Raw genomic sequence first — 57,671 nt, forward strand, 5'->3', positions numbered from 1 at the left:
TTAACCGCGTAACAACATCGCAGGCGCAGCGGTCACGATCGGCCAGAATGAGCGGTCACGTTGACCAGAATACGCAATAGATATTCGCGCGTCGAAGGGCGTCACTATGCTTGTCAAAAAGAGCCAAAACGATTATTTAATTGAGGGCGATATGTGCCAATTCAGACGTGTCAAATATGTCGACATGAAAAATATCGTGGGCTCTAGTGTGATGAGCGTATAAGTCGCAAAAAATAAAAAAACGACTCGGACATTTAAGCGTCGGAGTCGTTATATTTGCCTTACCTTGTAGCGAATTGAGAAATTTCAATAACCTTCTGAGGTTATTGAAAGACAGTGCATGCTGCTATAAGTTATAGGCCAGCATGAATTGCTATGCGCGTTTCACCAGTCGTACGATGACGAGCAGTACAATCGCACCAATCGTTGCTGTGACTATCGAAGCGATCATGCCACCACTGACGCCGATGCCGATCAGACCGGCCAGCCAGCCGCCGATGAATGCCCCCACAATACCAACAAGAATGTCGACCAAAATACCAAAGCCGCCGCCCTTAACCAAGACACCAGCGAGCCAACCGGCGATAGCACCGATGATGAGCCAAGCGAGAATTCCATGTTCCATGGTATTTCCTTTCGTAGTTTAGCAGTGGGTGAAAAAGTCTAGCGTCATTGAACGTGAGCCGCAACTATATTATTTTTTTACGGCTAAATTTTAAAAAATGAGAGAGTAATTTGAAGTGGATGCGCTGGCTCTTCTCTCTCCATTCTTTTCTAATAAATTATCATTGCGCTGATCAGCAATGCGTAAAGTATATAGTCGCCTATAAATACTATAGTTATAGTTTCTTGTTTTTACAAATGTTCACAAATTTCATTGCAAACTGGGTTCTGCGCTGCGACTTGCATCAGATAGTTTGCAGTAATACTAAAAAAATTATAGGCGATTGTCTATAAGCTGTTGTCCCCGTCTGACGCCTTCCTGGCCCACTTCTTCAAGAGATCCTATGAAGGTATTCTCATCTTTCCATTCGATACCGTTTTCCAGATTTACCTTAATTAACCACCCGGCCGAATTGAGGTGGGTAAAAACGTAAATTTTTTGGCCTTTGTATTCTCGAATAATTGTCACGTCCATGATTTTGACTATCCACCATTGGTTATGGTGAGCATGATAGAGATAACCATGTTGCCTGAATGTCGGGCGTTGTCACTTCTTTATGTAGGAGTAGAGGAAGTCGCTGCATTAATCATCGCGATGACGCCTGGCGTCGCCCCGAACGCAATGACATTGATGGCCATAATGACAGGCGGCGTCCTGCGCCGTTAACATTACCCACTATATTTTTTTGTGTCGAGGTGTGTAAGACGGTCATAGCGTCTAGTTAAAAGTTTTCTTTTGTGCCGCTAAGCGTGCGAGTAAGGGAGCGGTTTTCCATGCTTCTCCGTGCAAACCTTGCGCGTATTTTTCGATTGCCGCGACAACACTTTTTAAGCCAACTGTATCAGCATAAAACAAAGGGCCACCGCGGAATAAAGGAAATCCATAACCGGTCAGATACACCATATCGATGTCAGAGGCACGTTGTGCGATTCCTTCTTCCAGTAAAAGCGCCGCCTCGTTTATCAGTGAATATATCAATCGTTCTACGATTTCCTGATCGCTTATTTGCCGACGTGCGACACCACTAGCTTTGGAGTTTTTTGTGATCAGGTTATCGACCAATGCGGATGGATAGGCTTTGCGGTCGCCCGCTTTATAGTCGTACCATCCAGCCCCGGTTTTTTGACCGAAACGTCCCAGTTTACACAGTAGGTCGGCAGTTTTTGAGTACGTCATTTCAGGTGTATCGATCGCGCGTCGTTTTCGGATAGCCCAGCCGATGTCGTTGCCAGCCAGATCGCTCATCCGGAACGGCCCCATTGCGCAGCCAAACCGTTCAATTGCTTTATCAACCTGCTCCGGAAAACAACCTTCATCTAGCAAAAATCCAGCCTGACGGACATATTGTTCCACCATGCGGTTGCCGATAAATCCATCGCAGACACCCGCAACAACGCCAGTTTTGCGAATTTTTTTAGTCAGTGCCAAGGTGGTTACCAAAACGTCGTCGGCGGTCTTTTCACCGCGAACAATTTCCAGCAGTTGCATGACGTTTGCAGGACTGAAAAAATGCATGCCGATGACATCCTGGGGACGTTTGGTGGACGCTGCAATTTCATTCAGATTCAGCGTCGACGTGTTGGAGGCTAAAATTGCACCGGGCTTCATGATGTTATCGAGGGTCTTAAAGACCGCTTTTTTGACTTCCATGTCTTCAAATACGGCCTCGATCACAATGTCTGCATCGCTGATCGCTGCATAGTCCAGCGTGCCCGTGATCAGAGCGATCCGTTGGTCAACTTTGTCTTGCGTTAGTTTGCCTTTTTTGAGCGTGTTCTCATAATTTTTTCGAATGATCGCCATACCCTTTTTCAAAGCATCAGGGTTAGTTTCCAGTATCATGACCGGGATGCCAACATTGGCAAAATTCATGGCGATACCGCCGCCCATCGTACCAGCGCCGATGACCGCCGCGCAGGTAATTGGTCGACGTGGTGTGTCCGCAGAAAGCCCCACAATTTTACTGGCTGCACGTTCGCCAAAAAATGCATGGCGCATCGCTTTGGAGGTGGTTGTTTGTAGCAGCGCAAGAAACAAGTCACGTTCATATTGCAGGCCATCGTCGAATGGTTTGGTGATTGCAGCCTCAATCGCGTCAATACATTTTAATGGAGCGGGAAATTGCTCTGACGTCCCACCGACGATCGCGCGTGCGGTCTGCAAAAAAGCCTGGTAGTCAGGATAATCAGAATGAGAAACTGTAAGATCCCGGACTTTAGGTAGTGGTCGCAGATTGGCTATCTTGTCGGCGAAAGCGAGTACGGCTGGCATCCATTCGCCATTTGCTTCCGGCATGATCAATGCATCGAAAAGGGCCGTCGTCGCCAATTTTTCCGCAGCTATCGGATTGCCGGAGACGATCATGTCCACGGCAAGTTTCAGTCCTACCGCACGCGGTAAACGTTGCGTGCCACCTGCGCCCGGCAACAGACCCAATTTGACTTCCGGTAAACCTATTTTTGCTGTTGGCGTTGAGATCCGATAGTGACATGCGAGCGATAATTCCAGGCCGCCACCCATGCAGACAGAATGGATCGCCGCTACTACAGGTTTGGTAGCGTTTTCGACAATGCTGATCAAGGTATGTAATGACGGTTCAGCTAATGCTTTTGGCGAGTTGAATTCTTTTATATCGGCGCCGCCAGAAAAGGCCTGACCTGCACCGGTAATAACAATCGCCCTGACCGCGTCATCGCTGAGCGCCTTTTGTATGCCATCAACCATCGCCGTGCGGGTTATCAAACCCATGCCGTTCACGGGTGGATTGTTAATAGTGATAAGGGCGATGTTTCCCTGGTGTTGGTATTCAGCAGTCATGTCTCTTCCTTTATTGGGCGTCTGTCAGTTTGTATCGATGTAAATAAGCTAAATAATTAAAACAGCAATCGGGTGGTCGAAAGCTTGACGACTGCAGTATGCTTTTTTGTTGTTTGCACTTTTATGGTTAAACAGCCTATGTTCCCCCGCTTTACTCTCCGTCGCTCCCTCTATTTCGCCTATCACGTATATGTTATTACATCGCTATCAACACGTCGCCATTGTTCGTAGAGAGGTAATTCTACATGCGCGTTAATGATAGCTTTATTACTTAAATGTTCGTAATCGAACATTTATAGCCGAGTAACTGCGGATAGAGTGTTATATTTCTATTGGGAAATTGTTCTCATGTGAACATTTTGCCATCATTGTGCAAATATCGATTTGAAACGTGTGGCGCGCTAGCGACCAACGGAATCCTTGCCGCATGAAATGGCATTGCGTCATGTAATTGAAGTCAACTATTTGCATAAATGCCAACCGTATCGGAGACAACAAAATAATGTTCAATATTTTTCGCCCAGCGTTACATCAAGCCTTATTATCCAAAGAAAAAATTGACCCCACTTATCGCCGCTTACGCTGGCAGATTTTTTTGGGTATTTTTTTTGGTTACGCTGGTTACTATCTGGTGCGTAAGAATTTTTCATTGGCAATGCCAGCCTTGATAGAGCAAGGATTTACCAGAGGGCAGCTAGGATTCGCCATGTCGGGTGTAGCCATTGCCTACGGTTTATCAAAATTTCTCATGGGAATGGTCTCTGATCGTTCGAATCCACGTTTCTTTTTACCTTTCGGTTTACTCGTCTCGGCCGCAGTCATGTTCGTGATGGGGTTCAGTCATTGGGCAACATCTAGCGTCACAATCATGTTCTCGCTGCTGTTCATCAACGGTTGGGTTCAGGGTATGGGATGGCCGCCGTCCGGGCGCACGATGGTGCATTGGTGGTCTCAGAAAGAGCGCGGTAGTGTCGTCTCGGTCTGGAACATTGCGCACAATGTTGGTGGAGGAATGATCGGGCCGCTCTTTATTCTCGGCATGGGTTGGTTCAATGATTGGCGTTCAGCCTTTTATGTACCCGCAGCGGTAGCGGTAGCGATTGCCATCTTCGCGTTTGTTATGATGCGTGACACACCACAATCTTGTGGACTGCCGCCGGTAGAAGAGTATAAAAACGATTATCCGGAAGGCTACGACAAATCCCACGAAGAAGAACTGACCACTAAGGAAATTCTGTTTCGCTACGTACTAAATAACAAATTATTGTGGTACATCGCTTTTGCCAACGTATTTGTTTATTTGCTGCGGTATGGCGTGTTGGATTGGGCGCCGACTTATCTACGCGAAGTCAAACACTTCAGCATCGATAAATCATCCTGGGCCTATTTTATGTACGAATGGGCGGGTATTCCTGGGACATTATTGTGCGGCTGGATGTCAGACAAAATCTTTAAAGGCAACCGTGCCTTGACTGGAATTGTCTTCATGATTCTGGTCACCATCGCGACATTGGTGTATTGGCTCAATCCGGCTGGCAATCCCGGCATAGATATCGCTGCGTTGTGCGCTATCGGCTTTTTGATTTATGGGCCCGTCATGTTAATCGGTTTGTACGCGCTGGAACTGGCACCGAAAAAAGCTGCAGGAACCGCCGCTGGTTTCACCGGTCTGTTTGGTTATCTTGGCGGTTCAGTCGCAGCCAGTGCGCTTTTAGGTTCCACCGTGGATCATTGGGGCTGGGATGGCGGATTCATCCTGTTAGTAGGATCTTGCATATTGTCGGTGCTATTTTTCGTCATGGCGTGGTATGGCTCGCGACCGCAACATCCTGACTTGAAAGATATTTCAACTTAAATGCTGGATAAATGGTCGGCTGTACAGATGGATGAGGTTACTCAGTGAAGTAACTCAGAAGTAACACCATGAAGTAATTCTGCGATGAAGGAGCGCACGCGCTGAAGCCATTAAAAGCTTTAGCGCGTGTTGCGTTCCGCAGTGCGTTTTAGCCATATTTGCAACACCAGATAAGCCACCACAAAAACGTTTCCGGCCAGCACCGCAGCATTCGTCAAGGATGGATGCAAAACAAGATGGCGAATTTCGATAGGAATATAGATTCCACCCGATATCGCACCCAACCAGGTCGCCCAGGCGCGATTATTCCAAAGGCCATAACATTCTGTGAAACGCAGCGATATATAGGCCAATCCGATCAACGCGACGTTGCGGCGATTTTCGTCATTCAAGACGTCGGCGTAATGCAGAAAAATAGACGGATAATGCGCAGTTGGGTCCATGCCAAAATGACCGATCAACTCGATCGCCAGATGGCGAATATCATGGTGCAGCAGGTCCAGCAAGCCTAGCGTAGCGGCTAAAGCGGCCAACCCCTTAATACCCTCAAACGTAGCAATCGCTTTTAACGCCGCCCGAGATTTTTCTGATGCTGGTGGCGACTGGTTTGTGATGATGTCTTTTGTGTCATTGGATGATTGCATAAGACGATTATGCACGAAGCTGGACTTTATTATTCGGCAATAAATTCTAATGTTATCTGCCATCCCGTTATTCGCTTGCTTGGTAGTTTTACCATCTCACGCTCTAATACCTTCGCCTCTTTATCGATATAAATACGTCAATATGATTGGCTTACAATTGATTTTCCGTCACTCTTTTTCTATTAGAAAATTACGTGATGCCGGTTTGAGAGTGGGATCGTTGATAGTGCCATCTTTCAGCGATATCCCGGTTAACTGCCGACTGAATGCTTCGGATAGCAAATAATGTAGTTTACCTGCTGCGTCTGGATAGCTTAATCCGGCAGGGCGGATATTTGATATGCAGTTTCTACTTTCATCGGTCAAGCCCACATGCGGTTGCCATGTCAGATAAATGCCCATGCTGTCTGGCGAGCTTAGACCGGGGCGTTCGCCGATCAACACTACGACCATCTTTGCGCCTAGCAATTCACCAATCTCATCGCCAATAGCCACACGTCCCTGACGTACGATTGTAAAGGGTGCAGTTGACCAGTTTTCGGCTTTTAGCAACGGCATGAGCGTAGCAAGAAAAGTTGCTGCATTTTGTTCAATCGCCAATGCAGAAAGGCCATCGGCAATTACGAATGCCAGATCAACGTGCCGCTGGCTAGTGTGAGTTTTTATGGTGGTTGAATCTTTAAGCGGCGCTGATAACGCCTCCAGAATCTGATGCGAAGAAGGGGACAGTTTTCGACCAAAATCTGGTCGCTGCAAATAGCTATCCCGGGTTTGAGCGACGCTTGATAAGGTAACGCATGCATTCTGTTGACTAACGCCGCAGTCAGTTAGCGCTTGCGCCACTTTTTCGGTATCCAGCATCTGATGCACGGCGTCACGCGCCCTTGCATGGGCTAGCTGAAAGTCCAATTGAACGGCAGTTGGCAGACTTATTCCGGCACGGCCGAGCGCGATCCTTGCGCTCGTAAATTGGCGCAGGAGTTGCCATGGATTGGTAATAACCGTTGGTTTAGTCATACTTAATTAACCCGTTTCTGTCCTTCGTTTCTGTCCTTATTATCTCGCCGCTTGCGGGAGTGCGGTTGTCCAAGTGCGCTATCACGGCAGACGCAACAAGGCGTGTTTAAACGCCGGTGGTAGTTCCTCTTTAAGCATTAACGTGCCATCGCCGGAAAATATTTGCATGTCTTGCAGCCACTTTTCAAATTCGGGCGCTGGCTTTAGCCCCAATACGCGTCGGGCGTAAAGTGCGTCGTGGAATGAAGTCGATTGATAGTGCAGCATAATATCGTCCGATCCGGGCACACCCATGATGAAATTGCAACCGGCTGTGCCCAGCAATGTCAGCAAAACGTCCATGTCATTTTGATCCGCTTCGGCGTGGTTGGTGTAGCAGACATCGCAACCCATCGGCAATCCTAACAACTTCGCGCAAAAGTGATCTTCCAGACCGGCGCGGATTATTTGCTTCCCATCATATAAATATTCAGGACCAATAAAGCCAACTACTGAGTTCACCAGAAGCGGTTTAAATTTTCTGGCAACCGCGTAGGCACGCGCTTCGCAGGTTTGCTGATCGATCCCATGATGGGCGTTAGCCGACAGGGCGCTACCTTGCCCGGTTTCAAAATACATGACGTTGTTGCCGATGGTGCCGCGTCCCAAAGAAAGCGCTGCTTGCTGCGCCTCATCCAACAAATTCAAATTGATCCCAAAACTTTGGTTGGCTGCCTCGGTGCCAGCAATCGACTGAAATACCAAATCCACGGGAGCGCCGCGGTTGATCGCTTCTATCGTGTTGGTGACATGCGTCAGCACGCAGGATTGAGTAGGAATGCGGTATTGTTGAATGATCTGATCCAGCATCGATACCAGTTTGATGACTTGCCCGACGTTATCGGTGGCCGGATTGATACCAATCACCGCATCGCCGCTGCCATACATCAAGCCGTCTAGAATGCTAGCGGCAATTCCTGTGGCGTCATCGGTCGGATGGTTCGGTTGCAGGCGGGTCGATAGACGGTTAGCTAGTCCAATGGTATTGCGGAAGCGGGTGACGACGCGACATTTTTTGGCAACCAGAATCAAATCCTGGACGCGCATGATTTTTGAGACCGCTGCCGCCATCTCCGGCGTGATGCCGGGCGCGATCGCAGTGAGTAATAACTCTGTGGCAGCGTCGCTCAGAAGCCAGTTGCGGAAGTCGCCAATCGTTAAGTGTCGGATGGCGGCGAAGGCATTGGCATCGTGGTCATCGATAATCAATCGGCTGACCTCGTCGCTTTCGTAGGGGACCAGTAAATCGTTAAGGAATGTGGTTAGTGGCAGCGCCGCCAGAGTCATCTGTGCAGCGACACGCTCTTCGGCACTGGCGGCAGCGATACCCGCCAGATGGTCGCCCGAGCGTGTGGGAGTGGCTTTTGCCATCAGGTCTTTCAGGTCGCGAAATTGGTAGGTTTTAGTCCCTACCACGTGACTGAACCGGACAATCGGACGGTGCATAGGCGGCCTGTTTTACGTTTGAAAAAACGTGCGGTCCAAAGCGGAGCCGAACGACGTATTTACAGAGATTAGCAGAGATAAGCCGATATTAGCTGATATAAACTAAAAGTTGGCCGAGGATGCCAACGGCAATAGAAGCGCGTTGAACGTCGCGCGTCGTTTCTTTGGCGTCGATGTGGCTTTTTTAGTATCATCGGGGCGGTGATTCACGCGTGATGAATGAACCACAATTAACAAACCATGAAATACGGCGACTAATACTGAATCGCAGGAATTTAACGACCCGGCTTGGTAGCTGCTGATCGGATTTTAGCTATCGTCAGTCCGGACCAGACTGCTTTAGTTTGGGTCAGGATACTGTCTGTTTTCCAAGCAGTTGGGGCAACTTTGCCAATGCATCGTATTCCTCATCGCTAAACAGCCTTGATCGCGTCAAAAAGCGACGTCCTGATCCGTTGTCTAGTGAGAACATGCCACCGTTGCCATTGACAACGTCAATGATTAATTGCGTATGTTTCCAGTATTCGAATTGCTCGGCGCCGATATAAAACGGTTCACCATCCAGTTCACCCAAATACACATCTCCGTCGCCAACCTGAAAATCGTCTCGGGCGTAACACATGGGGGCACTGCCATCGCAGCAGCCGCCGGATTGAAAAAACATTAGCGCACCATGTCTTTTTCTTAGCGTTTGTAGCAATTCTAGCGTCGCTTCAGTCGCAACGACTCGGGCGGGGGTAGTTGACATAAGAAAGGCCTTTCGTGAAAAATAGGACTTACGCAAATCCGCACCAGCGGCGCTATGCTTCACAATTTTATAATGCGGCATAAGCTTCGTAAAATAGGGGCGATAAACCTGCTACTGAGCTGTTGCTGGGACGATTTTGCGTAAATCCTAAGAAAATTGAACTCTGCCTTAACCGGCGGTAAAGCAGAGTCCACATTACAATCTAGCAGCGAACTTTAGAAAAAGCCTAAAGCGTTAGGGCTATAACTGACCAACAGATTTTTGGTTTGTTGATAGTGATCCAACATCATCTTGTGATTCTCACGACCGATACCAGACTGCTTGTAACCACCAAATGCTGCATGCGCAGGGTACAGGTGATAACAGTTAGTCCAGACCCGACCCGCTTGAATCTCGCGACCCATACGGAAAGCACGTGAGCCATCGCGTGTCCACAGCCCTGCGCCCAGACCATACAATGTGTCGTTGGCGATTTCCAGCGCTTCTTCTTCGTCTTTGAAAGTCGTGACAGACAACACAGGTCCAAAAATTTCTTCCTGGAAGATGCGCATTTTGTTATTACCTTCGAACACGGTTGGTTCCATGTAATAACCCGCATCCAGATCACCGCCATGTTGCGTGCGACCGCCGCCGGTGAGCAACTTGGCGCCTTCTTGTTTGCCAATGTCGATGTATGACAGAATTTTTTCGAGCTGTTCCTGCGATGCTTGTGCACCGATCATCGTGCTCATTTCGAGTGGATTGCCTTGCTTGATGGCTTTTACGCGTTTTAATGCACGTTCCATAAAGCGGTCATAGATCGATTCTTGAATCAACGCGCGTGATGGGCAAGTGCACACTTCACCTTGATTTAGCGCGAACATGGCAAAGCCTTCCAGGCATTTGTCAAAGAACGCATCGTCCTGATCCATGACATCAGCAAAGAAGATGTTAGGCGATTTGCCGCCTAGTTCCAGCGTTACAGGGATGATGTTTTGCGATGCGTATTGCATGATGAGGCGGCCGGTAGTAGTTTCACCGGTGAAAGCGATCTTGGCAATCCGCTTGCTCGAAGCCAACGGTTTGCCTGCTTCCAGACCGAAACCTTGAATAATATTAAGCACACCCGGTGGCAACAAATCTTGCACTAGTTCAATCCACACCATAATCGAGGCTGGTGTTTGTTCAGCTGGCTTAAGGACGATGCAATTGCCTGCCGCCAACGCCGGTGCCATTTTCCAGACTGCCATCAATATTGGAAAATTCCACGGAATGATCTGACCAACGACGCCCAAAGGCTCATGGAAATGATAAGCGTAAGTTTCTGCATCGATGGTCGCGACAGTGCCTTCTTGGGCACGGATGCAACCGGCAAAATAGCGGAAATGATCAATAGCCAATGGAATGTCGGCTAATGTTGTTTCGCGCAGAGGTTTACCGTTGTCGATCGTTTCGGCAATAGCCAGCAACTCCAGATTAGCTTCCATCCGGTCTGCGATTTTAAGCAGGATGTTGGCGCGGTCGGCAGGTGAAGTCCGGCCCCAGGCACGCTTAGCGGCATGTGCGGCGTCTAATGCCAGATCGACATCTTCTGCGCTGGATCGTGCTACTTCGCAAAAAGCGCGACCGAGAACAGGACTAATGTTTTCAAAATACTCACCCTTTACCGGTGGGACAAATTTTCCACCGATGAAATTGTCGTAACGTTGCTTGAAGGGATTTTTAATGCCTAGTTTGGTGATGTCTGCTAGATTCATGTCGTCCTCCGAAAGGGATTTTAGTTAATTGATTACCAAGTTGGCGTTAGGCCAAGGTGCAACAGGCACTCAACCTATTTGCAAAGGTCGTGCCAATCAATATTCCGCAGATTATTAGCCGGAATTTTTTTGCCGTAAATCGCTGAAAACCCGCATGGATATTAACTATCACCTATCCGTTATGGGATAAATTTATCAGTTTCAAATTGCCCATGTCACAAACATAAAACCACTGCTGTTTTATTTTGGAACACTCTTGCATTGGCAGTGTTCCGAATTTGAACTGCCTTTGAAGTGATGCAATTTTGATTAATGACAAGTGGAGAAGTTCAGTCGCTTTGTATTCGGCAACGATTGGTTTGACACAAAAAAAACAATAAAATGTGGCGGTTAAAACCACCAAATGCAACTTGGTTGCACTATAATCGGCACGCTGCAACTAGGTTGCAATTGGCTTTCATCTGATTACAAAGAGCAACTAGTGGGCGAATGTAAAGAGACCATAGAGCAAAAATAGAGCCGGTTCGGACTTGGTTTTGCCTTGGGTTTGCCGCGGTTTTGCCCTTTTGTGGCCCGATCGTGTCTAAACAATTTGTTGTAAATATAAAGCTAAGATGTCGATCAAATCGTCCTCCCTTATGAATAAAAAGCGCAGTAGTATGCTGGCGCGTTCGGCATGGTTTCGACTAATGCTGGTACTTCCCGTGTGCGTTTTATTTTGGGTTGGCGTCTGGTGGGCACTGGCGGGAGCGACAGGATGAAACCGGCAGTAACGTTGCACAACCTGACGGTCGCCTATCGTCAGCATCCGGCTTTGCACCATATCAGCGGAAGCTTTGAATCCGGTTCACTGACCGCGATTATTGGCCCGAATGGTGCAGGGAAAAGTACCTTATTGAAAAGCTTGCTAGGATTGGTTCGCATCGATAGCGGTCGCGTCGACATCAGCATTGCGCGCAAGCGTATCGCGTATTTGCCGCAGCAAGCTGAGATTGACCGCGGTTTTCCAATTTCAGTGATGGATTGCGTATTGCTGGGCTATTGGCAAAGTGCCGGGTTATTTGGTGGGATTACGAAGGCAATGTCAGAAAAAGGCGATGCCGCCTTACATGCGGTTGGCCTGGATGGATTTGCTGATCGCTCCATTGGCAGTTTGTCGGCGGGACAGTTTCAGCGTGTCTTGTTTGCGCGGATTTTGTTGCAGGATGCCGAGCTAATTTTGCTCGACGAACCGTTCAATGCCGTGGATGCAAAGACGACGGAAGATTTGCTGGTGATCGTACAGTCATGGCATGCGCAAAAGCGCACCGTGATTGCTGTGTTGCATGACAACGAACAGGTGCGCCGCTATTTTCCCCAATCGGTATTGCTGGCACGGCGCCTGGTGGCATGGGGTGACACGACACACGTATTAACCGACGATCATTTGCGGCTGGCTAAAAATATGCCTGAAGCGCAGGATCCGAACGCACCATTTTGCCAGCCGGAGACGACGGCATGAGTTTTTTCTCCCTGCATTGGTTGACCACGTTTTATCAATTTACCTTAGCGCCATTTCAGGAGTTTGCCTTCATGCGGCGCGCTCTGATCGGTATTCTGGCGCTTGCGCTCAGCAGTGCGCCCCTTGGCGTGTTGTTGACGTTGCGCCGGATGAGTCTGTTTGGTGATGCGCTTAGCCATGCCGTGCTGCCGGGTGTCGCAGTCGGATTCATGTTATTCGGCTTGTCGCTGCCAGCGTTAAGCATCGGTGGCTTTCTGGCTGGCGTGATTGTGGTGGCGATTGCCGCGTTGATCAGTCGCCATACCGATTTAAAGGAAGATGCCAGTCTTGCGTCGATCTATTTGATCGCGCTGGCACTGGGCGTGATGCTGATCTCGGTCAACGGCTCCAAACTAGATTTATTACATATTCTTTTTGGCAACGTACTTGGGGTCGATCGCGAAGGCTTGTTTCTGGTCGCCGGTGTCACAACGATCAGTTTGGTAGTAGGTGCCATGATGTATCGCGGGCTGGTATTGGAAAGTTTTGACGCCTCGTTTCTGGCGGCTTGCGGTGTCAAGGGCGCACGTGGTGCACTATTCCAGCAACTATTTTTGATGCTGGTAGTGCTCAATCTGGTGGCGTCTTTTCAGACGTTGGGTACGCTTATGGCGGTGGGATTGATGATGTTGCCAGCAGTTTCTGCGCGTCTTTGGCATGATACTTTGCCCGCACAATTGCTCAACAGCGCTTTGCAAGCGGCAGCGGCGGGTTATATCGGTTTATTGTTATCGTATTACACATCAACCCCTTCCGGTCCGACCATCATTGTCTGCGCCGGTGGACTGTATTTGATCTCGTTGCTGATCGCACCGCGTGGTTGGTTGGCAAAATTATGGAAGCGACCGCATCGGCTTGCCTGATTTGCGAACAATTACCAGGAGCGACTTGTCAGTTGACGGATGAAAGCGGAACGTAAAAATAATCGACCAGAGTCAATTTTGTGATCGGTTTGGTTGCCGATTTTTCGAGGTTTGACGTTTAGTTCTCGATGGCGCTCTACGCCAGCTCTTTCTAGTTTTGTGTTTTGTGGGCCGACGTCGTCGGCCCAGCAGCGCCGTGCCTAATAGTTTTTGATTCCAATCCTCAAGGAGTATCGCATGATGCGTTTTAAGCAATTTCTATCCATGATGATGGCGGCGGTTATAGTAACGATAGTCAGCAGTTCTGCATCGGCGGCCACAAAAATGCCGGTCGTGGTGAGCTTTAGCATACTCAGCGATATCGTCAGCAATGTTGGCCGGGAACACATCAGCATATCGACGCTGGTCGGGCCGGACGAAGATGCGCATGTATATGCGCCGACGCCAAAAGACGTGAGAACATTGGCGCAAGCAAAGGTCGTGGTCATTAATGGTCTTGGTTTTGAGGGCTGGATTGAGCGGCTTGCCGATGCGGCAAATTACAAAGGTGCAGTAGTGGTCGTTAGCAATGGTATAACAGCCCGTCAACGCCCGGACGGCGGCGATGCCGGGCATCATCTTGATCCGCATGCATGGCAAGATCCGGCTAATGTGATGGTCTACATCCGCAATATTGTTGCCGCACTGAGCAAGGCTGACCCAGCCAACGCTACAGCATATAAAAATAATGGTGCCGAATATACGCGCGCATTAGTGGCACTGGATAATTGGGCACAAGCGCAATTTGCGCAAATTCCCGACGCACGCCGTAACGTGATCACCTCCCATGATGCATTCGAATATTTTGGCGCACACTTTAAGGTACGTTTTCTTGCCCCACAAGGCGTTTCAACCGAAAGCGAACCAAGTGCCAGAGATGTCGCGATGCTGATCCGGCAAATCCGTGAGGAGCATAGCAAAGCGCTCTTTTTTGAAAATATGAGTAATCCGAAGCTATTGCAACAAATCAGCGATGAGGTTGGCGTTAAGCCTGGCGGCAAGTTATATGCGGATGCATTGTCGCAGGCTAATGGGGATGCCCCGACCTATTTGCGCATGATGCGTTTTAATGTGGCGCAAATCATGGATCGTCTGAAGCAGGAGTAATTTGCAATGCACCACCGTCAAGTCACTACGCCATATTGCGCGTCTTTACGGTAGTCGTTCGGAAATGATGGCGCCAAGCAGATGTGACGATTGAACGGTAACATACTGACTTTCGTTAATGCGCCAAAATGCCCGATATTATGAAACCCAATCTGCTTATTCTCAGTGCTTTTTCCGATGAACATCTGGAACAGATTAAACAGGGTTACGAGGTTTTATACGCGCCGAACCTGAAGCAGCGCGCCGAAGCGATTACTACCAACGGAATACACTTTCAAGCTGTGCTGACAATCGGCAGCATAGGATTAACAGCGGATGAAATCGCCGCGATGCCAAAGTTGGAACTGATCTGCGCATTGGGTGCCGGATACGAAGAAATTGACATCGCGGCCGCTCGTGCGCGCGGGATCATCGTCTCGAATGGTGCTGGTACAAACGACGCGTGCGTTGCCGATCATGCAATGGGATTGTTGCTGGCGGCGGTGCGTGGGATTCCGCAACTGGGCGTGGCGTTACATCAAGGCATTTGGCGGACTGCACTACCATTGCCAGCAAGCGTATCGTTCAAGCGGCTTGGAATTCTGGGGCTTGGCACTATCGGGAAACAAATTGCCCGGCGTGCACTCGGATTTGATATGGAAATCGGTTATCACAGTCGCTCGGTTCGCAATGATGTGCCGTTTACCTATTTTGATTCGTTACTAGGCCTGGCCCAATGGGCTGATTTTTTGGTGGTGGCGACACCTGGAGGTAAAGCAACGCGTCACCTGGTGAATGGTCCCGTCCTTGATGCGCTTGGGCCAACTGGCGTATTGGTCAATATCGCGCGCGGAAGTGTGGTCGATACAGAGGCATTATCGCAAGCATTGCGGCAGCACCGCATCGCCGCAGCCGGTTTAGATGTGTACGAGAGCGAACCATTGCCGCCGCAACAGTTGATGCACTTGCCGAACGTGGTGTTGACGCCGCACGTCGCTGGTTGGTCGCCGGAATCGGTGGATGCGACGGTAAACTTATTTCTGGAGAATGCTAATCGGCATTTTTCCGGTCAGGCAGTATTGACGCCGGTCTAAGAATCTATCCTGATACATCGATTGCGCTCGGGTATGATGAATTGTCGAGTTGGGTGTTGATCAATCCTCTGCTGCGACTTCTATGAAGTGGAAGTAATTTCAATTAACTTGTGATCGACACCGAACCAAACCGGCTCATCAAAGCGTTTCACTACTTCGTCCCACTTAATCAAAATACCGCCGCACCGACTCAAAACGTTGCGCATAATATTTGGTCTCGAGACGATCTATTCTGACTTTGCCGTTGGTTGATGGCGCGTTAATAAAACGGCCATCGCCGATATAAATACCAACGTGCGAAAACGGCCGATTCATCGTATTAAAAAATACCAGATCACCCGGTCGCAATTCACTTTTTGGTACTTCTCTGCCTTGTCGGGCGATGGTTGCTGCGCTGCCGGTCACATTGAGGCCGGCAGCCTGTTTGAAGACATAACTGACCATGCCACTGCAATCGAGTCCCGCTTCAGGATTTTTACCGCCGAAGCGGTAATCCGTATCAATCAGCCCGAGCGAATAAATGACGATTTCGTTGCCCAAATCACTCGGTGCAACATGCGAGTTCATATAGGCGCTGCCAGACTGCGGATTTTTGCGAATGTTGTCGCCGCCGCTTCCACACGCTGCTAAAAGCAAAGCGCAACAACATATACAAAAAGTTTTTACTATCGTCATAGGACGCCCGAAGACAAAGGTCATGGCACTCACTCAGCTGAATGCAAACCGCATTCTAAGCAATATTCAATGCGGCGGTTTTATTTTTAATTTGATCCAGTACATCCGACAACATTGAAATCATTTGATCTATTTCTGCAATCGTGACATTGAGCGCGGGCATAAAACGCAGCAAATCAGGGCGCGGCGAGTTTAATAATAAGCCGACTGGACCCATATCGCGTGCGATGTCGACGATTTGCGGACCGATATCTTTGCCTAATTTGAGTGCGCGCAGCAACCCTTCACCACGCTCACCGTTCATGCCATATTTCTCAGATAGTTTGAGTAGTTCGGCGCTGAGATAGGCGCTTTTATCGTTAACCGATTGCATAAAGCCGGGCGCCAGCAAAGTCTTCAGAACCGCAGTGCCAACCGCGGTCATTAACGGATTGCCGTTATAAGTGCCGCCTTGATCGCCAGGTTCAAAGCACGCGACATCTTCACGCGCCAACAAGGCAGCTAATGGCACACCACCGCCAATACCTTTGCCGAGCGTCATAATATCGGGCTGAATATCCGAAAGTTGGTAAGCAAACAATTGGCCGGTACGGCCCATACCAGTTTGTACCTCGTCGACGATGAGCAGTAAATCGTGTTTCTCGGTCAGGGCGCGTAGGCCCTGCATGAATTCTCGCGTTGCAGGTAGGACGCCGCCTTCGCCTTGCACTGGTTCCAGCATGACTGCCACGGTGCGGTCGTTGATCAGGCGCTCGACGCTTGCCAGATCGTTGAGGTCGGCTTTTGGAAATCCGGAGACTTGTGGCGCAAAGATCGTGTCCCAACCTGGTTTGCCGCTGGCTGACATGGTTGCCAGAGTTCGACCATGAAAACTGTGGTCAAACGTGATGATTTCAAAGCGATTCTGGCCTGCTTTGTTAGGATTCTTTTTTCCCCATTTACGGGCTAGTTTTATGGCGCCTTCGTTCGCTTCCGCTCCGCTATTGGCAAAAAATACGCGATCAAAGCAGGAATTCACGGTCAGTAACGACGCTAATTCAATCGATGGAGCGTTGTAAAAAGCGGGTGAAGGATTGAGGATTTTTTTCGATTGCACCACCAATGCATCTTGTATGCATTGTGGTGAATGGCCTAGCGCGTTGACTGCCCAACCTTGCAGGTAATCCAGATAGCGCTTGCCATTGTGATCTGTCATCCACATCCCGCGGCCTTCGGTGAAGACCAGCGGTGGGCGGTTGGTGATATACATCAAATCGTTGACGGCAAACTGGTTGAATTCCATGGTCGGGCTCCGGATAAAGGCGCTGAAGAGGCGCTAAAAAATTGTCAGTAAAACAAATAAAACGAGGGTAAAAGTACGGGCCATCCATTGTAAACTTTTGTTGCGCGTTACGAGAGAACCGCGCCTCAAAACAAAATGGCCAAAAAAAAACCACAGGCATGGCCTGTGGCTTCGTGATCAAAAAACGCTCACGCGCACGGCATACCGGGCTGGGGTATTGGCGTATGACGTCGGAGAAGTGTAGTGATCATATTCATGTCGCTAATATTAGGGCCTTTTACGGCATGCGTCAAAAAGTTTTTCATGAGAACTTACAAGAACTTGCCGCAACGCCGTAATGTCTTTAAACCTGCCATCGGCATATTCTCGCAATATTTCACATTGGAACAACTTTTCGTCAACGCTTTTTATGTTGCTTAGTTGGTTTTGCCTTGACGCAAAAACATTCACTCTCCGGAAAGATCGGCTTCTGACGTAAACGAATCGGCATAAAACTCTTCCGCCGGTAATTTGCAAGTCCCGATAAAGTCACGTTGCGCCGATTCTACGACAATCGGTGCTCCGCAGGCATAGACTTGATAGTTGGATAAATCCACAAAATCCGTCATGACAGCCTGATGCACAAAGCCGCTACGACCCGTCCATTGATCTTCCTGATGCGCGTTTGATATGACGGGAACATAGGTGAAATGTGGAATGGTGCGCGCCCATTCTTCGCATAAGGCGTGCATGTAGATATCTTGTGGGCGGCGACCGCCCCAATATAAGGTCATCGGGCGACTCGATTCGTTATGAATCAGTTGCTCGATAATGGCTTTGATGGGTGCGAAACCGGTGCCGGACGCCAGAAATACCATCGGTTTTTCTGAATCCTCGCGTAAAAAGAAGGTCCCTAGCGGCCCCTCAAAACGTAAAATATCGCGTTCCTTCATGGTCGAAAACACCTGATCGGTAAATAATCCGCCTGGCATATGGCGAATGTGCACCGAAATTTGCCCCTCTTTATACGGCGCGTTTGCCATACTATAACTACGCCGTTTGCCGTCGCGCAGCATGAATTCGATATACTGACCTGCTAAATATTGCAGCCGTTCGTTTGCTGGCAATTGGAGTGAGATGATAACGACGTCGTCGGCAACTTTTTCAATGGTGGAGATGCGGGATGGCATTTTGCGTACCGGAAATTCGCCAACGCCAGCGACTTCGCGGGCTTCGATGGTGATATCGGAATGCGGTGTGGCGCAGCAAAACAGGGAAAATCCCAGCGCTTCTTCGCTTACTGGTAGCGCTTTTTCCTGGTGCGCGCCGTGCGTGACGTTGCCCACCATCAACTTGCCTTTGCAGGAACTACATGCGCCATTTTTGCAACCGTAAGGCAAACCAACACCAGCACGGATTGCTGCGCTTAAGATAGTCTCGCCTTCGTCACACGTGAATTGCCGACCGCTCGGCTGAACAGTTACCTGAAAACTCATACAATCCTGACTATGAAAAAAATATTACAAAATTCGGTTACTAACAGCACGTTACTCTCCAAATTGGGTAAGCCGCGCCTGATGATCTTGGGGTGTGGCGATGTTGGTATGCGATTGTTGCCATTATTGCAACAACGGTTCAGGGTGTTTGCTGTCACCAGCCAAGTCGCCCGGTTTGCTGAATTACGCGATGCGGGAGCGCATCCGGTACTTGCAGACCTGGATCATCCTCACACGCTAGGGCGGTTAAGCCAATTGGCGCAAATCGTTGTACATTTGGCACCGCCACAATCGCATGGAAGCAAGGATCAGCGAACCCGTAATCTGGCCGCTATTTTACCCGAGCGCACGACGCTTGTTTATATTAGTACGAGCGGCGTATATGGCGATTGCGATGGGCGATCCATCGATGAGACGCGCACCGTCAATCCGCATAATGCGCGCGCCCAGCGCCGCGTTGACGCTGAGAATGTATTGCGTGCGTGGGCAAAGCGTCGCTCCGGCCGCCTGTCGATTCTGCGTGTGCCGGGGATTTACGCAGCCAATCGGTTGCCAATTGAACGTTTAAAAAAGGGCACGCCTGCGCTACGGGCAGAAGAGGACGTGTACACCAACCACATTCATGCAGACGATTTGGCACAGATTATTTTTTCGGCAATTTATAAGGCTGCGCCGTCGCGGGTGTATCACGCAGTCGATGATTCAGAGCTAAAGATGGCGGATTATTTCGATGCAGTCGCCGCTGCTTTCGACTTGCCGACCGCACCGCGCTTGCCACGCGAAGAACTTACGCAGCAGGTATCGCCGATGCTGTTGTCATTTATGTCGGAATCACGCCGTTTGCAAAATACCCGGATCAAAGCCGAGTTAGGCGTCCGCTTGCGGTATCCGGATATTCATTCAGCGCTGAACCAGATGGGCGCAGATGCCCGCCGTGCGTTGACCGACCAAATTTGACTAACGCAATTAGATCAGGTGGTGAATTGTTAAAAATTAAACTTTATTAAATTTACAACAAATTTCAGCTTTCGCATAAGCATACAATCTAAAAGTTCTTGTAGCCTTATAGCAACGCCGATAAAGTCCGGTGAAAGCAGCAATGTGCACATTGTGCTTATTCTGACCGTTAAAGGTTATTCCGTTAAGCAACGATGCAATAATGCGTTTGCGCTATTTTGCAAGACCATTGCCACGTTTTTTGCTGCCATCTCTGGCCATTATTATTTACGAGAACAACTGCACATTTCTGATGAAGTTATCTTTTAATCATATTCATAAACAATATTCCGGCTTGCCAGTCGTCGACGACTTCAATTGCGACATCGAAGACGGCGAGTTGGTAGCGTTGGTCGGACCATCCGGCTGCGGAAAATCGACCTTATTGCATCTCGCAGCGGGTTTGGCCGAGGCCAGCAGCGGTAGCGTTCTTGCTGATGGTAAACAAATAACCCGGCCACATCCTGAGCGAATGTTGATGTTTCAGGAAAACGCGTTGTATCCGTGGCTAACATTAGAGGCAAACGTCGCCCTGGCACTGGAATTGCAGAAAATCGCTAAAGCGGAAGCACGCACCCAAGCCCGCGCTTGGCTCGCTAAAGTTAATTTGGAAGGTTTCGAAACTTACTATCCGCATCAGGTTTCCGGCGGAATGCGCCAGCGTGCCGCGTTGGCAAGGGCCTTTATCACCAAACCGCAGGCGTTATTATTGGATGAGCCCTTTGGTGCTCTCGATGCGTTGACCCGTATGACGTTGCAAGATGCGCTGCGCCAGTTGATTCGTGCCGATCATCCGACCGTGTTATTAGTGACGCATGACGTGGATGAGGCACTATTTCTTGCGGACCGGATTTTGGTATTTAGCCCGCGTCCGGCTAAAGTATTGCGCGAATTCAACCTGACCCATCACGAAAAAACCCACGATTTGTCTGAGTTTTCGACAATACGGCGAGAAATATTATGTCTGCTCGGCATTCACGCCGATCAGGATGAACTGTCTAAAACCCTGGAAGGAGTTGGCGTATGAAGATCGACAAGCGTGTACTTAAAAGTACGAACACCAGCATGAATATCAATATCAAACTGAAAAAATTTCTGCTGATTCCAACAATGCTCCTACTCGCTCTGGCATTCACCAGCCAGGCGTCAGCAGCGGAAAAATTCAAAATCGGCTATCTGCGCGTAATGGATGATGCGCAAGCGATTGCCGCATTCGAAGGCGGACTGTATAAAAAATATGGTCTGGATGTAGAACTGGTTGAATTTAAATCGGGCACCGACTTGATCAAGGCCATCCTTGGCGGTCAAATGGACACCGGGGTTTTAGGCTTTACGAACGCGGTAGCGTGGGCGTCCAAAGGTGCCGACCTGAAAGTCGTCGCCGGTGCGCAGCATGGCTATCATGCTCTGGTGGTGCGCAATGATAGCGGCATCAAGGACGTTGCTGGTCTCAAAGGGAAGACACTAGCATCGCAAGCGGAAGGCAGCACCGCCGACACAGTACTTAAAGGCGTCAGCCTGAAAGCCGCCGGTCTCAAAGCGGACGATATCAATATCGTCGGCGTTAGCCCGCAAGTAGCGGTGCAATCGCTGGTCGGCAAGCGCGTAGATGCTGCGTTTCTGTTCGAACCGCAAGCCAGCATTGCCAAACTAGTCGCGCCAGTAACCCAGATTTATGAAGTCGGCGCGGTCTGGCCATTCCCGTGCATGGTCGTCATCACATCCGGCGAAACGTTGACCAAACGTCGCGATGCAGTGTGGAAATCGCTTGATGCACAACGCGAAGCCATTCAATTGCTGACGAAAGATCCAGCGGCGGCATCGAAGCTGATCTCGCCTTACTTTATTGCAGAACCCACTTTAAAAACGCTGAAGCATGGGGATTTGCCACGTGATGTCGTGATCACCGATGCGATTAAAACGCAGACATTTAATGCGGCCTTAATGCCGAAAGAATTGGCGCGGATGCAAGAGTTAGCGAATATTCTGCAAGATCAAGGCTCACTAAAAACCAAAGATGGAAAGCCTTTTAACGTCAACACCATAGTTGACCTAGACTGGCAAACTGCACGCAAGCTTTAGGTCTTGGTCGGACTTCCGAAAAACCGCCCCAGCGGCGTTGTGCTTTCCTTGCCGCCAACGTGGCCCGGTACTCGCGTGCTGTCTGCGTCGGCACGCCTTGCTGGGACGATTTTGCGAAAGTCCTGATTCGGTGGTTGGTTAAAGGTTGCCTGCGGCGTGGTTTTTCAGCCGTACCTTTGTGTGCTCTCTTCTTCGTCCGGATTGGTGAGTTCGTTGCTGGGAATATTTCTGATCCCTAAATAAGTAATTGGAATTTTTAGAGTTCTTTTTTTGCTTAAATTTAATCATTATCAATGGCCGGCTCGCAGTCGGCCATTGACCTTTACAGTGTATTTTGAACGTATTTAAATAATGTATGAGTGCTCAGATTCGTGTTGGTGGTGTGCGTAAAAAAATGGCGATGGCGCTGGCTATTGTGGTGATTTTGTTTGGTTGGCAAGTCGCTGCGTGGTCGTTGCCGGATTTTTTGATGCCGGGGGTTATTCCGGTTTTTCATCGGCTTTGGGAAGAAATTCAATCGCCTGATTTTCGTACCGCTTTGTGGGGAAGTCTGACGCGTCTTGGGTTTGGTTATGGGGCGGCGTTAGTTTTTGGTATCGGCTTCGGGCTGGTCGGTGCGGTGCTATTTTTCTTTCGAGAAGTGTTGAAGTCGGCGATCATTATTTTGCAGTCGATTCCATCGATTGCATGGGTTCCTTTGTTTCTGATTTTGATGGGTTTTGGGAATTTGCCGATTATCGTTGTAGTCGCCATCGCTGCTTTTTTTCCTGCCGCGTTAAGTGTGATGAATGCGACCGAAAGTGTGCAGCAAGTACACGTCTCCGCCGCCCGCGTAATGGGTGCGAACCGTTGGGATATGCTGAAGCGGGTGTATCTTCCAGCAGTCATACCGGAGCTGATTACCGGCGCGCAACTGGCTTTTGGTAATGCCTGGCGTGCGTTAATATCGGCTGAAATGTTGATTGGATTTGGTAAGGGATTGGGGCGCACGTTAGCGTACTCAGGTGAGACCGCTGACATGGTCGGTGTAATGACAAATATTCTGGTGATTGCAGTGTTAGCCGCGTTGATTGATCAATTCATTTTGGAAAAACTTAAACATCATTTGTTACGCTATCAATACGTGTAATTAGTGCGCTATTATCAACAGACGTCATCAATATTAATCACTTATTTTGACCATGAAAATACGTTCGCCTTTGTGGTCTCATTTGCTGCGTAGATTGCATAGGGGGGCGATGACGTGTTTGCCGATCTGGTCCAGATTGCCCCGTTTTCCAGCACGGCAGATTACCATTTTATGTCTGGCAACAAGCGCCATGGTGTCATGGGCCCAGACCGATGTTCCTGGTCGCATCCTGCAACGTGACCGGCTGATTGTGGGGGTTGATTATGTCAGTCAGACTTACATTGCCGGCGCCAAGTTTCGGACCCCGGAAAGCCTTGACAGCGAGGTTGCAGCAGGGCTCGCCAAGCGCCTGAAGGTCGGTTTGTCGATGGTCCGGGTGAAGCCGGAAAATCGCTTGCAGTTACTCACTTCCGGCAAAGTGGATGCCTTATTGTTGCGCGTCTCCGAGGGGGAGATTGCCAGCATGGCAAGCGGCCAAAAAGTGGTGATGACCGGCTATCAGGCGCAACCTAAATTAATCATGCGGACGGACACGACTATCAAGCAGTGGTCGCATCTTAAGGGGCGCAGCGTGTGCGTCTCTGCGGGCAGTCCGTATGTGGGCAGTATGCAGGCGCGTTACGGTGCGCAAGAAATAGTGGTGAAGGCGCCGGCCGATGCGCTGTTGGCGGTGCGAACCGGTGTTTGCGACGCGACCGTTCACGATGATGTCTTGCTGGATGAGATGTTAAAGCTTCCCGAGTGGAAAAAGTTTTCGGCGAGCTTGCCGCTAGCGGGGCCGACGACCAAACTGGTCTGGGTACTTCGTCCGGTGGATGTTGAGGTGCGGCGCGCTGCTTTCGGCCTGATGCAAGATTGGCGTAGTAATGGATTTTGGTTGAATACGCGTAAAAAATGGGTCAATACCGTTGCTTTTGAGGTGTATCTCGACCAGAACGTGCCAGATTGCCATTAACGCCCATTAGTGTAAGACACTGTGAGTCACTATCAAATGGCCGACTCACTTCTGCTATTTTAGCTGCCGAGCTGCATTTTCTTTCTACTTCTTCTTCTTCTTCTTCTTCTTTTTAGCAGTCACACCTATTTCTCCGCATTTGTCACTCTTTTGTGCGCAAACGTTGTTAATCGCGTTTGCCCTATCGACTTTTTGCCCGATCTAATTCCCCTTATTCCTGGCGATACCGCTTAGTCAAGCGACTTTGTTGTTTCTGAGTGAAGTAGGTATTTATTTGTCAGTAAATCGATATAAACTTGCGCTGTTCGCCATTGAATCTATGGGGAAACTGCCGCACAAAAAAATTAAATGCGGCAAGTACCCTGCTAGGATTGCGGTCTGCAAGAGGGCGTAAGGGAGTTGCATTCGTGCCGGTTGCAAGAGGAATGACAAAAATTAACATTACGAAGACAGACGAAAGGATTAGCCATGTACGCACGGACCAAATTGATGATGGTGATGTTGGCAGCACTTCCAGGACTCGCTATGGCGCAGGAGACACAAGTAGTACAAATCGGTTTCAGCGGCCCGTTGACCGGCCCACAAGCATCTGCCGGTAAGGATAACCAAGGCGGTTTGTCCATGGCGATCGACAAACTGAATGCTCAGGGACTTGTCATCGGCGGTAAAAAAATTAAGTTCGAAGCCTTGATGGAAGACGATCAGGCCGATCCACGTGCAGGCGTTAGCGTCGCTCAGAAACTGAGCGATCTGCACGTTAAAGCGATTATCGGACCTTATAATTCTGGGGTTACTATCCCTGCATCGCGTGTCTACAACGACAGCGGTATTGTGATGGCAACGGTTGCCTCGAATCCAAAAATCACGCAACAGGGCTTTGCCAATGTTTTCCGCGTTGCAGCTAGCGATAGCCAGCTTGGTGGAAAGATGGCGTTGTATGCAGCCAAGGAACTGAAAGTGAAGCAAGTATCGATCATTGATGATCGTACAGCTTATGGCCAAGGTCTGGCTGAAGAGTTTGCTAAAGTTGCCAAGGCCAATGGTATCAAAGTCGTCAGCACTGACTTCACCAACGACAAAGCGACTGATTTCACCGCGATACTGACCTCGATCAAAGCGAAAAAACCTGACGCGATTTTCTACGGCGGATACTCGCCACAAGGCGGTCCAATGACACGTCAGATGAAGCAACTAGGATTAAATACTAAGTTGCTGGGCGGCGATGGTATTTGCGCGCCAGAAATGGGCCGTCTGGGCGGCGATGCTGTGGGCGATCAGGTGTATTGCACCCAAGGTGGCGCGATGCTCGATAAATTGGCTGCAGGAAAGACGTTTGCCGCTGATTACCAAAAACGTTTCAGCCGTCCTGCTGAAACCTATGCAGCGTCGTTTTACGACGGCATGATGGTCGTGGCGCAGGCAATGAAAGAAGCCAATTCGGTTGAGCCAAAGCAATATATCGCGGCGTTAGGCAAGATCAAATACAAAGGTGTTGCGGGTTTGTATGAGTTTGACGCGAATCACGATTTGAAACAATCGCCGGTGACCGTATTCCGGTTTAAGGATGGCTTGCCCGTCGCGCTGACAAGTTATTAATCAGCGGTGATATGGCGCACCAGGATTGGTGTTGCCGGGTAATTTAAAATGTCGTCGCCGTTTTTACGGGGACGACATTTTTGTTTTTAAAGCTTAAATTTTGAAGCTTACATTTTTGAAGCGTCATTTTTGAAATGTAAAAACGGTTTTTCAAGGAACAGCATCATGTTGAGTTACACACGCACCATACACACAGTTGACGCGCATACCGGCGGTGAGCCATTGCGCATCGTGATTTCGGGACTATCGCCGGTGCCGGGCGAGACTATATTGGCACGTCGCGCATGGCTGCAAAAAAACCGTGACAACGTGCGTCAATTCCTCATGAACGAGCCGCGCGGCCATGCTGACATGTACGGTGCGTATCTGTTGCCCGCAGTGACAGCTGAGGCCGACTTCGGCGTAATTTTTATCCACAATGAAGGTTATAGCGACATGTGCGGTCACGGCATTATTGCGCTCGGAAAGGTATTGGTGGAATTGAACCATGTCGAGCGCACGATTCCGTTGACGCGCATTGGTTTTGACACGCCAGCGGGATTTATTGAAGCACAGGTTGAATGGGATGGAACGCGCGCAGGCAGCGTCACTTTTCGTAACGTTCCGGCATTCATTTATCAACGCGATATCGAAGTTGATACCCCCAGTTTTGGAAAAATTATCGGTGATGTCGTGTTCGGTGGCGCTTTCTACTACTACATCAACGCAGATCAGGCGAATGTCCAGATCCGGCCAGAACAAGTCCGCACGTTAATTCAGCTCGGTGCAGAAACCAAGGCGGCGGTAAAAGCCAAAATCAACATTCAGCATCCCATCGAAACAGGACTGAATACACTGTACGGCACGATCGTCGACGGCGCGCCAAACAATCCAACGGCTGATCAGGCAAATGTGTGTATTTTTGCAGATCGTGAGGTCGACCGTTCGCCAACCGGAACCGGTACCTCGGGCCGTGCTGCCCAATTGTTTTTGAGAGGAAAACTTTCACTGGACCAACCGCTGATCAACGAAAGTATCGTTGGTAGCTGTTTTAGTGTGCGTGTTGTTGGCACAACCAAGGTTGCTGATTTTGATGCGGTAATGACAGAGGTAACCGGTGATGCGCATATCATGAGCTTCAATCAATGGGTGTTGGAAGAATCAGATCCATTCCCAGAGGGTTTCTTTTTACGCTAACGGCAATTCCTAAACGCAGTTTTAAAGGCGACCAAAATATGCATATTCTCAATTCGCAACAAACCGCAGCAGCGTTGCCGTACAAGGCTTTGGTTCCCGCAATCGCATTAGCTGCAAAACAGTTATATGATGGTCAGATCAACGCACCAGAGCGCATGGTCGTCGAGATCGATAAGGCTAGTGTGTTGCTGTGCATGCCGGCGATTGGTGCAGATATCAGTGTCACAAAATTGATTACCGTTCACGCGAATAATAGCCATCATCAGCTTCCTGCTATCCAAGGTGAAGTGGTGGTTTTTGAAACAGGGACCGGGCGCCGTCTGGCGCTACTTGACGGTCCGGTGGTATCGGCGCGCCGCACGGCGGCGGTTACGCTGCTAGGTATTCAAACGTTATTACCGCGTAAACCGGAGACCGCATTATTGATTGGGACAGGTGTTCAGGCGGCAGCGCACGCTGACGCACTCGCGGAGTATTTTGGCGTACGCACGTTTTGGATTGCTGCCCGCGACACGGCTAAAACCCAAGCATTTTGCGATGCATTAAGGCAACGTTATCGGCAAGTTTCAGTGCATCCGATTGCCGCCGATACGCTGGATAATGCGCTGCCGTTGACGGATGTAGTGATCGCGTTGACGACGTCACGGTCAGCGGTTATTCCAAAGCATATTTCGGCAGATACGTTAGCTGTTGGCGTGGGCGCGTTTAAACCGGACATGGTTGAGTTTCCTGCCGAGTTATTGCATGAGCGCACTATTATTGTCGATTATCTGGCAGGTGCGAAGCATGAAGCCGGTGATTTGCTACAGGCCAAAATTGATTGGTCTGCGGTCGTTGAATTGCCGCAAGTATTACGACAACGCTCGTTACAAACGGATACATTGCCTGTATTTAAAACCGTTGGCCATGCCGCCTGGGATTTGGCCGCAGCACGGGTTGCAATGACATCGTTAACGTTTTAAAAGAACTAAAACACAAACCATGTATGGGGCAAAAGTGGGGTAAAAGTAAATGGTTTGGGCTGCAAAAACAGGGTCCGTAGATTGCCGCTTTTCATTGGCGTTTAACATCACTTTTCAAATAAGCATTGAACTTTTATTTTTGAGGGACGGTCTATCAGGAGCCTGTTTTGCATTTCTGCATACGAACGGCGAATTTGCTTGCTAACGCGGATTTTTAATTCTGTGTACATCGTGCCGCCGTTTTTCGAACGCGGTATTTGCCATGGTATTTACGCCAGCAATTAAGCTGGCAATCACCATGGTAATCAACCTTTTTGAAGGAGTTCTCATATGCTAACGTTACGCAATCTATTGACTGTCTCAGCTATCGCTGCCTGCGCCACTACTGCTTATGCACAAACACCTGCACCAGCAGCGCCTATGATGGATGCATCAGGGCAACAAGTGGTGATGATCCCTATTCCGGGCACTGATAATTCAATGATGAATCGCTTCGACGATCCTCTTGTTCAAGCGCGGGTTGCCAGATCGGGAGGCGACGCTTCTAGTAAAAATATGAAGATGAATCCGAAGCAAACAGTTGATGAAAAAGATAAAGGGAAGTAACGTATTTCAGCGTTATGCGGTCAATCCTGCAGGGCATTTGAGGCGGGATTAAATTAACATCTGCTGATGTTTCTTCGCATTTTTTGCTTAGCATTGCGCAGTATTCTACTTAGGGTTTTTCATTGCAATTGTGCGATTGGTATGTTTTAACATCGCTTCTGGCATTGAAGTTAGACCAAATCAATATCGTCCGCCAGACTGACAGCGGACGATATTGATTTCGGTGCATCTTTCCTTGTTGGGCTCACACTCTATGCATTTTATTTATCAGGAATGCGTAGCATTTGTTCATGCCCCCATCCAAGGCAAGTCGGCCTTGCACCATCCACCCACAGTTTTCCGATGTCCTGCGGCGTCTTTATCGCCTTCAAATCCTTCGAGAATATCAAAGCAAGCGACGTAGCCGTTTTCAGTCGCTAGCGTTGCTGCGTGACGCGAGCGTACGCCCGATCGGCACAGGAAGACTAGCGTTGTTTGTTTATTGGCAAATAATGCTAATTGATTTAAAAAGTCGGGGTTTGGCGTACCGCCCGGATATTGCGTCCATTGCACAGCGGCGTGTTGTTTCTCGTTGATCGTCACCCGACCAATCCAATCCCTTTCTGCATTGGTCCGAACGTCGACTAAAATTGTATCGGGACTAGCTGTTAACAACGCATAGGTCTCGGCTGGCGTAAAAGCGCCTGCATACGGTAAGTTTCCGGCTTGACCACGGGTGCGGCCGATTTCTAACAACTTCGCGGTGCCTGGCATGTTGTGTCTCCGAATAAAATGGTCGAATAGTAAAGATACATAACCATTATATGATTGAAAAAGAGTGTCCGAAAAGGATCGATCTTTATTGCACTAAATTGGTGCGCAATAATTCCGCTTGAATTCAAGAGCTTTATTTTGGTGCGTAAATTTGATATTGCCCCTGAATGAAGCATCTAAATTGATTGCGTATCGATAGCTGGCGTTATTTTTTTACAAATAAGCCTCCAAACTAGCAAATATGATGAATGAATAACGAATCGCGTTCCACCCGACGGTGGCATGGATTCTGCTATCATTCTCCGTTGAATTCAGTTGTATCGTTTTCTTGTTGTATTGATATTCTCTTGTTTCGCTTATGTGTTGCTTGCATGAGTGAGGCAGGCAGGACATTTATGCACATATTGAATACCCAAATTTGCAAGTCCATTTAAAACATTCGCAGTACTTTCTGAAATTAGGAGCTCCACATGGCAATGACGGCCGCAGAAGTCTTGAAGATGGTGAAAGACAACGAAGTAAAGTTCGTTGATTTTCGCTTCGCTGATACCAAAGGCAAGGAGCAGCACGTAACTGTCCCTGTTTCCCATTTTGATATGGACAAATTTGAGTCCGGTCATGCTTTTGACGGTTCTTCGATTGCTGGCTGGAAGGGTATTGAAGCATCAGACATGATTCTGATTCCTGATCCTAATACCGCCAACATCGATCCGTTCATGGAAGAAACCACATTGTTCATGCAATGTGACGTAATCGAGCCAGCCGATGGTAAAGGTTATGATCGTGACCCGCGTTCGATCGCCAAGCGCGCTGAAGCGTACTTGAAATCGTCCGGTCTGGGCGACACTGCCTATTTCGGTCCAGAGCCGGAATTTTTCATTTTTGATAATGTTCGTTGGGGCGCCGACATGTCGGGTTCCTTCGTCAAGATCGGTTCCGAAGAAGCATCATGGAGTTCGAGCGCGGACCTGCCAAACGGCAATACAGGTCACCGTCCTACCGTAAAGGGTGGTTACTTCCCAGTCCCACCAGTCGACAGCTTCCAGGACATGCGTTCGGAAATGTGTTTGATTCTGGAATCTCTGGGTATCCCGGTTGAAGTACATCACCACGAAGTTGCAGGCGCTGGTCAGAACGAAATCGGTACCCGGTTCTCGACGCTGGTTGAGCGTGCTGACTGGACCCAGAATCTGAAATATGTGGTCTGGAACGTGGCCCATACCTACGGCAAAACAGCGACTTTTATGCCTAAGCCTATCGTTGGCGATAACGGCTCCGGTATGCACGTTCACCAATCGGTCTGGAAAGACGGCGTCAACCTGTTCGCAGGCGACGGTTATGCTGGTTTGTCTGAATTCGCACTGTATTACATAGGCGGTATCATCAAGCATGCCAAGGCATTGAACGCGATTACCAATCCGGGTACTAACTCGTACAAGCGTCTGGTCCCAGGCTACGAAGCGCCGGTCAAACTGGCTTATTCAGCTAAAAACCGTTCTGCTTCTATCCGTATTCCACACGTGTCGAATCCAAAAGGACGTCGGATCGAAACACGTTTCCCTGATCCACTGGCTAACCCGTACCTGTGTTTTGCTGCGTTGCTGATGGCTGGTCTGGACGGCGTGCAAAACAAAATCCATCCGGGCGAAGCAGCATCGAAAGATCTCTACCATTTGCCGCCAGAAGAAGACAAGTTGATCCCAACTGTCTGCGCGTCATTGGAAGAAGCATTGGAAGCGCTAGACAAGGATCGTGAATTCTTGACCCGCGGTGGTGTTTTCAGCGACAGCATGATCGATGCTTATCTAGAGTTGAAGATGCAAGAAGTACAGCGCTTCCGCATGGCGACGCATCCGATTGAGTTTGACATGTATTATTCGGTGTAATTCGTTACGAGTTCGTAATGAATTTATAACGGATTTGTTTCGAATTTGTATCGATAGATAGCGATTTAAAATATTGTTTTAATTCGTCATATTTTTTAAGCGATATTTTGATCAAAAAAAAGGACCGGAAAAATCATCTTTTCCGGTCCTTTTATACTATTGGACATCGTTTTAATAGTCATTCTGGCACGATAGAATACCAAGTAATTACCTAGCAACTACTTAGCAGGTAGTCACGACAGTCTGGTTTGACTTAAACTAACGTCTTCATTGAATTGCGAAGAGAGTCTATGAAGCACCTCATTCCGGGAATTCTGATCGTTGCTGCCATGAGCGCAATCGGTGGGGCTGCCATGGCCCAAAGTAATATCTATCTTTGTGTCGATGCGCAAGGCACCAGGGAATATAAAAATACAGGTGATACCAAAGGCTGCAAAAAGGTGGATTTACCACCGTTGTCAGTAGCGTCATCACCGCGTCCAGCAGTTGGATCAAACGCGGCGAATAAGTCGTCGCCAGTGACGCCGCCAGACTTTCCTAAAGTCGACGGTGGGACTCAAAAAACGCGTGACAATGACCGCCGTCAGATTCTGCAGGACGAATTAAAGACAGAACAGCAGAAGCTCGCAGATATTGAAAAAGTGTACAACAACGGTGTGCCGGAACGTCAGGGCAATGAGCGCAACTATGCGAAATACCAGGATCGGGTAGCATCGATGAAAGATGATTTGGCGCGCACTCAAAAAAATATTGAAGCGCTTAACCGCGAGCTTTCGAATTTAAAATAAAGATAGTGCGCTATTGCATGTAGCACTTGGTATTAACTTTGCTTGGAATAAGGCCGCGTATGCGGCTTTATTTTTTTGTTATAGATACTGCGCGGCAGCCTGCACTAAGTTCCACTCATTTAAGAGGACGTTGAGGTGTAAAGTGCATTCTCATAGTTTGTTTATATTAAAGAGATTTTTGAATGACAACTAAAACTGCAGTACCGACAGCAACTGAAGGGCTTGAACTACTGGCCTCGGCGGTTCTATTGCTGGACAGAGAAGGACGTATTGTCTATGCCAATCCTACCGCAGAAAGTTTACTCGAAAGTTCGGTTAAGGCACTCAAGCAACAAAAGCTGAGTGATCTATTTTTAAATGGCGGCCAGCTGGCTGCTGTCTTTGAGAAGGCGGTCGCGCATCAGTTTGACGATCTGCGGCAGGATTTGATTTTGGACCGCATTGGTCGCGAACCGCTTTGGGTCGATACCATCGCGAAGGTACTCGACAATCCCGCCACACCTGTTCTGATCGAGTTACGAGAAAATGTTCAACAACTCAGATTAGAAAGAGAAGAACGGCTGTTCGATCAAAGTCAGGTGAATAAGGAATTAATTCGCAATCTGGCGCATGAAATTAAAAATCCTCTCGGTGGCATTCGGGGTGCTGCGCAGTTGCTCGAACTGGAACTGCCCGAGCGTCACCTGAAAGAGTTACGCGAATACACGCAGGTAATTATTAAGGAAGCCGATCGGCTGCAAACATTGGTGGACCGTCTACTCGCGCCGCATCGACGAGCGCACATCGTCGGCGATGTCGACATCCATGAGGTGTGTGAGAGGGTGCGCAGCCTTATGGTCGCCGAGTTTCCGCATGGCTTAAGGATTAATCGCGATTACGACTTGTCGATCCCACAATTTCGCGGTGATAAAGAGCAGCTCATTCAAGCCATACTCAACATCGCGCATAATGCCGCGCAGGCTTTAGCGCACCGTATTCAGGACGGAGATGCCGATTTGACATTTCAGACCAGAATTGTGCGTCAGGTAACGTTGGCGAAGGTCCGTTATCGCCTGGCATTAGACTTGCATATCATTGATAACGGACCGGGTATTCCTATCGACATTCAGGAGCGTATTTTTTATCCTCTCGTATCGGGGCGTGATGGTGGGAGTGGTTTGGGGCTGACGCTGGCACAGACCTTTGTACAACAGCACTCGGGAGTAATCGAGTGCGAAAGTCGCCCGGGCTGTACTGATTTCAGGGTATTGATTCCTCTGCCTTAATAGACTGCGTGGACCGCGTAGTTGTGCAGCTCAGAGGATCACAAGGCCGAAAAGCTACCGACAGAATGCTAACCGCAAGATTATTGAAGCCTGGACACATATGAAACCAATTTGGATTGTTGACGACGACGAATCGATACGATGGGTGCTGGAAAAAGCGCTGGCCCGTGAAAATCTGGTCACCAAGAGTTTTTCGAATGCACGCGATGCGATGGATGCGTTGCAATCCAGCACACCACAAGTGCTTGTCTCAGACATTCGTATGCCGGGGACATCCGGACTTGAATTATTGCAAACAATTAAAGCGCAACATCCGGGCGTGCCGGTTATCATCATCACCGCGTTTTCGGATCTTGATTCAGCCGTCGCCGCATTTCAGGGCGGTGCGTTTGAATATCTCGCAAAGCCGTTCGATCTGGAAAAAGCAGTCGAACTCATTCGGCGTGCGCTGGACGAAAGCTTACGCGAAGTCAATATAGAGCAAGCCTCCGCCGAAACGCCGGAAATTCTGGGTCAGGCGCCCGCAATGCAGGATGTGTTTCGCGCCATTGGACGTCTTTCACAATCGCATGTAACCGTTTTGATAACGGGCGAATCGGGTACTGGAAAGGAACTGGTGGCGCGCGCTCTACATAAACACAGCCCACGTGCGTTACAACCTTTTATCGCATTGAACACAGCCGCAATTCCAAAAGATTTGCTTGAATCCGAATTGTTCGGGCACGAGCGTGGTGCATTTACCGGTGCGCAGGCGTCACGACGCGGGCGCTTTGAGCAAGCTGAAGGTGGAACCCTGTTTCTGGATGAAATTGGTGATATGCCGTTTGATTTACAAACGCGCTTATTACGCGTTCTCTCTGATGGTCATTTTTATCGGGTTGGCGGTCATCAGTCGCTCAAAGCCAATGTCCGTGTCATAGCCGCCACGCATCAGAATCTGGAAACGCGGGTGCGGGAAGGTCTGTTCCGTGAAGACTTATATCACCGACTAAATGTCATCCGTTTGCGCTTGCCAAGTTTGCGTGAGCGACGTGAAGATATTCCCATTCTGACGCGTCATTTTCTAGGACAAAGTGCTAAGCAACTAGGCGTTGAAAGCAAACGTGTTTCCGAAGGTGCGATGCGTTTTATCAGTGCTTTGGACTTGCCCGGTAACGTCCGACAGCTAGAAAATCTCTGCAACTGGATCACTGTGATGGCGCCCGGCCAGACAGTTGAAATCAAGGATTTGCCGCAGGAATTAATTGCTGAATATGATAAGCCGCTTGGCCAGATTAGCCACGATGTGACTGGTAACACCTATGTATCGGCTGGTCTGGCGCCATTTGATCTGCACGTCGCGTCGACTACAAATATCTCTCCGGAAGATGTAAATCGATTTGCAAAGTTGTCAGATACGAACTTAACTTCTGCTGCCAACGATGGCCGAAATTGGATCAGTCTTTTAGAAGTGGAGGCCGCTACGATGCTGACCGGCGGTGATACCGACGTGATGGATGTATTGGGACGGCAATTTGAATCTGCGCTGATCAAGATCGCTCTGAAGCATACTCATGGACGCAAGAACGATGCAGCAATCAGATTGGGGATCGGGCGCAATACTATCACGCGGAAAATTCAGGAATTAGGAATAGCTGGCGCAAAGGACGACTAATCTGTGAAATTGGCAGGGCTAAAGCCGACGCTAGTGAGCGTTGGCTGGCTCGCTGATTATTTAATCGACACCGATTAGCCTCGAAGCAGTCAAAAATGGTGGACACCAGTAAAATAGGGCCTTTACTATCCTGGTGAGGCAAATAATGCGTCTTGCGATCCTGTCCGATCTACACCTGACCGTCGCGGAAATGTCCGTACCGCCCAGCAATTGCGATGTCGTGATTTTGGCCGGAGACATCGCTCGCCCGCAACAGGCGATTACCTGGGCGCGTCAATTTGACGTGCCGGTTGTCTATGTTCCTGGTAATCATGAATATTACGGTGGCAGCCTGACCGGTACTTTGGCAACCTTGCGCACACTTGCAGAAGGTACGAACGTTCATATTCTTGAGCGTGACGAAATGTGCTTGCATGGCGTACGCTTTCTAGGATGTACCTTGTGGACTGATTTTCGACTGGCACCGACCGTCGAAGAATGTGACGCATCAATGACGATGGCCAGCGAGCTTGTTCGTGATTTCAGTCGTATAAAACTGGATGTGGACAATGAAACTTTATTTACGCCTGTTATATCGCGGCAGATTTTTGATCAGTCGGTAACTTGGTTGGGGCACAAATTTGCTGAATCTTTCGACGGTACAACAGTCGTTGTCTCGCACCATGCGCCTACAAGAGATAGTATTCATCCAAAATATGAGGGCTCACCTTTCAATGGATGTTTCGTTTCTGACATTGAAGAAAAACTTGCATCCTGGCAGCCAGCGTTATGGGTCCACGGACACCTGCATGACAGTTCCGATTACCAAATAAAGCAGACGCGTGTGGTGTGCAATCCGCGTGGTTATGTACGCGATGGCATTGCCGAGAATCCGTTGTTCGATCCGCATCTGGTGATCCAGATATGACCGACCAAGGTCTGCCGATCCTGTACACATTTCGTCGCTGCCCTTATGCGATCCGTGCACGTTTGGCGATCAAGGCCAGCGCAGTGCCGGTTCGGATGGTAGAAGTCAGCCTGCGTAATAAACCACAAGCGATGCTGGATTGCTCTCCAAAAGGGACTGTGCCGGTATTGCACTTGCAGGATGGAACAGTCATCGACCAAAGCATCGATATTATGCGATGGGCGCTGGCGATTAACGATCCGCAGGATTGGTTGATTGGGTGCGATGACTTGTCGCCTGATGTCGCTGCGTTGATCGCGCAAAATGATGGCAGCTTTAAGCACAGCCTTGATCGTTATAAATATGCAGAGCGATTTCCAACATTCTCCGCAGCAGATTATCGCCTTCAGTGTGAACTATTTCTATCGATCTTAAATGCGCGCCTGTCGTTGCATGGCTACTTATTGCGAGACCAGCCGAGCCTCGCCGACATGGCACTTTTTCCATTCATTCGGCAATTCGCGCACGTGGATAAGGAATGGTTTTATGGCGTCAATAATGCGCATATACACGTTATCCGATGGTTAGATTCGTTGATCGAATCGCCCCTGTTTGGTGCCGTCATGGAAAAGAAATGCGCGCCAACATAGCGACTTTTGTCGTTGTTGCCAACGCACGTCGAGTACATTTTTTTGGTGAGGTTCTACATTGACCGACAACATGCAAAAAATAAGATTCTTTCGGTCGCACATACCGACATTTGCTTGCGTTCCCGGTTGCCACGATTGCTGTGGACCGGTAAAGGCCTCATCTGACGAGATGGCGAGAATGCCCGTTAAAAGTGACACAGAACATGATGTTGCATTAGCCAACTTAAGCTGCCCACATCTCGGTGAGAAGGGCTGTCAGGTTTATGAAGACCGGCCGATCATTTGTCGTCTGTTTGGCACTACGCCGCGACTTGCATGTCCAAACGGGATGCGCCCGGACCAGATGATCGATACACGAATCGAGGCAAAAATTGATCAGTTTTTTCGAGGAGTGCGCCATGTGTTGGTGTGAAGTGGCAAACAGTTATGCTATGTGCTGCATGCGCCAGTCTGAGAGCGCGAGTTTGTAGAAATTTCGGCACGCGTTTGTTCTCCTCATAAAATACGATTTCCCTCAAAATCAGGTGTGACGCCCTATCGGTCATTAGTCCAAACACTTAAAATATTATCGCGTTTATGCGGAGCTTTCAGGGAAGCGCTATTTTGATTATGTCGACGCGTTTAGCTGCAAATCTTCTCATTAATTCTAAGCTGCCGTTGTTAAGTGTTGATGTTTGGATAGATACTACTATCGTTTTACCGGCCCACGCATTGGAGGGATGACCTGTCTCGTTGTTGTGGCGCAATCAGTTTTCTCATAAAAATTATTTTTTTGAGCAATACACGTTATCCCTATAAAGATAGATAGATTGGATTATTTTCCATTGTAGGTCACGTGTAGGGAAGCACTGTCGGCGCTGACAGTTTCCTCCGACGAGAAAATCAGACGAAACACTATAGAAATCATCTGCTTCAAGTCATACCATGGTTAGGCATTTCACCGGGTAATCTTTTCAGTTTAGTTGCCGGGAAAAAATGCGTATTTGCAGCATTGTCACTCTTTCGAACTTTGAAAAGGAACTATGATGAGCTCATCAAATAATACTGGTAATAATCAAAATGATCCAAGTAGAACAAGCCGCGACGGCACTCAAGGGCAGCATGTGAGAGCTGGCGACCAAAACCAAAAGAATACCCCTCAACAAGATACTGGCCGTAGTGGCACTCAGGATCAAAATACAAAGTCTAACGATCAAAATAAAAATGCTGGCGGCGGAGATAAAAACGGCCAACGTCAAAGTGATCAAAGAGACCAATCAGGCCCCGGACGTTCAAAATAGTTGAATCCATCCCGGCGGCGTTGGATGGGATTGGTTATACGAAAACTTGAGCCTTGCTGAATTGCATTAATTTTTATTGAAATCAATCATCTGTTCGGCAGAAATGAAGAAGTGAAGAAACAAAGAAACGAGGTAAAGCCAACTGACTAGTTGGCTTTACTTTTTTCTACTAATGTTTTGTACTAAACAGGGAGAGGGATGTTGGCCCATAAGTCGGCGCATCAATTAGAGAAAAGTGATGCGGTGCCAGCACAGGGAAGTGGCGACAAACTTTTTAACGTTATTTTTGATGAGGCAGGATGCGTGGTTAAGGGTGATTTTTACGAATATTGGACTGCTTATTTCATTTTCCGCCACAGGGTGGTTCGGCTAATGCCAAGGTGTTTCGCCGCGGCCTCCCGGTTTCCTGCAAAGCGCTTGAGAACCTCTTCGATCGATTCTGTCGGTATGTCGGCGATGCGCGTGGCGCTATCCTGATATTCAATCTTGATTGCACCCAATTCCGGTGCAAGTCTTAATATAAATGCGGGGGTTAGCGCCTGCAACGGTTCGGCTGCCAGATACAATGCCAGACGTTCCATCAGATTTCGGAGTTCGCGCACGTTGCCTGGCCATGAATAGCGTGCGAGCAACGGCATGCAGGCCACGACTTCGGCGTGTAGGTTGGCGTGTGGTCGCACTCCTAAGGATGCCAGCGCGTGTTTTAAACGCCACTCCGCAAGTGTGACCAGATCGTCCGGGTGTTCACGTAAAGGCGGCAAATTCATCCGCAATACCGTCAAGCGATAAAATAGGTCACCACGGAAGCGACCGTCTCGGACACGTTCGTCCAAATCGCAATGTGTGGCGCTGATAATGCGTACATCGACGGGAATTGGTCTGGTACCGCCGACACGCACGACTTCGCGTTCCTCCAGAACGCGCAGCAATCGGGTCTGTAACGGAAGCGGCATTTCGCCTATTTCATCAAGAAATAAGGTCCCTCGATTGGCGGCTTCGAACAAACCAGCCCGACCACCGCGACGGGAACCGGTGAAGGCACCTTCTTCATGCCCGAATAATTCCGACTCCAGTAACGACTCAGCCAATGCCCCGCAATTAACGGCGACGAAAGGCCGGCCTGTTTTGGCGGCGGTTCCTTGTTCGTGAGGATGCTCCCGATGAATAGCTTGCGCGGCTAGCTCTTTGCCGGTGCCGGTTTCTCCCTGAATCAACACGGTTGCTGGCGAGCGCGCAAATAAGACGATCGTTTGGCGTATTGTCTCCATCGCTTCCGAGTTGCCACGTAAATCGTTGATGCTATGTTTGGTACGTAAGGTGTCGCTGACGGAATGGCCGCGGCCGCGCGAAGATTCCAGCTGCGTTAAGCGTGCCACTTCCAAGGCATCTTCAAAAGCCTGCCGAATAGAATTGGAGGAGTAAACAAAAATGCCCGCCAGACCCGCTTCTTCCGCCAGATCGGTGATCAGTCCGGCACCGACGATCGCTTTAATGCCGATTGATTTCAGTTCGTTAATTTGGGCGCGTGCGTCCTCTTCTGTTGCATAAGCGCGCTGTTTGATATTCAAGCCGAACACGGTTTGAAATTCTCGTAAAGCCGGTAATGTTTCCTGATAAGTAATCACTCCCAGGTAAGGAGAAATTTTGCGCGCCTTTGCTAGCGCTTGCATAAAATCGAAGCCGCTGGCCTTGGCGATAATCACCGGCACGGACAAACGGCTTTTTAGGTAGGCGGCGTTTGAACCGGCTGCAATGACGGCATCACAACGTTCAGTGATCAGCCTTTCGCGAATATGTTGCACCGCATCTTCAAAGCCAAGATTGATCGGAACAATATGCGCCTGATGATCGTATTCCAGCGTGATGTCGCGGAAAAGGTCGAATAGGCGCGAAACCGATACTGTCCAAATGACAGGCTTATCGGCATTGTCGGTATTTCCCGCCTGACGATGCGGGGTAGCGTTGCTGGAAAAAGGACGAGACTGGGACATGATGGTTTTGCTTCAATGGATGTTCAATAGATGTTTCAATCAATCGTTCCATCACTGTTTCATATTCTCACATGTTACGCAACATGAAACGAGGAATAACCCGCGATAATAAAAATTATTCCTCCATCGGCATAATGTGGGTCCAGAAGACTTAGAATTTGTACTAATTGGTCTGCGAAAATAAACGCCTGAATGGAGAAGGGCTTGCAGAGTGCCAATTTATCTCATGTCCCGTTCTCTATTTTCAGGAAAATGCTATGAATGTATCAAAGATTGCAGTGAGTGTAATAAGCCGTCGGTTTGTGAAAATCTCGATTGTTGCTGCAGTGGTTGCTATGACGGGTTTGTTGGCCGCGTGCGGATCGTCGGTGCCGCTGACCGAAACCCGATCACCTGCCGCAGAGTTGCCGATACTCAGCAAGCTGGTTGCGCCGCCAGTATTGGTGACGGGACGATTTAATTGCGAATTAGGCAATCGCGTTGAAATTGAGTCGGATGGAAATACTGGTGCAAATTTAACCTGGAAGGGTAGTAAGTACCCGATGGTGCCGGTGGTAACAACGACTGGCGCAGTGCGTTTTGAAAATCTGGCCAGTGGGTTGGTGTGGATACAGATACCGGCCAAATCAATGTTGTTAAATACAAAGCAGGGCGCGCAGTTGGCGAATGAATGCAGAGTGCAGTAACACATTGATTTTTTTGCCAGATTGAAATTCAAACCGTGAGGGCGGTTTCGGAGCACAACTTTGCTTCCAGCAGTGAAAAAATTAAAGCAATCCAGCCAGCCGTGACCCCGCCATCAACAAGGAAAAAAATGCCTACTCATATTTCCAACGTCCGCCCAAAATACGACAAAGTCCTGGTCGATATCGTCGACTACGTCACCAATTACAAGATTGTCTCAAAAGTAGCCTTCGACACGGCACGCAACTGCCTGATCGACACGCTAGGTTGTGGTTTGGAAGCGTTGGAATATCCGGCTTGCAAAAAATTGATGGGTCCGATAGTGCCTGGTACCGTTGTGCCAAACGGTGCGAGAGTTCCCGGAACGCAATTTCAGCTTGATCCGGTGCAAGCCGCTTTCAATATCGGCATGATGATCCGCTGGCTCGATTTTAATGATACCTGGTTGGCCGCAGAATGGGGCCATCCATCGGATAACCTGGGTGGCATTCTGGCCACGGCTGATTGGTTGTCTCGTAACGCCGTCGCCGCTGGCAAAAAGCCGTTGAGGATGAAAGACGTGTTGACCGCCATGATTAAGGCGCACGAAATTCAAGGCTGTATTGCGCTCGAAAATTCATTCAACAAAGTCGGTCTGGATCACGTTGTGCTGGTCAAGGTTGCTTCCACTGCGGTGGTCTCTGAAATGTTGGGACTGACGCGCGAAGAGGCGCTCAATGCCGTGTCGTTGGCATGGGTCGACGGTCAGTCGCTACGGACTTATCGTCATTCGCCCAATACCGGTTCACGCAAATCATGGGCTGCTGGCGATGCAACCTCGCGCGCGGTACGTCTGGCGCTGATGGCAAAGACCGGCGAGATGGGCTATCCGTCGGTGTTGACTGCCAATACCTGGGGATTTTACGACGTCTTGTTTAAAGGTCAGGCGTTTACATTTCAGCGCAAATACGCGTCGTATGTGATGGAAAACGTCTTGTTCAAAATTTCGTTTCCTGCTGAATTTCACTCGCAAACAGCGGTCGAAGCCGCAATGGTATTGCATTTGCAATTAGCCAAAGCGGGGAGATCAGTTGACGACATCAAAAAAATCACGATCCGCACCCACGAAGCGTGCATTCGTATCATCGACAAAAAAGGTCCACTGAACAATCCCGCTGATCGCGACCACTGTATCCAGTACATGGTTGCTATACCATTGATTTATGGCCGACTGACAGCCGGCGATTACGAAGACCATATTGCTGCCGACAAACGTATTGATATCCTGCGTGACAAAATATTCTGCGTTGAAGATCCCGCTTTCACCAAGGATTATCATGATCCTAAAAAACGTTCAATCGCCAATGCGTTGACTGTTGAATTGAACGACGGCAAGAAACTGAAAGAAATCGTCGTAGAATATCCTGTCGGTCATGCACGGCGTCGCAAAGAAGGCATTCCATTGTTGGAAGAAAAGTTTAGAATCAACCTCGCGCGTCAGTTTCCGATCAAACAACAGCAGCGCATTCTGGAAGTGTCCCTCGACCAGAAAAAGCTGGAAGCAATGGCAGTGAATGAATATGTAGATCTATATGTCATTTAACGGCGGTTTACCTGTTTCAATGATAGTGTTATGGGGGAATGGCGCTACGTGATTTTCTGAGTGCGTAAAAAATAACAATGCAATAGTGTGGTAATCGATTTTTAAATCAAGACGTTCTGTAAGCCGTAGTGTGGTTTAAGCGCAACTCTGTGATGCTTCTCGCGGCAGTTAGAACATATGGACGACTGCATGTGGACGTTGATCTTGAATTGCTCGTGCGCGCTTCTGAAAACGTCCCTACGCGAGGAGACAGCATGACTTACGCCAGCCTGTATAAACGATCGATCGACGACCCACAAACTTTTTGGGCTGAGCAAGCCAGAAGAATCGATTGGCATAAACCCTTCACCCAAGTCCTTGATTACAGCAGACCACCTTTTACCAAATGGTTCGTGGGCGGTACCACCAATTTATGTCACAACGCCGTTGACCGCTGGGTTGCGACCCGAGGCGAGCAGGCAGCGCTGATCGCGATTTCCACTGAAACCAATAGCGAACGGGTGTATTCGTATCGCGAATTGCAGGCCGAAGTCATCCGTGCGGCAGCGATGATGCAATCACTTGGTGTGGAGAAGGGCGACCGCGTACTTATTTATATGCCGATGATCGCCGAAGCAGCGTTTGTGATGTTGGCATGCGCGCGGATTGGTGCGATCCATTCAGTGGTATTCGGCGGCTTTGCGTCCCATAGCCTGGCAACCCGCATTGATGATGTCAAGCCAGTGTTAATTGTCTCGGCAGATGCCGGATCACGCGGCGGCAAGGTCGTGCCTTACAAGGGTTTGCTAGACGCCGCCATCGCGCTTTCGCCGTATAAGCCAGCGCATGTCCTCATGGTCAATCGGGGATTGGCGGACATGCCGATGACGGGCGAGCGCGATGTTGATTACGCGGAACAAAGAGCGTTGCACATGAACGCAAATGTGCCGGTTGTCTGGCTAGAATCGAATGAAATATCGTATGTTTTGTACACATCCGGCACAACTGGCAAGCCAAAAGGCGTGCAGCGAGATGTCGGTGGTCAGGCGGTCGCGCTGGCGACATCTATCGACTACATTTTTTGTGGTAAGGCGGGCGGTACGTTTTTCAGTACCTCCGATATCGGTTGGGTGGTGGGACATTCTTACATCGTCTATGGACCATTGATCGCGGGTATGGCGACCATTATGTACGAAGGATTGCCTATTTCTCCCGATGGTGGAATTTGGTGGAGCATCGTCGAAAAATATAAAGTTACACAGATGTTCTCAGCACCAACGGCCATCCGCGTGTTGAAAAAGCAACCGCCAGAATTGCTGGAGAAATACGACGTGTCGTCGCTACAAGCGCTTTACCTGGCCGGTGAACCACTTGATGAAACGACTTCTAGCTGGATTGCCGATGCGCTCGGCGTGCCGGTTTACGATAACTATTGGCAAACCGAATCCGGCTGGCCCATGATGACAATCGCCAAAAATGTCGAAGACAAACCGACGCGCCTGGGTAGTCCCGGCGTGCCGATGTACGGCTATAAAATGCAGCTCGTCAACGAAACCACAGGCGTCGTCTGCAAAGCGAACGAAAAAGGTGTGTTGGTGGTCGATGGACCACTACCGCCCGGCTGTCTGCAAACGATCTATGGCGATGACGAGCGGTATGTTAGTACTTACTGGTCGAATTTTGAGCGTCAGGTCTACTCGACCTTCGATTGGGGCGTACGTGATGATGACGGTTACTATTTCATTTTGGGTCGCACCGACGATGTGATTAATGTCGCCGGTCATCGTCTCGGCACGCGAGAAATTGAAGAGAGTATTTCCAGCCATCCAAACGTATCCGAAGTCGCGGTGGTTGGCGTCGAAGACAAACTGAAAGGACAGGCTGCCGTAGCGTTTGTGATTTTGAAGGATGCCAGCGGCCTGACCGATGACGCCGCCAGAGCAAAGACAGAAAAAGAAATCATGGGTGTCGTTGACAAGCAAATCGGTGCAGTCGGCCGCCCGTCGAGAGTGTATTTCGTCAACTTGCTACCGAAGACGCGTTCTGGCAAATTGTTGCGACGCGCGATTCAGGCAATTTGTGAGGGCCGTGATCCCGGCGATTTGCCGACGATTGAAGACATCACCTCACTCCAACAAATACGCAGCGTGCTGATTTAGGACTTACGAAAAACCGCCCCAGCGGCGTTGTGCGCTCCTTGCTGCCGACGCGGCCAGGTACTTGGGTACTATCTGCGTCGCAACGCGGCGTAAGCAAGTCTCCACAAAATGCGGCTTAATGCTCTGTACTCCTTTGGTCCCCGATAAAGAGGGGAGCGGGTTTGAACGCCTGATAACAAAAAACCGCACAGACGGCGTAAAGCCGGTTTTTACCTGTGTTGGTCTTCGTGCGTCCTCTTTGGGCGGCGGTGACGGGGAAGCCTTCGGGCTTGCCGGTTTTTTGTTGTTTTTTCACCGGTCGTTCAATCCTGTTATTTGCCGCCCACCCCGTTTGAACGCGGGAAGCGATTTAACCGTATAGAGAAAAAACACAATGCCTGACATCAAATTTCACCAAGCCTTGTTACACACCATTCCGCGCATTCCTGGTCGACTCAAAGTCGGAGGCGTAGCCGATGTTACCCTTCACGCAGCCAAAGTGATGCCATCATGATCCATGCAATGGCCTGCGTGCGTGACGATCTGTTCGGCCTCAAGCGCAACCACCTCTTTTGGTATGGCCGCAAGCAGCGTTTTCGCTTCCAGAAAAGTCAAACCAAGGCCGATTGGTGGAATGGTTGATTCGACGCTTTGTTCTATACGGAGAACTTCCCTTTCATTTGAGACACGGGAATCATCGTCCGAATCCATGATCATTTTCAGCGCAATATGCATCGCCGCCTCCACTCGACTATCGAGAGTTCTTATGGTGAAGCAAACGCGACCTTAATTCAGTGCTTTCAATTTCCCGCGTTTTTCGCACTCTCTGCTGCATGGGTGGGCAGCTTTTTGCATGTATTTTGTTACTTTATAATCAATATTTATCTCCATTATCAGGTATGGGAGTAGCTATTTTTTCATCATCCTTCGATTGTTGGCGCATTGGCAATTCCGCATGGTTATCAATAGCGCGTTATCATTACAGTCATTCGCTGGTTGAGTTCGTTATGCCGTAGTTGTTTGTCGCGGGGGTTACTTCGGATTTGACTGTGAATAACTTATTTTTACGCCGGCAGTTTCCTTTCTTCATATCCACACTATGACTTATATTATTCGTCCCGCGACGGTCAGCGATGCCGCCGCAATCTGCGACATTTACAATCCCTATGTATTGAATACAAACATTAGTTTTGAGACGGTCGCTGTAAGCGTGCCGGAGATGGCGCAGCGCATCCTGGATATCACGGCGTCTTTTCCCTGGTTGGTATGTGTTGACGATGGCGACGATGGTGACCATAGCGGCATAATCCAGGGTTACGCCTACGCGACTAAATGGCGCGCGCGTGCCGCCTACGCGCAGGCGGTGGAAAGCTCGGTTTATCTATCGGATAACGCTGCTGGAAAGGGCCTCGGAACAATGTTGTATCGTGCGCTGTTGGACGGTCTGGAAAAACTTCCCGTTCATACCGTGATCGGCGGGATTGCGCTGCCCAATGCCGGTAGCGTGGCTTTGCACGAAAAAATGGGTTTTGAAAAGGTCGGCGTTTTTCGAGAAGTCGGCATTAAATCGGATACGTGGATTGACGTTGGTTACTGGCAACTGAACCTTTCATGAGAGCGACCGCCACTACGTCCGGAGTCAAGACAGAGGAATGCATAACGGCAGAAGTGACCGAACTTTCTTTGTCCCCGGAATCGTCACCGCTGCCTATCGTCGACGGTGTTGCGCCCAGTTATGTCTGGTTGCCAGCGGGCGACTGGCCGGATTTGCTGACATTTTTGATTCAACGCTTTCCGGCTATTCCCGCAGCGACGTGGATTGCACGGATGGAGAGCGGCCAGGTGGCGGATGTTAACGGCGTCAAGCTGACATCATCGGCACCGTATCGGCATGGTTGTCGTATCTATTATTATCGCGCGCTGGATGCAGAAACGCCGATTCCTTTTGAAGAAGTCATCCTGTATCAGGATGAGCGTTTGTTGGTGGTGGATAAGCCCCATTTTCTGCCGGTGATTCCGGCGGGGCGCTTTTTGCGTGAGACACTATTGGTACGATTGAAAAAGAAGACGGGCCTGTCAGAACTTTCGCCGATTCACCGACTTGATAGAGAAACCGCGGGAGTGATGATGTTTTCACTCGACATTGCGACGCGTGGCGCTTATCAGTCATTATTTCAGCAGCGTTTAGTGAAGAAGGTTTATGAAGCGTTGGCACCGACCATGCCGCAAATGGCTTTTCCGTTGATACACCGTAGCCGCATGGTGGAGGGTACGCCTTTTTTTCGGATGGAAGAAGTTGACGGAGAGCCAAACTCTGAAACGCAGATTGATTTGATCGAACATCGGGAAGAAAATAGTTTGTATCGATTGCAACCGCTAACGGGGAAGAAACATCAGTTACGCGTTCACATGGCAGCGCTTGGTATGCCTATCGTTAATGACATTTTTTATCCGACGATTAATCCATGCAAAGGCGATGACTGGTCGTCGCCACTAAAGTTGCTGGCGAAATCGATTTCTCTTAACGATCCGGTAACCGGCCAGCGCCTGGTCTTTGAAAGTAATCGCACGCTCTGAAATTGTTTGAAATTGTCTGAAACTATCGGGATAGTTTATCGCCTCAACGACGCTGACCTGGCCTTAGTTGAAAACGCGCAATGCAGCATGCGCGGGAAAGCCTTATGAGGCTAATTAAGTCTGAAAGCAATGAGGCAGATCCACCCAAAAGCGCCCGGAACTATATTACATCCTTGCATTAAGGTTATCAAGAATCTTCAGGGATCAGGAAAAAATGTATATCAGGAGTAAATTATGAGATCTACCCGCGCCACCTATGCTATTGAACGCCTCAATGCCCGAAGCACTGATTTGCGCTATTCAATGATCCGCACAGCGACTGAGTTATTTATTCTGGCTCAAAATGCGGGTGACGATCTTCCTATTCGGGTTAGCGAACCATTGGAACTGGATGCGTTTGTCAAGTTTGTTAACGCCTATGGACCGCAAAAACCTAAGCGCGTCAGCAAACTGGATGTCGAGTTCGAAAAGCAATTACAGAAAAGAGACTAATAGCCGTCATCATGGATGCCGATCATGCCGCGATAACCGACAAAAGCGCTACAAAAGTGCGCGCTATCCTGGTCCATGGAATGGGGCGCACCCCTTTGTCGATGCTGATTCTTGCTGCTCGTTTGCGCGCTGCAGGACTGCGCCCGGCGTTGTTCGGCTACTCTGCAGCATTCGAACGATGGGATCCATGCGTAAAAAAGCTGCATCACTATTTAGCGCGGAATGTAGCTGGGCAGCGTTATATTGTCATCGGACATTCGCTTGGTTGCCTGCTTACTCTTGCGGCTTTGCCGGATCTGGTGCAACAACCAGAAGCATGTTTTTTTCTGGCACCTCCCATGCAAGCCAGTCAAATGGCGCGCACCTTTTCGCGTTGGCGTTTGTTCAAACTGATGACAGGCGAAATTGGCCAATTTCTTGGGCAACAAGATTGGACCAGGCAGTTGCCCATCCCCGCAGTCCCCACCACTATCTACGCTGGAAGCGCCGGACCACGCGGGCGCTGGTCTCCTTTTGGCGGTGAAGCGAATGACGGAATTCTGACCGTTTCTGAAACGCAAATGGCGAATATTCCGTCGATTGTTGTCCCTTCCCTGCATACTACGATCATGAACTCGCGGCGCGTTTGTGATGATATCGTCGCCAAGGTCAACAATAAAAAGTTTGTCGAGTGACGGATCAGCAAGCGATGAATTGAGCAAAATACGCAACAAAATTCAGCAACACATACATGCCGCACTCAGGAGAAATAATGGCTATAGGAATACTAGCGGCGATGCATGATGAAGTCGCCGACTTGATCAGCGTGATGACAAAGCAGAGCGGCAATCATGTGCAACGGATCGGTATGCGGGATTATCACGTGGGTGAACTGGATGGACAGGCCTGTGTGGTGGTTCTTGCCAGAATTGGTAAGGTCGCTGCGGCGGCGACGGCGGTGACATTGATCAGAGAGTTTGGGGTCACTGAGATTGTTTTTACGGGACTTGCGGGTGGAATTGGCGCGCAGGTTGCGGTGGGCGATATCGTTATCGCAGACCGCTTAATCCAACACGACCTGGATGCGCGTCCGCTATTTCCGCATCACGAGGTACCGCTATTGGGAATCGCCGAATTTATGGCAGATATCGCACTTAGCGCCGAATTGAAAACTGCCGCTGATATTTTTTTAAGAGAAGATTTGCAAAGTATTGTGCCAGCTCATGTGCGGCGACATTTTCAGATTGGTCAACCAGTCTTGCATATTGGGTTAATTGCCAGCGGTGACCAGTTTGTGGCTGACCTTGAAAAAACGAATAACATCTTAGCTGATTTGCCCGATGCCCTGGCCGTTGAGATGGAAGGCGCTGCCGTGGCGCAAATTTGTTTTGAATACGGGGTATCTTGCGCGGTGTTACGCACCATTTCTGATCGCGCTGACGCCAGCGCCCACGTTGATTTTGGGTCATTTTTAGGTGAAGTTGCCAGCCACTATTCAAGCGGTATTTTGCGACGGTTTTTCGCTGGGCGTCTTGCTGATCGGGTGAAATAGAATACTGCGCCTATTTTTCCACTTCAACTTTTTCATTCTCGATATTTGATGGAATAAAAAAGGGACCCACATAATCGTCTGTCCGTTTTAGGCGCTATATTAGTTGCTGTATTGGTCCCCGAGTATTAACGCATCGCGGAATAGGACGTTGGTGTCAGAAATTGATTTTCAATTCTCTCGACAATAATCGCTTGTGCCTCTGTTTCTGCACGTTTCGCCAGCCATTCCGGATCGCTGGCAAACGCGTTCCACTTGGTCTCACGTTCCGCTAAGCTTTCCCATTGCAACATATAAGTCAACGTTTGGTTGCTTGCACCCACCAACGTCGTCCAAAATCCGACTTGCCGAATCCCATACTGCTCCCAGAATTTGAGTGTAATTGTTTCAAATCGGTTATTCAACGCTGGTAATCGTCCTGGTGCACAATGATAAGTACGCATTTCATAGATCATTTTTCTTCTCTTTCTATTCTGCTTTGCTGTTGATAGTCGCCTGTTGGTAGGAGCGACAATTTAAATGCTTTGTGTTGCTTTGCTTCGCTTCGATCATAGCGCAGAGAATAAAACCGCGCTGGCGCTTATCCTAAGTCGAATATTACAGCGTTCGTTCTCCCCGCTATTTAAATCCCAGACTTGATCATAAAAATATCGCCAGTAATAAGCCACCCTCTGAAAGTCAGTCGTACTTTCTATTCAAAACATCGATTGATCATCGTTTTATTCACCAGAAATTTATCAAAAACTGTGGACGCCTAAAAATATAAAAAAAAGAAAAACTATTTTTGAATCCGCTTGGTTAGTTACTGCGTATCAACGTACGGGTTAAAAAAAATGTTGATCGGTTTCGCCTTTGGCGTCCGAATCTATCGGGATGGACAAATTTTAGGAGGACGATATGCGTATAAACACCACTATGGTGGCGATGGTTGGTTTGTTGATTTCCGTGAGTGTGCATGCAGATACGGGAAAACTGCTACTGACCGGCGGTGTGAGTTCAATTGACGGTGCGGCAGGCGGGGGATTGACGCCGTGGGCTGTGATTGGAAGCAATGCTACAGCAGATCAAATTGGCGGAACGGCACATATATCGCGCGCGGTAGTAAATGACTATTCGTTGACGACCTATGGCGCGGCTGTGGGAATTATGGACCGCGTGGAAGTCAGTCTGGCACGTCAAGACTTTAATGCGTCGCCGGTAGTTGGCGTCAACGGCTTGGGTTTTAATGTGAGTAACAACCAACACATAAGGATGGATATTTTAGGTGTGAAGGTAAAGGTTGCCGGTGATGCGATCCTGGACAGCGATTCATTCATGCCGCAAATTTCAGTCGGGATGGAGTATAAACACACGGATGCAGGATCGTTCGCCCCGGTCATTTCTGCGTTGGGCGCGAAGAACAGCGACACAGATTTCTACGTGAATGCGACTAAATTATTTTTAGCCCAGGGAATTTTGGTCAACGCCACGTTGCGGGCTACAAGAGCTAATCAAAATGGCTTGTTAGGTTTTGGTGGTGCCGTCGGTGAAAATAATTACAAATTCGAACCGGAACTATCAGTCGCTTATTTGGTTACGAGAAAAATCGTTATAGGTGCCGAATATCGCTTCAAACCAGACAATCTGCGGAGAGTGGGCAACACCTTGCCTTTGCCGGCGAACGGCCTGCGCGAAGAAGACTGGAAGGATATTTTTATTGCTTACGCCCCGACCAAAAATGTTTCGTTCACGCTGGCATATATTGATTTAGGTCACATTGCGCCGGTGCTGGTCAACAATCGGAAGCAGACCGGTGTCTTTCTTTCTTCACAGATAGCATTTTAAATTTCGGGGCATTAACATGAAAAAAATTCTTTATACTCTGCTATTCTCCGCTGCCGGCATGATGTCAACAAATCTGCTGGCTCAAAGTCCGCCGCTTCAAAATACGCCATTAATGAAGCCAGCCCCGGTTGCTGTGTATGAGGCGTTTGGCGAGAAGCCGGGCCTCGTTAAATTGATGGATGATTTTATGGTGCGACTGGTGGCGAACCCTCTGACCGGTCCTGTATTTGGTCCGGCCAATCAGGTCCGAATCAAGGCAGAACTCGTCGAGCAATTTTGTCAGCTCTTAAGTGGTCCGTGTACCTATCAAGGCCTTAGTATGAAAGCGGCACATGCCAGCCTTCACATCAATAAGCCGCAATTTAATGCATTGGTGGAAGAGTTGCAGAAATCGATGGATGCGATGAACATTCCGTTTCGGGACCAAAATCAACTTCTGGCACAACTCGCTCCGATGTATCGGGATGTGATAACCGTTAAGTAATGTATCAAGATTTGGTTGATAGATTGCTATAAAAAATGGTGATCTATTTAATCGACAATCGACTCTATCAAAAATGTCCCTTTGAAGTTCGGAGGGACATTTTTTAATGAGCAACGCAGGTAACGTAATGCAGTCTCGTTTGGATCTGTGATTTAGGTCAACACATCTGCCCAAATATTGAGTGCCCAATATTGCGCATCTGCAAATTCTTGAGAAGATGCATGGGCCGAAATGCCACCGCCCGGTGACGATTTCATTAATTTTTCCGCTGCATCATAGCGATACACTGTCGTTACATGCATTGCCGTTTTGTCGTCGGCGTAGCTATAACAAGTGTTCGCAAATACCGGAGCCGGGTCGGGCTTTTCGTTTCCCATCATAAACGCTAGCGCATTAGCGCACACTTTCGCTTGCGAGGTGGCGATGTGAGCAGATTTGGGTAGTCCTGAATCTACTGCATCGCCGATGACGTGAATGTTGGGAAATACTGTTGACTCGTAAGTCAGAAAATCAACTTCGCACCAACGTCGACTAACGTTTGCAAGGCCGGTATCGATAGTTAGTACGCTAGCTCTTTGGGGGGGAATCACGTTTAATACATCGGATTTTACTTTGTCAAAATCCGTTTTTACGGTGCGGGTAGCCACGTCAATGTCTTGTATGCTGCTGCTGGGAATATACTCAACCATGCCGGGATATAAATCTAACCATGCGCGCTCGAACAACGGTCTCTTTGAAGTGATGGCGGGATTGGCATCCAGCACCAGCACTTTCGATTTGGGCTTGTGATTTTTTAAATAGAAGGCTACCTGGCATGCGCGTTCATATGGCCCTGGTGGGCAGCGATAAGGCAGCGCTGGAATCGTGATAGCAAACACGCCGCCGTCCGGCATCGCCAACAATTGATTTCGCAGATTTTGTGTTTGTGGTCCGGCTTTCCACGCATGAGGAATCTTTTCTTGCGCTTCTTTATTGTTCAGCGTCGGCATACTTTCATACATAAAATCGATGCCTGTCGCGACGATCAACTTATCGTAAGAAAGCTTTCCTTTGGTAAAGCGTACTTCCGCTTTATCGGGATCAATGGCGACTACTTTATCCTGTATCCAATGTATCCCGTGATTATGTTTCAGGAGGTCATAGGGAAGGGTTATATCGTCCAGTGTTTTCTCTCCACCAAGAACAAGATTGCTGACCGGGCATGATACAAAATGGGGATTCGGTTCAATCACAAACACTTCTATTTTCCCGCCGCTCCACATTCTTAAATATTTCGCTGCAGTGGCACCGCCATAGCCTGCACCGATGATCACCACGCGTCCTAATTTTTTTTGGTTTGCATATACCGGTGACGACATGGATGCCCATAATGCACCGCCAACGCTATATTTTAAAATTTCCCGACGATCCATTTTATTCACCGAACCTTGTTTGAGAATGAGATTTCAAGGAGTGACTTTGAAAGCGAGTAAATGATCTTGGTTGCATCGAAAAGTATTCTCCAAGCAGGATGAGTTCTTCAGATGTCAGTGCCCGCGCTTGTTGCGGCATGACCTCGGTTGATTCAGTTTGCTTTTGATACTCTAGCATTCGCTTGACGAAATAGCCTTTATCTAATCCGGCGAGGACTGGCGTTCCGCCCAGGCTTAATCCGTTGGTTCCATGGCATGCTGCACAGGAACCTGCCAGCACCAGAATATGAGGATTACCCACGCTTGGGAGCGCGGGCGTTATAGACATTGCAGGCGTTGTAAATGAAAGCAAAACCAGTAATGTGAACAACGAATTTTTTAGCATGGATTTTTTTTATGGTTCTAGTGACGTTTCGGGCCGCGTAGTTAGTTTATATTTATCTCATCGCGCAGGTTCCTGCGTTGGCACGTTGGTTGAGGTCGAGGAAACGGTCCCTAATATGGACTGACCAGTTTGTCGTCATGTTTATTCCCATTCCAATACCGGATAAATTAAATTGACGTTGCGGCGATTCACCCTGTCAAAAAGCATCCATCGTGATTTTTCTGTTTGAGCGGCCGAACCCATGGCGCGGGTCATGTCTTCGCCATTTTTGATGCTGGTCCTGACATCTTTTAACAGTATTTCCAAATACCTACGCTCATCTTCAAATGCGGCATTCTTATTTTTGGTTGCCGGACCGTGGCCCGGTATCGTCAGATTAGCCTGCATTTCTTCTAGGGGCGCAATCACACTGAGCCAGCCTTTAATATCGCCATCGATCGAGGGTGTTCTTTCAACGAACAGCAAGTCGCCGGTCCAGAGGGTCTTGGTGTTCGTATCGAATACGGTCAAGTCGGTATTGGTATGTGCGGTTGGCCATGCTTTTAGTTCAAGAACGCGATTGCCTAAATCGATTTGCCGAGGTTTGCTGACAGTCTCAGTGGGGGCAATAATTTTGCTACGATCAGCATCCGTACCTAACTCGGTTTTAAGATTGCGTAAATAGGCGTCCTTGCGTAACGCCATCGCATGCGGCAAATTTTCATGTCCGAGAAAAACCGGATGATCATCGGTAAATGCCGCGTTGCCAAAGATATGATCAGGATGAACATGGGTATTGATTACATAGCGTATGGGGAGTTTGCTGATGAGCCGAAGCGCTTCTTTCAAAGACACCCCGGTTTTGTACGAGCCACCGGTATCAATGACAGCAACGGCATCAGCGCCGATGACAAAACCTATATTTGCTATATCACCGTGATAGTTCTCATCAAAATCTTCATGCACGCCCTGATGAACATACACACCGGCAGCTACCTCGGTTACTGACAGTGGCTTGGCTTGCGTTTGGTGAAAACCGCTGAGTGCTGTCAATAACGCGGTCGTTAGCAAGGCGGTGAAATAGTGTGAACGAAATCTCTGCATCAGGTTAGCTTTCCTCGACATCAATTGATGCACTGAATGTCTCACCTTCATTATCTTTTATCGTCAGCTCAAGCTTGCCAGGTTTGTCGGGTATAAATCCAAATTGTACATTTGGGTCCTCGCTAATTCCTATGAAGGTATCGGCATGCATGACGATTTTGCCGTTATATTTTGCCTCGATTTTATTGATAAAAAAGGCTGGGCGAAAGGACTGCGTCGCAAGATCTTTTTGTAGTCCAGTGAACATTGGATGTTTGATTAATAGCTTCACCCGATTGAGACTGCCTATCTTCAGTGGTTTCTCTATGGCTAACCGCATCTTTCCTGCCGAGGCTTTGGCTGCCGCTTCGTCGCCATCTACGGTACCACCACAGCCGCCTTCAGCGCGAATGGGGACCGCGTTTATGTAGAGTCGACCATCATTTGCTTGAGCTACTACATGGACAAGAGAATCACTTTCAAGGCGGATTCTTGTGGAAATTTCTGCTTTACCGCTGAGTGGATTAAAGTAAAAAGTAGCAGCCAGGGGAACCGGATTTTGGTCGACATATATCGCCACTGATTTGATGTATTTTTCAGCCAGCATCGGATAATCGACGCTAAAGACAAACGGTACTTGTGCACCGCTATCGGCGCGGCGCGGAGCAGTCAAGTGAATAAAGGGACCGGGTTCTATTTTTTTTCCGTGGTAATACATGTCTTGCAGCGGTGTCCAGTATTTATCAACTATCTCCGCTCGGACGTTAGCCGAGAGCAACACGTACGCGGCCATAACTAGCAGACGCACAATCACTTTTAGTTGAGTGTTCATGAGCGTGGCCTGCATGACTTTAGGCGGCGATATAAATGGCATTTTTTGCCGTGGTCGGGCATTGAGCGAAGGGGCAATGGCATTGCACTTCTCCAGTAAATATAGAACTTACCCAAAATCGTCTCAACTGCGCTGCGCTTTCCTAGCCACCTAAGCGGCTTGACCTACGAGGCCCGACCTACGAGGCCCGACCTACGAGGCCCGACCTACTCGAAACAGCATGCTGTATTCGTTGGCTGTGTTGATATGTCCGTTGCTAGGACAGTTTTGCGTAATTCCTAAAATAGATCGACGGACCATCGCCTTCATCTTTTATTGAAAGGTCAGGGCAGTGCTCGTTTCATTCATACAGGGTGAACAGATTCATGTCTCATTGGCGAGTTTTTATTAAATTCTTCGGCCCAATTATTTTTGAGTATGTTCTTATTTTTCTAAAGCGACAAGCCTAAATGTAAATAAATGCAGATGACATAGAGTGAAAACCATATGTTGGTTTGAGCATAAGCGAGGCTTATGGGTGATGTAAACGACGATCCTCTTCCGATTGTTTTTTGATAAAGCTTCGGGCGCGTTCACAGAAAAGCAGGGCAGGTCAGGTGATAGTCATCGCCGGTATTGAGACGAAACGTGAAATGCTAAAAATCTACGATAAACTGCTGAAAAACTCGTTTTAATCAAGGATTCGAAATAATGTTGAAAATCGCCACCTGGAATGTTAACTCTATCAAAGTACGCTTACCGCAAGTTCTGCAATGGTTAGCCGATAATCCGGTTGATGTGTTGGCGGTGCAAGAAACCAAAATGACTGACGATAAATTTCCTCAGGCTGAAATAGAAGCGGCTGGTTTTCACGTCGTGTTTAGCGGGCAGAAAACGTATAACGGGGTGGCAATCATTGCACGCCATCCTATCGAGGATGTCGTAAAAAATAATCCGCTATTCGAAGATGAGCAACAACGTTTGCTGACCGCCACGATCGCCGGAATTCGCATCGTCTGCGCCTATATTCCGAACGGACAATCGTTGGAATCAGATAAATATCAATACAAGCTGAAGTGGCTAGATGCCTTGCACGACTATCTGGATGCCGAGCGAAAGTTACATTCGAATCTTGCGTTGCTGGGCGATTACAATATCGCACCAGAAGATCGTGATGTCTACGATCCCGCCGCGTGGGTCGGTGAAAATCTGGTGTCACCACCGGAACGTGCCGCGTTCGTGCGCTTGCAGCATTTGGATCTGACCGACGCATTTCGGATGTTCGATCAAGCAGATAAGCTATTTAGCTGGTGGGATTATCGACGCATGGGATTTCGCCTGAACCGCGGCATGCGTATTGATCATATTTTATTGTCGCCGCCACTAGCTGCGAAATGTACGGCTTGCGTGATCGACAAAGTGCCGCGTAAATGGGAGCAGCCATCAGATCACGCCCCCGTCATTGCGACTCTGAGTGATTAATTGGCTAAATTGCGCTAGGTAATGTTGCCGGATGAATAGCAATTTATGTGTAGTGATTGCCTGGTATTGCTGGTCGACGGTTTACGAATTACCCACGGGAGTTGTGGCGTTTTATAAATTGCATTTTTAGCATTTAAATTTGCTAGCGAAATCACTGTGAAATTTTTTGAAAACCACTCAATTGAAGAGTGGTTTTTTTTTGCTTGATGCATAATGTGCTTGAATATAAAATTGATTGAACGTCCAATCAATTTAAAGTACACTCAAGTGATGAAACGGATTGGCTATTTGCCATTCTCGGCGGCTTTAGCGGAGAAATAGTGAGAAAAAGAAACGAAATGCTGCCTTTACGACGGCAGCAATTAATTCAGGCAACACTTGCCGTGATTGACCGTGTCGGTCTCGCGGATGCGACGATTGTATTGATTGCGCGTGAGGCGGGACTGTCTACAGGGATTATCAGCCACTATTTCGGTGATAAAAGCGGTTTGTTGGAAGCGACCATGCGTCAGATATTGCGCGATCTAAGCGACGATTCATCGCGTCGTCGACATACATTGTCGGGGCCAGAAGATACTGCCCGAAATCAGTTAATGGCATTAGTCGATACTAATTTTAGCGACAATCAGATTAGCGGCCCGGTGATGAAAACATGGTTTGCTTTTTGGTCGTCAAGCATGCATCAACCAGCGTTAAGGCGCCTCCAACGAGTGAATGATCGCCGTCTTTATTCCAACTTATGCAGTCAATTTGGACGCACGTTAGCATTGGCGCAGGCGCGTCAGGCGGCACGCGGTTTGGCGGCAATTGTCGATGGATTATGGTTGCGTGGATCGCTGTCGGCTGAAAAGTTTGATGTCAGCGCTGCCCGTCAAATTGCCTATGAATACCTGAATATGCAGTTGCGTCAAGCCAACTGAAACTATCGAAGAACGAAGGAACTCCTATGTCAGTCTTTCCATTGCAACAGCTTTATATTGACGGTCGTCGAGTCGACGCAACTGGTGGAAAAACCTTTGAAAGCATCAATCCCGCTAATGGCGAAGTGCTGGCGGAACTGCAATGCGCCTCAAAAGCCGACGTTGATTTAGCGGTTGATAGCGCAAAAAAAGGCCAACGTGTTTGGGCGGCGATGACTGCCATGCAACGTTCACGCATACTGCGCGGCGCCGTGGAAATTTTGCGTGAGCGTAATGATGAATTGGCAGCCATCGAAACCCTGGATACCGGAAAAGCTCTGTCGGAAACACGCTACGTCGATATCGTCACCGGTGCGGACGTGTTGGAGTACTACGCCGGTTTAGTGCCATCGATAGAAGGCCAGCAAATCCCTTTGCGTGAAAGTGCATTTGTCTATACTCGGCGTGAACCGCTTGGCGTCGTGGTCGGCATCGGCGCATGGAATTATCCGATTCAAATTGCATTGTGGAAATCAGCACCTGCGCTGGCTGCGGGAAATGCGATGGTTTTTAAGCCAAGCGAGGTGACGTCGCTGACGACCTTAAAATTAGCAGAAATTTATACGGAGGCAGGTTTGCCGGATGGTGTTTTTAACG

55 protein-coding genes (1 of these 55 running past the window's edge) are annotated in these 57,671 nt (G+C 48.8%); 36 read left to right on the plus strand and 19 right to left on the minus strand.

Annotation, left to right across the window (positions count from 1 at the left end):
* Positions 1-373: 373 nt before the first annotated feature.
* On the minus strand, positions 374-625 hold the full coding sequence (locus tag QN379_RS03695) for a GlsB/YeaQ/YmgE family stress response membrane protein (RefSeq protein WP_322236185.1): 252 nt from the start codon (positions 623-625) through the stop codon (positions 374-376).
* Positions 626-1,186: 561 nt separating this feature from the next.
* Between QN379_RS03695 and QN379_RS03700 the strand changes: the two genes are divergently transcribed.
* A complete protein-coding gene (locus tag QN379_RS03700) occupies positions 1,187-1,330 on the plus strand; it encodes a hypothetical protein (protein ID WP_323506048.1) in 144 nt (47 codons plus the stop codon).
* A gap of 51 nt (positions 1,331-1,381) precedes the next feature.
* Here QN379_RS03700 and QN379_RS03705 read toward each other — a convergent pair whose 3' ends face one another.
* A complete protein-coding gene (locus QN379_RS03705) occupies positions 1,382-3,481 on the minus strand; it encodes a 3-hydroxyacyl-CoA dehydrogenase NAD-binding domain-containing protein (RefSeq protein ID WP_323506049.1) in 2,100 nt (699 codons plus the stop codon).
* 502 nt (positions 3,482-3,983) lie between these two features.
* Between QN379_RS03705 and glpT the strand changes: the two genes are divergently transcribed.
* A complete protein-coding gene (gene glpT / locus QN379_RS03710) occupies positions 3,984-5,336 on the plus strand; it encodes a glycerol-3-phosphate transporter (protein WP_323506050.1) in 1,353 nt (450 codons plus the stop codon).
* A 119-nt stretch (positions 5,337-5,455) separates the two neighbouring features.
* Here glpT and QN379_RS03715 read toward each other — a convergent pair whose 3' ends face one another.
* From QN379_RS03715 to adh, 5 genes are all read right to left on the minus strand, one after another.
* Positions 5,456-5,980 (minus strand): DUF2127 domain-containing protein, encoded by a 525-nt coding sequence (locus QN379_RS03715; protein ID WP_322236195.1) that lies wholly within the window; start codon positions 5,978-5,980, stop codon positions 5,456-5,458.
* 168 nt (positions 5,981-6,148) lie between these two features.
* Positions 6,149-6,997, minus strand: a complete 849-nt coding sequence (eutC, locus tag QN379_RS03720) for an ethanolamine ammonia-lyase subunit EutC (protein ID WP_323506051.1) — start codon at positions 6,995-6,997, stop codon at positions 6,149-6,151.
* A gap of 81 nt (positions 6,998-7,078) precedes the next feature.
* Positions 7,079-8,482 (minus strand): ethanolamine ammonia-lyase subunit EutB, encoded by a 1,404-nt coding sequence (locus tag QN379_RS03725; protein ID WP_323506052.1) that lies wholly within the window; start codon positions 8,480-8,482, stop codon positions 7,079-7,081.
* 349 nt (positions 8,483-8,831) lie between these two features.
* Positions 8,832-9,230 carry a DUF779 domain-containing protein gene (locus QN379_RS03730; protein WP_322236201.1) on the minus strand — a complete coding sequence of 133 codons (399 nt, stop codon included), beginning with the start codon at positions 9,228-9,230 and terminating at the stop codon, positions 8,832-8,834.
* 215 nt (positions 9,231-9,445) lie between these two features.
* Positions 9,446-10,966, minus strand: coding sequence for an aldehyde dehydrogenase (gene adh, locus QN379_RS03735; protein WP_322236203.1), 1,521 nt, complete (start codon positions 10,964-10,966; stop codon positions 9,446-9,448).
* 757 nt (positions 10,967-11,723) lie between these two features.
* Between adh and QN379_RS03740 the strand changes: the two genes are divergently transcribed.
* From QN379_RS03740 to QN379_RS03755, 4 genes are all read left to right on the plus strand, one after another.
* Entirely contained in the window at positions 11,724-12,467 is a 744-nt protein-coding gene (locus tag QN379_RS03740) for an ABC transporter ATP-binding protein (RefSeq protein ID WP_322240474.1), read from the plus strand.
* Positions 12,464-13,369, plus strand: coding sequence for a metal ABC transporter permease (locus QN379_RS03745; protein WP_322236205.1), 906 nt, complete (start codon positions 12,464-12,466; stop codon positions 13,367-13,369). Before QN379_RS03740 ends, QN379_RS03745 begins: the two co-directional genes overlap by 4 nt.
* 237 nt (positions 13,370-13,606) lie before the next feature.
* Complete coding sequence (locus QN379_RS03750; RefSeq protein ID WP_323506053.1) at positions 13,607-14,515, plus strand: metal ABC transporter substrate-binding protein; 909 nt, start codon at positions 13,607-13,609, stop codon at positions 14,513-14,515.
* 140 nt (positions 14,516-14,655) lie between these two features.
* On the plus strand, positions 14,656-15,588 hold the full coding sequence (locus QN379_RS03755; RefSeq protein WP_416186864.1) for a 2-hydroxyacid dehydrogenase: 933 nt from the start codon (positions 14,656-14,658) through the stop codon (positions 15,586-15,588).
* A 165-nt stretch (positions 15,589-15,753) separates the two neighbouring features.
* Here the strand turns inward: QN379_RS03755 and QN379_RS03760 are convergent, their stop codons facing one another.
* The 3 genes from QN379_RS03760 to QN379_RS03770 all read right to left on the minus strand — a co-directional run bounded on the left by QN379_RS03760 (position 15,754) and on the right by QN379_RS03770 (position 19,020).
* On the minus strand, positions 15,754-16,263 hold the full coding sequence (locus QN379_RS03760) for a C40 family peptidase (RefSeq protein WP_322236211.1): 510 nt from the start codon (positions 16,261-16,263) through the stop codon (positions 15,754-15,756).
* A 55-nt stretch (positions 16,264-16,318) separates the two neighbouring features.
* Positions 16,319-17,545 carry an acetylornithine transaminase gene (locus tag QN379_RS03765; RefSeq protein ID WP_323506054.1) on the minus strand — a complete coding sequence of 409 codons (1,227 nt, stop codon included), beginning with the start codon at positions 17,543-17,545 and terminating at the stop codon, positions 16,319-16,321.
* Positions 17,546-17,991: 446 nt separating this feature from the next.
* A complete protein-coding gene (locus QN379_RS03770) occupies positions 17,992-19,020 on the minus strand; it encodes a CDP-6-deoxy-delta-3,4-glucoseen reductase (protein WP_323506055.1) in 1,029 nt (342 codons plus the stop codon).
* Positions 19,021-19,032: 12 nt separating this feature from the next.
* Here QN379_RS03770 and QN379_RS03775 point away from each other — a divergent pair, with 12 nt between their 5' ends.
* From QN379_RS03775 to QN379_RS03815, 9 genes are all read left to right on the plus strand, one after another.
* Entirely contained in the window at positions 19,033-19,977 is a 945-nt protein-coding gene (locus QN379_RS03775; RefSeq protein WP_322236217.1) for an SDR family oxidoreductase, read from the plus strand.
* Positions 19,978-20,269: 292 nt separating this feature from the next.
* A complete protein-coding gene (locus QN379_RS03780) occupies positions 20,270-21,043 on the plus strand; it encodes an ABC transporter ATP-binding protein (RefSeq protein ID WP_323506118.1) in 774 nt (257 codons plus the stop codon).
* Positions 21,044-21,093: 50 nt separating this feature from the next.
* Positions 21,094-22,098, plus strand: coding sequence for an ABC transporter substrate-binding protein (locus QN379_RS03785; RefSeq protein ID WP_323506119.1), 1,005 nt, complete (start codon positions 21,094-21,096; stop codon positions 22,096-22,098).
* Positions 22,099-22,453: 355 nt separating this feature from the next.
* Entirely contained in the window at positions 22,454-23,227 is a 774-nt protein-coding gene (locus QN379_RS03790; protein WP_323506056.1) for an ABC transporter permease, read from the plus strand.
* A gap of 109 nt (positions 23,228-23,336) precedes the next feature.
* On the plus strand, positions 23,337-24,182 hold the full coding sequence (locus QN379_RS03795; RefSeq protein WP_323506057.1) for a transporter substrate-binding domain-containing protein: 846 nt from the start codon (positions 23,337-23,339) through the stop codon (positions 24,180-24,182).
* 468 nt (positions 24,183-24,650) lie between these two features.
* Complete coding sequence (locus QN379_RS03800; protein ID WP_323506058.1) at positions 24,651-25,778, plus strand: branched-chain amino acid ABC transporter substrate-binding protein; 1,128 nt, start codon at positions 24,651-24,653, stop codon at positions 25,776-25,778.
* A 165-nt stretch (positions 25,779-25,943) separates the two neighbouring features.
* On the plus strand, positions 25,944-26,954 hold the full coding sequence (lhpH, locus tag QN379_RS03805) for a trans-3-hydroxy-L-proline dehydratase (RefSeq protein ID WP_323506059.1): 1,011 nt from the start codon (positions 25,944-25,946) through the stop codon (positions 26,952-26,954).
* Positions 26,955-26,992: 38 nt separating this feature from the next.
* Positions 26,993-27,916 carry a delta(1)-pyrroline-2-carboxylate reductase family protein gene (locus tag QN379_RS03810; RefSeq protein WP_323506060.1) on the plus strand — a complete coding sequence of 308 codons (924 nt, stop codon included), beginning with the start codon at positions 26,993-26,995 and terminating at the stop codon, positions 27,914-27,916.
* 330 nt (positions 27,917-28,246) lie between these two features.
* Positions 28,247-28,522: a hypothetical protein gene (locus tag QN379_RS03815; RefSeq protein ID WP_323506061.1), complete on the plus strand. Its 276-nt coding sequence runs from the start codon at positions 28,247-28,249 to the stop codon at positions 28,520-28,522.
* Between the two features lie 288 nt (positions 28,523-28,810).
* Here the strand turns inward: QN379_RS03815 and QN379_RS03820 are convergent, their stop codons facing one another.
* Positions 28,811-29,275 carry a rhodanese-like domain-containing protein gene (locus QN379_RS03820; protein ID WP_322236233.1) on the minus strand — a complete coding sequence of 155 codons (465 nt, stop codon included), beginning with the start codon at positions 29,273-29,275 and terminating at the stop codon, positions 28,811-28,813.
* Between the two features lie 470 nt (positions 29,276-29,745).
* On the opposite strand from QN379_RS03820, the gene glnA reads away from it, so the two are divergent.
* The 8 genes from glnA to QN379_RS03860 all read left to right on the plus strand — a co-directional run bounded on the left by glnA (position 29,746) and on the right by QN379_RS03860 (position 37,684).
* Positions 29,746-31,161 carry a type I glutamate--ammonia ligase gene (glnA, locus tag QN379_RS03825; RefSeq protein WP_322236235.1) on the plus strand — a complete coding sequence of 472 codons (1,416 nt, stop codon included), beginning with the start codon at positions 29,746-29,748 and terminating at the stop codon, positions 31,159-31,161.
* A gap of 290 nt (positions 31,162-31,451) precedes the next feature.
* Positions 31,452-31,949 carry a DUF4124 domain-containing protein gene (locus QN379_RS03830; RefSeq protein WP_323506062.1) on the plus strand — a complete coding sequence of 166 codons (498 nt, stop codon included), beginning with the start codon at positions 31,452-31,454 and terminating at the stop codon, positions 31,947-31,949.
* Between the two features lie 182 nt (positions 31,950-32,131).
* The gene (glnL, locus tag QN379_RS03835; RefSeq protein WP_322236239.1) at positions 32,132-33,214 is read left to right on the plus strand and encodes a nitrogen regulation protein NR(II); all 1,083 of its coding nucleotides are present in this window, start codon (positions 32,132-32,134) and stop codon (positions 33,212-33,214) included.
* Between the two features lie 100 nt (positions 33,215-33,314).
* Positions 33,315-34,868 (plus strand): nitrogen regulation protein NR(I), encoded by a 1,554-nt coding sequence (gene ntrC, locus QN379_RS03840; RefSeq protein WP_323506063.1) that lies wholly within the window; start codon positions 33,315-33,317, stop codon positions 34,866-34,868.
* A 145-nt stretch (positions 34,869-35,013) separates the two neighbouring features.
* Positions 35,014-35,775, plus strand: a complete 762-nt coding sequence (locus tag QN379_RS03845) for a metallophosphoesterase family protein (RefSeq protein ID WP_323506064.1) — start codon at positions 35,014-35,016, stop codon at positions 35,773-35,775.
* Complete coding sequence (locus QN379_RS03850) at positions 35,772-36,404, plus strand: glutathione S-transferase (RefSeq protein ID WP_323506065.1); 633 nt, start codon at positions 35,772-35,774, stop codon at positions 36,402-36,404. The genes QN379_RS03845 and QN379_RS03850 overlap by 4 nt, the downstream gene beginning before the upstream one ends.
* 58 nt (positions 36,405-36,462) lie before the next feature.
* Positions 36,463-36,816, plus strand: coding sequence for a YkgJ family cysteine cluster protein (locus tag QN379_RS03855; protein WP_369124712.1), 354 nt, complete (start codon positions 36,463-36,465; stop codon positions 36,814-36,816).
* Positions 36,817-37,429: 613 nt separating this feature from the next.
* On the plus strand, positions 37,430-37,684 hold the full coding sequence (locus QN379_RS03860; protein WP_323506066.1) for a hypothetical protein: 255 nt from the start codon (positions 37,430-37,432) through the stop codon (positions 37,682-37,684).
* A 338-nt stretch (positions 37,685-38,022) separates the two neighbouring features.
* Here the strand turns inward: QN379_RS03860 and prpR are convergent, their stop codons facing one another.
* Complete coding sequence (gene prpR, locus QN379_RS03865; protein ID WP_322236251.1) at positions 38,023-39,675, minus strand: propionate catabolism operon regulatory protein PrpR; 1,653 nt, start codon at positions 39,673-39,675, stop codon at positions 38,023-38,025.
* 257 nt (positions 39,676-39,932) lie between these two features.
* On the opposite strand from prpR, the gene QN379_RS03870 reads away from it, so the two are divergent.
* The 3 genes from QN379_RS03870 to QN379_RS03880 all read left to right on the plus strand — a co-directional run bounded on the left by QN379_RS03870 (position 39,933) and on the right by QN379_RS03880 (position 44,079).
* Complete coding sequence (locus QN379_RS03870; protein WP_323506067.1) at positions 39,933-40,361, plus strand: hypothetical protein; 429 nt, start codon at positions 39,933-39,935, stop codon at positions 40,359-40,361.
* Positions 40,362-40,489: 128 nt separating this feature from the next.
* Positions 40,490-41,941: a bifunctional 2-methylcitrate dehydratase/aconitate hydratase gene (locus tag QN379_RS03875; RefSeq protein ID WP_323506068.1), complete on the plus strand. Its 1,452-nt coding sequence runs from the start codon at positions 40,490-40,492 to the stop codon at positions 41,939-41,941.
* A gap of 254 nt (positions 41,942-42,195) precedes the next feature.
* Entirely contained in the window at positions 42,196-44,079 is a 1,884-nt protein-coding gene (locus QN379_RS03880; RefSeq protein WP_323506069.1) for a propionate--CoA ligase, read from the plus strand.
* 115 nt (positions 44,080-44,194) lie between these two features.
* On the opposite strand, the gene QN379_RS03885 is transcribed toward QN379_RS03880, so the two are convergent.
* On the minus strand, positions 44,195-44,374 hold the full coding sequence (locus QN379_RS03885) for a hypothetical protein (RefSeq protein WP_322236259.1): 180 nt from the start codon (positions 44,372-44,374) through the stop codon (positions 44,195-44,197).
* A 170-nt stretch (positions 44,375-44,544) separates the two neighbouring features.
* On the minus strand, positions 44,545-44,793 hold the full coding sequence (locus QN379_RS03890) for a hypothetical protein (protein WP_322236261.1): 249 nt from the start codon (positions 44,791-44,793) through the stop codon (positions 44,545-44,547).
* A gap of 364 nt (positions 44,794-45,157) precedes the next feature.
* On the opposite strand from QN379_RS03890, the gene QN379_RS03895 reads away from it, so the two are divergent.
* The 5 genes from QN379_RS03895 to QN379_RS03915 all read left to right on the plus strand — a co-directional run bounded on the left by QN379_RS03895 (position 45,158) and on the right by QN379_RS03915 (position 48,658).
* Entirely contained in the window at positions 45,158-45,673 is a 516-nt protein-coding gene (locus QN379_RS03895; RefSeq protein WP_322236263.1) for an arsinothricin resistance N-acetyltransferase ArsN1 family B, read from the plus strand.
* The gene (locus QN379_RS03900; protein WP_323506070.1) at positions 45,670-46,635 is read left to right on the plus strand and encodes an RluA family pseudouridine synthase; all 966 of its coding nucleotides are present in this window, start codon (positions 45,670-45,672) and stop codon (positions 46,633-46,635) included. Before QN379_RS03895 ends, QN379_RS03900 begins: the two co-directional genes overlap by 4 nt.
* Positions 46,636-46,869: 234 nt before the next feature.
* Positions 46,870-47,127 (plus strand): hypothetical protein, encoded by a 258-nt coding sequence (locus tag QN379_RS03905; RefSeq protein WP_323506071.1) that lies wholly within the window; start codon positions 46,870-46,872, stop codon positions 47,125-47,127.
* 11 nt (positions 47,128-47,138) lie between these two features.
* Entirely contained in the window at positions 47,139-47,801 is a 663-nt protein-coding gene (locus tag QN379_RS03910; RefSeq protein ID WP_323506072.1) for an alpha/beta hydrolase, read from the plus strand.
* A gap of 77 nt (positions 47,802-47,878) precedes the next feature.
* Positions 47,879-48,658, plus strand: coding sequence for a 5'-methylthioadenosine/adenosylhomocysteine nucleosidase (locus QN379_RS03915; RefSeq protein WP_323506073.1), 780 nt, complete (start codon positions 47,879-47,881; stop codon positions 48,656-48,658).
* Between the two features lie 125 nt (positions 48,659-48,783).
* On the opposite strand, the gene QN379_RS03920 is transcribed toward QN379_RS03915, so the two are convergent.
* Positions 48,784-49,110, minus strand: a complete 327-nt coding sequence (locus tag QN379_RS03920; protein ID WP_322236273.1) for an NIPSNAP family protein — start codon at positions 49,108-49,110, stop codon at positions 48,784-48,786.
* A gap of 442 nt (positions 49,111-49,552) precedes the next feature.
* On the opposite strand from QN379_RS03920, the gene QN379_RS03925 reads away from it, so the two are divergent.
* Both QN379_RS03925 and QN379_RS03930 read left to right on the plus strand, forming a co-directional pair.
* Complete coding sequence (locus QN379_RS03925; RefSeq protein WP_322236275.1) at positions 49,553-50,479, plus strand: DUF3034 family protein; 927 nt, start codon at positions 49,553-49,555, stop codon at positions 50,477-50,479.
* 16 nt (positions 50,480-50,495) lie between these two features.
* The gene (locus QN379_RS03930) at positions 50,496-50,963 is read left to right on the plus strand and encodes a group 1 truncated hemoglobin (RefSeq protein WP_322236277.1); all 468 of its coding nucleotides are present in this window, start codon (positions 50,496-50,498) and stop codon (positions 50,961-50,963) included.
* Positions 50,964-51,115: 152 nt separating this feature from the next.
* Here the strand turns inward: QN379_RS03930 and QN379_RS03935 are convergent, their stop codons facing one another.
* The 4 genes from QN379_RS03935 to QN379_RS03950 form a co-directional block, all read right to left on the minus strand.
* Positions 51,116-52,375, minus strand: a complete 1,260-nt coding sequence (locus QN379_RS03935) for an NAD(P)/FAD-dependent oxidoreductase (protein WP_322236279.1) — start codon at positions 52,373-52,375, stop codon at positions 51,116-51,118.
* Position 52,376: 1 nt separating this feature from the next.
* Positions 52,377-52,760 carry a hypothetical protein gene (locus tag QN379_RS03940; RefSeq protein ID WP_322236281.1) on the minus strand — a complete coding sequence of 128 codons (384 nt, stop codon included), beginning with the start codon at positions 52,758-52,760 and terminating at the stop codon, positions 52,377-52,379.
* A 141-nt stretch (positions 52,761-52,901) separates the two neighbouring features.
* Entirely contained in the window at positions 52,902-53,843 is a 942-nt protein-coding gene (locus QN379_RS03945) for a quinoprotein relay system zinc metallohydrolase 2 (protein ID WP_322236283.1), read from the minus strand.
* Positions 53,844-53,847: 4 nt separating this feature from the next.
* Positions 53,848-54,654, minus strand: coding sequence for a quinoprotein dehydrogenase-associated SoxYZ-like carrier (locus tag QN379_RS03950; RefSeq protein WP_322236285.1), 807 nt, complete (start codon positions 54,652-54,654; stop codon positions 53,848-53,850).
* 693 nt (positions 54,655-55,347) lie between these two features.
* On the opposite strand from QN379_RS03950, the gene xth reads away from it, so the two are divergent.
* From xth to betB, 3 genes are all read left to right on the plus strand, one after another.
* Positions 55,348-56,115 (plus strand): exodeoxyribonuclease III, encoded by a 768-nt coding sequence (gene xth, locus QN379_RS03955; protein WP_322240480.1) that lies wholly within the window; start codon positions 55,348-55,350, stop codon positions 56,113-56,115.
* 338 nt (positions 56,116-56,453) lie between these two features.
* The gene (gene betI, locus QN379_RS03960; protein ID WP_322236286.1) at positions 56,454-57,035 is read left to right on the plus strand and encodes a transcriptional regulator BetI; all 582 of its coding nucleotides are present in this window, start codon (positions 56,454-56,456) and stop codon (positions 57,033-57,035) included.
* A 26-nt stretch (positions 57,036-57,061) separates the two neighbouring features.
* On the plus strand, positions 57,062-57,671 hold the 5' end (the start) of the coding sequence (betB, locus tag QN379_RS03965) for a betaine-aldehyde dehydrogenase (RefSeq protein WP_323506074.1). It continues 860 nt past the right edge of the window; only the first 610 of its 1,470 coding nucleotides appear in the window; it begins with the start codon at positions 57,062-57,064; the stop codon falls past the right edge of the window.

The sequence above is a fragment of the Glaciimonas sp. Gout2 genome, from assembly GCF_035018905.1.
GTDB lineage: Bacteria > Pseudomonadota > Gammaproteobacteria > Burkholderiales > Burkholderiaceae_D > Glaciimonas.

Excerpts from the sequence above, each read along its gene's own strand:
- QN379_RS03695 (WP_322236185.1), bottom strand. The coding sequence starts at position 625 with ATGGAACATGGAATTCTCGCTTGGCTCATCATCGGTGCTATCGCCGGT.
- QN379_RS03700 (WP_323506048.1), top strand. The coding sequence starts at position 1,187 with ATGTTGCCTGAATGTCGGGCGTTGTCACTTCTTTATGTAGGAGTAGAG.
- QN379_RS03705 (WP_323506049.1), bottom strand. The coding sequence starts at position 3,481 with ATGACTGCTGAATACCAACACCAGGGAAACATCGCCCTTATCACTATT.
- glpT (WP_323506050.1), top strand. The coding sequence starts at position 3,984 with ATGTTCAATATTTTTCGCCCAGCGTTACATCAAGCCTTATTATCCAAA.
- QN379_RS03715 (WP_322236195.1), bottom strand. The coding sequence starts at position 5,980 with ATGCAATCATCCAATGACACAAAAGACATCATCACAAACCAGTCGCCA.
- eutC (WP_323506051.1), bottom strand. The coding sequence starts at position 6,997 with ATGACTAAACCAACGGTTATTACCAATCCATGGCAACTCCTGCGCCAA.
- QN379_RS03725 (WP_323506052.1), bottom strand. The coding sequence starts at position 8,482 with ATGCACCGTCCGATTGTCCGGTTCAGTCACGTGGTAGGGACTAAAACC.
- QN379_RS03730 (WP_322236201.1), bottom strand. The coding sequence starts at position 9,230 with ATGTCAACTACCCCCGCCCGAGTCGTTGCGACTGAAGCGACGCTAGAA.
- adh (WP_322236203.1), bottom strand. The coding sequence starts at position 10,966 with ATGAATCTAGCAGACATCACCAAACTAGGCATTAAAAATCCCTTCAAG.
- QN379_RS03740 (WP_322240474.1), top strand. The coding sequence starts at position 11,724 with ATGAAACCGGCAGTAACGTTGCACAACCTGACGGTCGCCTATCGTCAG.
- QN379_RS03745 (WP_322236205.1), top strand. The coding sequence starts at position 12,464 with ATGAGTTTTTTCTCCCTGCATTGGTTGACCACGTTTTATCAATTTACC.
- QN379_RS03750 (WP_323506053.1), top strand. The coding sequence starts at position 13,607 with ATGATGCGTTTTAAGCAATTTCTATCCATGATGATGGCGGCGGTTATA.
- QN379_RS03755 (WP_416186864.1), top strand. The coding sequence starts at position 14,656 with ATGAAACCCAATCTGCTTATTCTCAGTGCTTTTTCCGATGAACATCTG.
- QN379_RS03760 (WP_322236211.1), bottom strand. The coding sequence starts at position 16,263 with ATGACGATAGTAAAAACTTTTTGTATATGTTGTTGCGCTTTGCTTTTA.
- QN379_RS03765 (WP_323506054.1), bottom strand. The coding sequence starts at position 17,545 with ATGGAATTCAACCAGTTTGCCGTCAACGATTTGATGTATATCACCAAC.
- QN379_RS03770 (WP_323506055.1), bottom strand. The coding sequence starts at position 19,020 with ATGAGTTTTCAGGTAACTGTTCAGCCGAGCGGTCGGCAATTCACGTGT.
- QN379_RS03775 (WP_322236217.1), top strand. The coding sequence starts at position 19,033 with ATGAAAAAAATATTACAAAATTCGGTTACTAACAGCACGTTACTCTCC.
- QN379_RS03780 (WP_323506118.1), top strand. The coding sequence starts at position 20,270 with ATGAAGTTATCTTTTAATCATATTCATAAACAATATTCCGGCTTGCCA.
- QN379_RS03790 (WP_323506056.1), top strand. The coding sequence starts at position 22,454 with ATGAGTGCTCAGATTCGTGTTGGTGGTGTGCGTAAAAAAATGGCGATG.
- QN379_RS03795 (WP_323506057.1), top strand. The coding sequence starts at position 23,337 with ATGACGTGTTTGCCGATCTGGTCCAGATTGCCCCGTTTTCCAGCACGG.
- QN379_RS03800 (WP_323506058.1), top strand. The coding sequence starts at position 24,651 with ATGTACGCACGGACCAAATTGATGATGGTGATGTTGGCAGCACTTCCA.
- lhpH (WP_323506059.1), top strand. The coding sequence starts at position 25,944 with ATGTTGAGTTACACACGCACCATACACACAGTTGACGCGCATACCGGC.
- QN379_RS03810 (WP_323506060.1), top strand. The coding sequence starts at position 26,993 with ATGCATATTCTCAATTCGCAACAAACCGCAGCAGCGTTGCCGTACAAG.
- QN379_RS03815 (WP_323506061.1), top strand. The coding sequence starts at position 28,247 with ATGCTAACGTTACGCAATCTATTGACTGTCTCAGCTATCGCTGCCTGC.
- QN379_RS03820 (WP_322236233.1), bottom strand. The coding sequence starts at position 29,275 with ATGCCAGGCACCGCGAAGTTGTTAGAAATCGGCCGCACCCGTGGTCAA.
- glnA (WP_322236235.1), top strand. The coding sequence starts at position 29,746 with ATGGCAATGACGGCCGCAGAAGTCTTGAAGATGGTGAAAGACAACGAA.
- QN379_RS03830 (WP_323506062.1), top strand. The coding sequence starts at position 31,452 with ATGAAGCACCTCATTCCGGGAATTCTGATCGTTGCTGCCATGAGCGCA.
- glnL (WP_322236239.1), top strand. The coding sequence starts at position 32,132 with ATGACAACTAAAACTGCAGTACCGACAGCAACTGAAGGGCTTGAACTA.
- ntrC (WP_323506063.1), top strand. The coding sequence starts at position 33,315 with ATGAAACCAATTTGGATTGTTGACGACGACGAATCGATACGATGGGTG.
- QN379_RS03845 (WP_323506064.1), top strand. The coding sequence starts at position 35,014 with ATGCGTCTTGCGATCCTGTCCGATCTACACCTGACCGTCGCGGAAATG.
- QN379_RS03850 (WP_323506065.1), top strand. The coding sequence starts at position 35,772 with ATGACCGACCAAGGTCTGCCGATCCTGTACACATTTCGTCGCTGCCCT.
- QN379_RS03860 (WP_323506066.1), top strand. The coding sequence starts at position 37,430 with ATGAGCTCATCAAATAATACTGGTAATAATCAAAATGATCCAAGTAGA.
- prpR (WP_322236251.1), bottom strand. The coding sequence starts at position 39,675 with ATGTCCCAGTCTCGTCCTTTTTCCAGCAACGCTACCCCGCATCGTCAG.
- QN379_RS03870 (WP_323506067.1), top strand. The coding sequence starts at position 39,933 with ATGAATGTATCAAAGATTGCAGTGAGTGTAATAAGCCGTCGGTTTGTG.
- QN379_RS03875 (WP_323506068.1), top strand. The coding sequence starts at position 40,490 with ATGCCTACTCATATTTCCAACGTCCGCCCAAAATACGACAAAGTCCTG.
- QN379_RS03880 (WP_323506069.1), top strand. The coding sequence starts at position 42,196 with ATGACTTACGCCAGCCTGTATAAACGATCGATCGACGACCCACAAACT.
- QN379_RS03890 (WP_322236261.1), bottom strand. The coding sequence starts at position 44,793 with ATGCATATTGCGCTGAAAATGATCATGGATTCGGACGATGATTCCCGT.
- QN379_RS03895 (WP_322236263.1), top strand. The coding sequence starts at position 45,158 with ATGACTTATATTATTCGTCCCGCGACGGTCAGCGATGCCGCCGCAATC.
- QN379_RS03900 (WP_323506070.1), top strand. The coding sequence starts at position 45,670 with ATGAGAGCGACCGCCACTACGTCCGGAGTCAAGACAGAGGAATGCATA.
- QN379_RS03905 (WP_323506071.1), top strand. The coding sequence starts at position 46,870 with ATGAGATCTACCCGCGCCACCTATGCTATTGAACGCCTCAATGCCCGA.
- QN379_RS03910 (WP_323506072.1), top strand. The coding sequence starts at position 47,139 with ATGGATGCCGATCATGCCGCGATAACCGACAAAAGCGCTACAAAAGTG.
- QN379_RS03915 (WP_323506073.1), top strand. The coding sequence starts at position 47,879 with ATGGCTATAGGAATACTAGCGGCGATGCATGATGAAGTCGCCGACTTG.
- QN379_RS03920 (WP_322236273.1), bottom strand. The coding sequence starts at position 49,110 with ATGATCTATGAAATGCGTACTTATCATTGTGCACCAGGACGATTACCA.
- QN379_RS03925 (WP_322236275.1), top strand. The coding sequence starts at position 49,553 with ATGCGTATAAACACCACTATGGTGGCGATGGTTGGTTTGTTGATTTCC.
- QN379_RS03930 (WP_322236277.1), top strand. The coding sequence starts at position 50,496 with ATGAAAAAAATTCTTTATACTCTGCTATTCTCCGCTGCCGGCATGATG.
- QN379_RS03935 (WP_322236279.1), bottom strand. The coding sequence starts at position 52,375 with ATGGATCGTCGGGAAATTTTAAAATATAGCGTTGGCGGTGCATTATGG.
- QN379_RS03940 (WP_322236281.1), bottom strand. The coding sequence starts at position 52,760 with ATGCTAAAAAATTCGTTGTTCACATTACTGGTTTTGCTTTCATTTACA.
- QN379_RS03945 (WP_322236283.1), bottom strand. The coding sequence starts at position 53,843 with ATGCAGAGATTTCGTTCACACTATTTCACCGCCTTGCTAACGACCGCG.
- QN379_RS03950 (WP_322236285.1), bottom strand. The coding sequence starts at position 54,654 with ATGAACACTCAACTAAAAGTGATTGTGCGTCTGCTAGTTATGGCCGCG.
- betI (WP_322236286.1), top strand. The coding sequence starts at position 56,454 with ATGCTGCCTTTACGACGGCAGCAATTAATTCAGGCAACACTTGCCGTG.